This window comes from Flavobacterium sp. N2820, from assembly GCF_025947285.1.
Classification (GTDB): Bacteria; Bacteroidota; Bacteroidia; order Flavobacteriales; family Flavobacteriaceae; genus Flavobacterium.
This window is the reverse complement of sequence record NZ_CP110008.1, coordinates 2,693,459-2,751,129: the sequence shown is the minus strand read 5'-3', so window position 1 is coordinate 2,751,129 and position 57,671 is coordinate 2,693,459. Positions and strand designations below refer to the sequence as shown.

Annotated in this window: 46 protein-coding genes and 1 tRNA gene (2 of these 47 running past the window's edge); 14 read left to right on the top strand and 33 right to left on the bottom strand. The window is 32.6% G+C overall.

The genetic code is table 11. The features are described 5' to 3' along the window. The 26 genes from OLM52_RS12890 to OLM52_RS12765 form a co-directional block, all read right to left on the bottom strand. Positions 1–162 carry the start of a cytochrome C oxidase subunit IV family protein gene (locus OLM52_RS12890; protein WP_264548905.1) on the bottom strand. 189 nt of this gene lie to the left of the window's left edge, so only the first 162 of its 351 coding nucleotides appear in the window; it begins with the start codon at positions 160–162; its stop codon lies off the left edge, out of view. Positions 163–183: 21 nt separating this feature from the next. Further along, entirely contained in the window at positions 184–1,167 is a 984-nt protein-coding gene (locus OLM52_RS12885) for a cytochrome c oxidase subunit 3 (protein ID WP_264548904.1), read from the bottom strand. Between the two features lie 45 nt (positions 1,168–1,212). Continuing rightward, the gene (locus OLM52_RS12880; RefSeq protein ID WP_264548903.1) at positions 1,213–1,800 is read right to left on the bottom strand and encodes a heme-copper oxidase subunit III; all 588 of its coding nucleotides are present in this window, start codon (positions 1,798–1,800) and stop codon (positions 1,213–1,215) included. A gap of 1 nt (position 1,801) precedes the next feature. Further along, a complete protein-coding gene (gene cyoE / locus OLM52_RS12875) occupies positions 1,802–2,704 on the bottom strand; it encodes a heme o synthase (RefSeq protein WP_264548902.1) in 903 nt (300 codons plus the stop codon). Between the two features lie 584 nt (positions 2,705–3,288). Continuing rightward, positions 3,289–4,053 carry a hypothetical protein gene (locus OLM52_RS12870; protein WP_264548901.1) on the bottom strand — a complete coding sequence of 255 codons (765 nt, stop codon included), beginning with the start codon at positions 4,051–4,053 and terminating at the stop codon, positions 3,289–3,291. A gap of 37 nt (positions 4,054–4,090) precedes the next feature. After that, positions 4,091–6,196, bottom strand: a complete 2,106-nt coding sequence (locus OLM52_RS12865; RefSeq protein WP_264548900.1) for a capsule assembly Wzi family protein — start codon at positions 6,194–6,196, stop codon at positions 4,091–4,093. Between the two features lie 102 nt (positions 6,197–6,298). Beyond that, positions 6,299–7,042, bottom strand: a complete 744-nt coding sequence (deoC, locus tag OLM52_RS12860) for a deoxyribose-phosphate aldolase (RefSeq protein WP_264548899.1) — start codon at positions 7,040–7,042, stop codon at positions 6,299–6,301. 77 nt (positions 7,043–7,119) lie between these two features. Next, positions 7,120–7,869, bottom strand: coding sequence for an energy transducer TonB (locus tag OLM52_RS12855; protein WP_264548898.1), 750 nt, complete (start codon positions 7,867–7,869; stop codon positions 7,120–7,122). A gap of 92 nt (positions 7,870–7,961) precedes the next feature. Continuing rightward, on the bottom strand, positions 7,962–8,699 hold the full coding sequence (locus OLM52_RS12850) for an energy transducer TonB (RefSeq protein ID WP_264548897.1): 738 nt from the start codon (positions 8,697–8,699) through the stop codon (positions 7,962–7,964). 44 nt (positions 8,700–8,743) lie between these two features. Then, positions 8,744–9,136 (bottom strand): VanZ family protein, encoded by a 393-nt coding sequence (locus tag OLM52_RS12845; protein WP_264548896.1) that lies wholly within the window; start codon positions 9,134–9,136, stop codon positions 8,744–8,746. Beyond that, the gene (gene gcvH, locus OLM52_RS12840) at positions 9,105–9,485 is read right to left on the bottom strand and encodes a glycine cleavage system protein GcvH (protein ID WP_264548895.1); all 381 of its coding nucleotides are present in this window, start codon (positions 9,483–9,485) and stop codon (positions 9,105–9,107) included. Before gcvH ends, OLM52_RS12845 begins: the two co-directional genes overlap by 32 nt. Positions 9,486–9,607: 122 nt before the next feature. After that, positions 9,608–16,750 carry a cell surface protein SprA gene (gene sprA, locus OLM52_RS12835; RefSeq protein ID WP_264550551.1) on the bottom strand — a complete coding sequence of 2,381 codons (7,143 nt, stop codon included), beginning with the start codon at positions 16,748–16,750 and terminating at the stop codon, positions 9,608–9,610. A 63-nt stretch (positions 16,751–16,813) separates the two neighbouring features. Then, the gene (ruvA, locus tag OLM52_RS12830; RefSeq protein ID WP_264548894.1) at positions 16,814–17,395 is read right to left on the bottom strand and encodes a Holliday junction branch migration protein RuvA; all 582 of its coding nucleotides are present in this window, start codon (positions 17,393–17,395) and stop codon (positions 16,814–16,816) included. Between the two features lie 9 nt (positions 17,396–17,404). Continuing rightward, on the bottom strand, positions 17,405–19,687 hold the full coding sequence (locus OLM52_RS12825) for an NADP-dependent malic enzyme (protein WP_264548893.1): 2,283 nt from the start codon (positions 19,685–19,687) through the stop codon (positions 17,405–17,407). A 174-nt stretch (positions 19,688–19,861) separates the two neighbouring features. Continuing rightward, a complete protein-coding gene (locus OLM52_RS12820; RefSeq protein WP_264548892.1) occupies positions 19,862–20,425 on the bottom strand; it encodes a hypothetical protein in 564 nt (187 codons plus the stop codon). Positions 20,426–20,446: 21 nt separating this feature from the next. Next, on the bottom strand, positions 20,447–21,328 hold the full coding sequence (locus tag OLM52_RS12815) for a DUF808 domain-containing protein (RefSeq protein WP_264548891.1): 882 nt from the start codon (positions 21,326–21,328) through the stop codon (positions 20,447–20,449). A 101-nt stretch (positions 21,329–21,429) separates the two neighbouring features. Then, complete coding sequence (gene queG, locus OLM52_RS12810; RefSeq protein ID WP_264548890.1) at positions 21,430–22,356, bottom strand: tRNA epoxyqueuosine(34) reductase QueG; 927 nt, start codon at positions 22,354–22,356, stop codon at positions 21,430–21,432. Between the two features lies 1 nt (position 22,357). Further along, on the bottom strand, positions 22,358–23,380 hold the full coding sequence (gene ruvB / locus OLM52_RS12805; RefSeq protein WP_264548889.1) for a Holliday junction branch migration DNA helicase RuvB: 1,023 nt from the start codon (positions 23,378–23,380) through the stop codon (positions 22,358–22,360). 74 nt (positions 23,381–23,454) lie between these two features. Then, complete coding sequence (locus OLM52_RS12800) at positions 23,455–25,221, bottom strand: cbb3-type cytochrome c oxidase subunit I (RefSeq protein WP_264548888.1); 1,767 nt, start codon at positions 25,219–25,221, stop codon at positions 23,455–23,457. A 31-nt stretch (positions 25,222–25,252) separates the two neighbouring features. After that, the gene (locus OLM52_RS12795) at positions 25,253–26,410 is read right to left on the bottom strand and encodes a cytochrome c oxidase subunit II (protein WP_264548887.1); all 1,158 of its coding nucleotides are present in this window, start codon (positions 26,408–26,410) and stop codon (positions 25,253–25,255) included. Positions 26,411–26,430: 20 nt separating this feature from the next. Then, entirely contained in the window at positions 26,431–27,927 is a 1,497-nt protein-coding gene (locus OLM52_RS12790; RefSeq protein WP_264548886.1) for a quinol:cytochrome C oxidoreductase, read from the bottom strand. 27 nt (positions 27,928–27,954) lie between these two features. Next, positions 27,955–28,500 carry a c-type cytochrome gene (locus OLM52_RS12785; RefSeq protein WP_264548885.1) on the bottom strand — a complete coding sequence of 182 codons (546 nt, stop codon included), beginning with the start codon at positions 28,498–28,500 and terminating at the stop codon, positions 27,955–27,957. A gap of 9 nt (positions 28,501–28,509) precedes the next feature. After that, the gene (locus tag OLM52_RS12780; protein ID WP_264548884.1) at positions 28,510–29,034 is read right to left on the bottom strand and encodes a DUF3341 domain-containing protein; all 525 of its coding nucleotides are present in this window, start codon (positions 29,032–29,034) and stop codon (positions 28,510–28,512) included. 4 nt (positions 29,035–29,038) lie between these two features. After that, positions 29,039–30,448, bottom strand: coding sequence for an NrfD/PsrC family molybdoenzyme membrane anchor subunit (gene nrfD, locus OLM52_RS12775; protein WP_264548883.1), 1,410 nt, complete (start codon positions 30,446–30,448; stop codon positions 29,039–29,041). A 31-nt stretch (positions 30,449–30,479) separates the two neighbouring features. Next, positions 30,480–33,533: a TAT-variant-translocated molybdopterin oxidoreductase gene (locus OLM52_RS12770; protein ID WP_264548882.1), complete on the bottom strand. Its 3,054-nt coding sequence runs from the start codon at positions 33,531–33,533 to the stop codon at positions 30,480–30,482. Positions 33,534–33,565: 32 nt separating this feature from the next. Then, positions 33,566–34,834 (bottom strand): c-type cytochrome, encoded by a 1,269-nt coding sequence (locus OLM52_RS12765; protein ID WP_264548881.1) that lies wholly within the window; start codon positions 34,832–34,834, stop codon positions 33,566–33,568. 215 nt (positions 34,835–35,049) lie between these two features. On the opposite strand from OLM52_RS12765, the gene OLM52_RS12760 reads away from it, so the two are divergent. Next, a complete protein-coding gene (locus OLM52_RS12760) occupies positions 35,050–35,439 on the top strand; it encodes an SPOR domain-containing protein (protein ID WP_264548880.1) in 390 nt (129 codons plus the stop codon). A 58-nt stretch (positions 35,440–35,497) separates the two neighbouring features. On the opposite strand, the gene infB is transcribed toward OLM52_RS12760, so the two are convergent. Genes infB through rimP form a run of 3 tightly spaced genes read right to left on the bottom strand, consistent with a single transcriptional unit; the run spans position 35,498 to position 40,069 of the window. Beyond that, on the bottom strand, positions 35,498–38,296 hold the full coding sequence (gene infB, locus OLM52_RS12755) for a translation initiation factor IF-2 (protein ID WP_264548879.1): 2,799 nt from the start codon (positions 38,294–38,296) through the stop codon (positions 35,498–35,500). Between the two features lie 49 nt (positions 38,297–38,345). Continuing rightward, positions 38,346–39,587, bottom strand: a complete 1,242-nt coding sequence (gene nusA / locus OLM52_RS12750) for a transcription termination factor NusA (RefSeq protein WP_264548878.1) — start codon at positions 39,585–39,587, stop codon at positions 38,346–38,348. Between the two features lie 14 nt (positions 39,588–39,601). After that, positions 39,602–40,069 (bottom strand): ribosome assembly cofactor RimP, encoded by a 468-nt coding sequence (gene rimP, locus OLM52_RS12745; protein WP_264548877.1) that lies wholly within the window; start codon positions 40,067–40,069, stop codon positions 39,602–39,604. 168 nt (positions 40,070–40,237) lie between these two features. Between rimP and OLM52_RS12740 the strand changes: the two genes are divergently transcribed. Continuing rightward, positions 40,238–41,062 (top strand): universal stress protein, encoded by an 825-nt coding sequence (locus tag OLM52_RS12740; protein ID WP_264548876.1) that lies wholly within the window; start codon positions 40,238–40,240, stop codon positions 41,060–41,062. A gap of 122 nt (positions 41,063–41,184) precedes the next feature. Here the strand turns inward: OLM52_RS12740 and OLM52_RS12735 are convergent. Continuing rightward, positions 41,185–41,255, bottom strand: a tRNA-Gln gene (locus OLM52_RS12735). Positions 41,256–41,409: 154 nt separating this feature from the next. On the opposite strand from OLM52_RS12735, the gene OLM52_RS12730 reads away from it, so the two are divergent. Then, positions 41,410–44,610 carry a DUF2723 domain-containing protein gene (locus OLM52_RS12730; protein ID WP_264548875.1) on the top strand — a complete coding sequence of 1,067 codons (3,201 nt, stop codon included), beginning with the start codon at positions 41,410–41,412 and terminating at the stop codon, positions 44,608–44,610. A 77-nt stretch (positions 44,611–44,687) separates the two neighbouring features. Further along, positions 44,688–45,326, top strand: coding sequence for a polysaccharide deacetylase family protein (locus tag OLM52_RS12725; RefSeq protein ID WP_264548874.1), 639 nt, complete (start codon positions 44,688–44,690; stop codon positions 45,324–45,326). Here the strand turns inward: OLM52_RS12725 and OLM52_RS12720 are convergent. Both OLM52_RS12720 and OLM52_RS12715 read right to left on the bottom strand, forming a co-directional pair. After that, positions 45,323–45,619: a thioredoxin family protein gene (locus OLM52_RS12720; protein ID WP_264548873.1), complete on the bottom strand. Its 297-nt coding sequence runs from the start codon at positions 45,617–45,619 to the stop codon at positions 45,323–45,325. The genes OLM52_RS12725 and OLM52_RS12720 overlap by 4 nt on opposite strands. A gap of 75 nt (positions 45,620–45,694) precedes the next feature. Continuing rightward, entirely contained in the window at positions 45,695–46,924 is a 1,230-nt protein-coding gene (locus OLM52_RS12715) for a metallophosphoesterase (RefSeq protein WP_264548872.1), read from the bottom strand. Positions 46,925–47,047: 123 nt separating this feature from the next. Here OLM52_RS12715 and polA point away from each other — a divergent pair, with 123 nt between their 5' ends. The 5 genes from polA to OLM52_RS12690 all read left to right on the top strand — a co-directional run bounded on the left by polA (position 47,048) and on the right by OLM52_RS12690 (position 52,783). After that, complete coding sequence (gene polA / locus OLM52_RS12710) at positions 47,048–49,900, top strand: DNA polymerase I (RefSeq protein WP_264548871.1); 2,853 nt, start codon at positions 47,048–47,050, stop codon at positions 49,898–49,900. An 86-nt stretch (positions 49,901–49,986) separates the two neighbouring features. Continuing rightward, positions 49,987–50,403 (top strand): DUF1493 family protein, encoded by a 417-nt coding sequence (locus OLM52_RS12705; protein ID WP_264548870.1) that lies wholly within the window; start codon positions 49,987–49,989, stop codon positions 50,401–50,403. A gap of 69 nt (positions 50,404–50,472) precedes the next feature. Then, positions 50,473–50,727 (top strand): autorepressor SdpR family transcription factor, encoded by a 255-nt coding sequence (locus OLM52_RS12700; protein ID WP_111566189.1) that lies wholly within the window; start codon positions 50,473–50,475, stop codon positions 50,725–50,727. Between the two features lie 3 nt (positions 50,728–50,730). Further along, positions 50,731–51,372: an SdpI family protein gene (locus OLM52_RS12695; protein ID WP_264548869.1), complete on the top strand. Its 642-nt coding sequence runs from the start codon at positions 50,731–50,733 to the stop codon at positions 51,370–51,372. 43 nt (positions 51,373–51,415) lie between these two features. Then, the gene (locus OLM52_RS12690; protein ID WP_264548868.1) at positions 51,416–52,783 is read left to right on the top strand and encodes a serine hydrolase domain-containing protein; all 1,368 of its coding nucleotides are present in this window, start codon (positions 51,416–51,418) and stop codon (positions 52,781–52,783) included. 1 nt (position 52,784) lies between these two features. Here OLM52_RS12690 and OLM52_RS12685 read toward each other — a convergent pair whose 3' ends face one another. Next, positions 52,785–53,807, bottom strand: a complete 1,023-nt coding sequence (locus tag OLM52_RS12685) for a LacI family DNA-binding transcriptional regulator (RefSeq protein WP_264548867.1) — start codon at positions 53,805–53,807, stop codon at positions 52,785–52,787. A 269-nt stretch (positions 53,808–54,076) separates the two neighbouring features. On the opposite strand from OLM52_RS12685, the gene rplM reads away from it, so the two are divergent. The 5 genes from rplM to OLM52_RS12660 all read left to right on the top strand — a co-directional run. Beyond that, positions 54,077–54,532, top strand: a complete 456-nt coding sequence (gene rplM, locus OLM52_RS12680; RefSeq protein ID WP_264548866.1) for a 50S ribosomal protein L13 — start codon at positions 54,077–54,079, stop codon at positions 54,530–54,532. Then, a complete protein-coding gene (rpsI, locus tag OLM52_RS12675; RefSeq protein ID WP_041124304.1) occupies positions 54,532–54,918 on the top strand; it encodes a 30S ribosomal protein S9 in 387 nt (128 codons plus the stop codon). The genes rplM and rpsI overlap by 1 nt, the downstream gene beginning before the upstream one ends. A gap of 193 nt (positions 54,919–55,111) precedes the next feature. Continuing rightward, positions 55,112–55,873, top strand: coding sequence for a 30S ribosomal protein S2 (gene rpsB, locus OLM52_RS12670; RefSeq protein WP_041124303.1), 762 nt, complete (start codon positions 55,112–55,114; stop codon positions 55,871–55,873). A gap of 138 nt (positions 55,874–56,011) precedes the next feature. Then, positions 56,012–56,833: a translation elongation factor Ts gene (gene tsf, locus OLM52_RS12665; RefSeq protein WP_264548865.1), complete on the top strand. Its 822-nt coding sequence runs from the start codon at positions 56,012–56,014 to the stop codon at positions 56,831–56,833. Between the two features lie 106 nt (positions 56,834–56,939). Next, positions 56,940–57,671: the 5' end (the start) of a TraB/GumN family protein gene (locus OLM52_RS12660; RefSeq protein WP_264548864.1), read on the top strand. The gene runs 2,979 nt beyond the window's last position; only the first 732 of its 3,711 coding nucleotides appear in the window; it begins with the start codon at positions 56,940–56,942; the stop codon falls past the right edge of the window.

Genomic DNA, 57,671 nt, shown 5'->3' with positions numbered 1-57,671 from the left:
AATGATGAATAACCAGTTTAATAAATTCATCCCTAAAAAGTCATTAAAAAATAAAGCTTTAGGTTTATAGATACCGAATATAACTTCTACAATGGTTACTACTGAAAGTAAACCAAAAACCATCCATATTCTTTTTGTATTTGATTCGTGTGCGTGTGCCATGATATACTTTTAATTAAAATATTATACTAAGTAGAAGAACGTGAATACGAACACCCATACTAAATCGACAAAGTGCCAGTACAATCCAACTTTTTCAACCATTTCGTAACTTTTTCTTTTCTCATAAGTTCCTAACAACACATTAAAGAAAATAATGATATTGATTAAAACTCCTGTAAATACGTGGAATCCGTGGAATCCAGTAATAAAAAAGAAGAAATTGGCAAATAATTTGTTTCCGTATTCGTTTCTAACTAAGTTAGCTCCTTCAACAACATATTTTGTATCTGCTATTCTTTTTAAAGATTCTTCTCTAGATAAAACAACTTTCTTTTTTGTTGCAGGATCGATAGTTTCAACTCTTACTAAAATATCTTCATTCGCTTTGAAACCTTGTATAACTTCATTAGCTGAATGACTTGGAATTGTAGCTTCTCCTACGAACCAAATACCATTATTTTTTTCGTGTTGAACTCTATCTTCTTGCAACACAGCTGCAAATTCACCAAGCGCAACTCTTTCATAGTTTCCATCTGCTCCTTTTTTTACAAATTGTAAAATTGAACCTCCAGAAGTTTCTACTGCACCAAACTCACCTTTGATAAAGTTTTTCCACTCCCAAGCTTGTGAACCTAAGAAGATAAAACCACCCACAATAGTAAGTGCCATGTAAACAGCAACTTTATTTTTTTTCATGTGGTGACCTGCATCTACAGCTAATACCATAGTTACAGAAGAGAAAATTAAGATAAATGTCATTAAAGCCACATAATACATAGGTGCATCTACACCATGTGCAAAAGGAAAGTGGTTAAAAACTTCGTCTGCAATAGGCCAAGTTTCGATGAATTTGAATCTTGAAAAACCATACGCAGCTAAGAATCCTGAAAAGGTTAATGCATCAGATAAGATGAAATACCACATCATCATTTTACCATAGGTTGCTCCTAATGGTCCTGGACCTCCGTCTAAAGCGTGTTCGTTTGAAATAACTGTCGCTCCCATAAATTTTTTAATTGTTAAAAAGTTCCCAAATTTATTATTTTTTTTCTATTTGAAAAAATAGAAAAACAAAAACAAATAAACCCAAATAAAATCCATAAAGTGCCAATACATTGCACTTAGCTCTATACCAAGGGTTTGAGCCGAATTGTATTTTTGTTTATAATGATTATAAATTACAACTAAAAGAGAAATAATTCCTCCTAAAAGATGTGCAATGTGTACTAAAACCGCAATATACAAAAATGAAGTTGTTACATTACTTTCACTTCCTGTAAAAAAATAGCCGTTTTCGATGACTTGACCAAATCCTTTAAACTGTAAAACTATAAATGTTATTCCTAATGCTAGCGTTGAAAGTAATAAAATAGTAGTTTGATTTCTATTCCCTCTTTTCATAGATTGTAATGCGGCATAAAAAGTAAAACTACTCACGAGCATTGCAATTGTACTGATCAAAAAAGCTGTAGGTAATTCAAAATCTTGTAACCAATCTGGACGAGATTTACTTACTACATAGGCACTTGTTAATCCGGCAAAAATCATACAAATACTTATCATTCCAAACCAAAGCAAAAGCTTGTAGGTTTTTCCTTTACGTTCCTGTTCCTCTTCAAATGTCATTCTATTTTCCATCTTATCGTAAAAATTTATCTAAAACATATACAATTTGCAACAAAGATATATAAGAAACACTTACAATCATCAATTTTCTTGCAGCTTTTGCATCCATTTCTTTGTGAAGTTTAAAAGCGTAAAATAACATCCATAATCCTAATAAAACTACTACGACTGTAGCTATTTTGCTTAAAAATAATTTTCCTGTAAATCCAAAAGCTGGAATTACAGAAGCTATAATCATCCAAATGGTATATAAAACGGTTTGTAAAGCAGTTTTTTTGTCTTTCTTACCTGTTGGCAACATAAAGAATCCTGCTTTTTTATAATCATCATATAAAAACCAACCAATTGCCCAAAAATGTGGAAATTGCCAAAAAAATTGAATGATGAATAATGTTCCCGCTTCAATTCCAAAATGACCTGTTGCTGCTACCCAACCCAACATAAACGGAATCGCTCCGGGGAAAGCGCCCACAAAAACCGATAAAGGTGTAACTGTTTTTAAAGGTGTATATAAGCTAACATACATAAAAATCGAAATCGCACCAAACATAGCCGTTTTCGGATTTACGTTGTACAGTATAATTAATCCTAAAATGGTAAGAATAGTTCCTAAAATGAAGGCAAATTGTTTAGACATGCTACCTGAAGGTAACGGACGGTTTTTAGTTCGGTCCATTAAAGTGTCTAAATCTTTTTCAATAATTTGATTGAAAACATTAGAAGCACCCACCATGCAATAACCACCAACAATCAACAAGAACAAAACAGACCATTTAAAAGGCTGTTCGTCGTTGAATCCTAATAAATAACCCGCAAGCGTTGAGACCACAACACTAATTGACAATCGTGCCTTAGTAATCGCCACAAAGTCTTTGTAAAGTGATTTTTTGTTTTGGGGTTGCGTAATGGTTTCCAATGCTTTTTATTTTGCGCTAAATTGCGTGCAAAGATACGATATGAAATTTAGAATTTGGAATTTAGAATTTAGAAAATTCGTTAAAAATTGGGAATTATTGAGTTTGTAATAATAGAAAAGGATAATTACCACAAAAAATCATTCAAAATCTTTATTATTTATTCCTTTTTTATATCTTTTTATTATCTCGTTAGCAAGAGAATCATTTTTAAATTCTCCATTGTAATTGGTGAATATATAAACATTATCTTTTTTAATGATAATACTTGTATGAAGTGATGGGATTATTTTATTTTCTCCATTTTTCGTTTTTACATAAAAATGAATATCTAAAGCTCCTTCAAAAGGCTTAAAATATACATCACTTCCATTTTTTTAAGATTACTTATTTGGCTTACATAATAATCAACTTCCTCTCTGTTTTTAATGGAGACTTCATGAACTGAATCCGAATAAAAATCACTTGAAAATACAATCTTCTCGATAGAATACTCTTTAAAATTTGCATCTCTACATGCAAAAAGGAAAATAGAAAAAATTGTTATGAAGGTTGTTTTTTTCAAACTAAAACTCAACATTGATGATTAATTTTCTACTCGAGGAAAATGAGGCAACAACTGCTTATTCATTTTTTGATTATAAATATTAAAGATATCGATTTTATTGTATTTAAAATATTCTTTTTTTATTAAAACTGTTTCCTTCGTACAAACTTCTTCTAAATCATCAAACTTTAAATCCTGAATGTTTATTTTTTTTCTTTCCTTTTGAGCAAATGAATTAATTTGAAAATAATTTTCAAAAAATAAAATTTCATAATAAGCTAAGTTTATGTCGCCATCTTCCTCCGAATCAAAAAAATAATATTTAGGATTTAATTTGTTATCTAAAAGCATTATTGGAGGATAAATTTCAAAATATAAGTCATATTCAATTCCTTCTTTAGAATATTTTGAACTTCCAGAAGCTAAACATTTAATGTAATAAAACTCATCTGCTTTTTTATTATAAATCAATAAATCTGAAGGAGCGATTGAACCATAGTAACCATTAGGGTTTTGGGAGATGTTTTTAAAATTTTCATCAATGTAATAATTTCCAACAGGTAAAAAAGCAATAAAATTAGAGTCTTCTTTGAGGCTAAACAAATAAGTAGAATCCTTTTCTTTTTTTGAATAATAATAATTTTTACATTCTAATTTTGAATCTAATATATTACCAGATAATTTGAAGTTATCTGGTATTACAAACTTTTTTAAGTTCAATTCAGAAACAAATTCTCTTATAGTCTTTTCTTGACTGAATAATAAAGAATTCGTTAAAAAAAATATTACTATTAGTCTTTTCATATTTTATTTCTATTCTTAAAACTAATTCAGAAATCCACTAATAATCAAAATACCAGTTAAATAAATCACTTCTTAATCCAATTGAAAACCAAATAGTATTTGATTTAACAGTTGCAGCAGTTTCAGCTGTTGGATCAAAATTTCTAAATAAAACATTTCCAAAAACTTTTAAATTTGAAGCTGGATTTACTAAATATCCTACTTGTACATCGGCAATCATAACCGTAGTTTTATTTCCTTGTGCTATTGAAACACCTGTATCATACGGACGATTTTCATCATAATCTAAATAGATGTTTCCACCATAATTAAAAGTGTCGGTTCCGTTATTAAAATCAAAACCACGTTGTCCGTAAATTAATTTTGCATCAGCAAAATATCTTCCTTTATAATAACGTGCTATGGCTACTAATTCTCTGAAATTTGCACCCCAATTGTGTCCCATACTTTGATTATTGTGCCCGTAATTTGTCAAAGGATTACTGTGCGAATACACATAAGGTCGCACTTGATTGTATTCTAATTGCAACAACAAATTTTTAACTTTAAACGCATCATAATACTTTACTCCTACTTGATAACCAAATTTATTTCTCCAACTTTGATTACTTTCTTGCACATCGCCAATTGCAAACTCATCGATTAAAAATTGTCCGTAAAAGTTAATCTGATTATTCCATTTGTATTTTGAGGAAAGTCCTAATACCGCATTTCCAGTTTTTGAAGAAGAACCAAATTCTACTGCTCTGTAAAATATCAATGGGTTTACAAAATTGAAATCAAAACCTCTTTCGTTCGTATTGGTCCAAACTACACTTTCAAAAAACCCAAGATTAAATCGTTTGGTTACATTCCAACTCAAATAATGATTTGCCATGTATTTTGTTGCATAGGTTCCGTCAACCGTAGCTAAATCTCGAACATCTTTTAACCACATATAGGTGTTGGTGTACTTAATTTTCCAAAAAGTAGTATTGATTTTAAAAAACGGATACGGACTTGTGCCATCACCTTGTATGAGAGAACGATATCCGTCACCTAAAAAATTTCTTCCATAACCCAATTGTAGATTAATGAATTGATTTGGTGTGTACTTAATATTAGCTTCTGCCATTGGAAAATCGTAAGCATCTTCCTTAAAGCGTTTTGCAATTCCAATTCCTGGAAGTATTGCAGGATTTCCACCTGATGGTTTTATACTTTCTGCATACGCATTATAATAATCTGCAAAGCGCCCTTGACTTTCAAAAATGGAAGTAGAAAACGTTAATTGTTCGCCTAAACCCCCATCAACTTTTACTCCTCTAGTATTCACAAAAGTATTTGATGCTTCGCTTTCAGTATCTTTTCCAATTCTTACATCTAAAATAGGATTTAGTGAGAACCAATATCCTTCGCCTTGAATGGCTACTAAGTTTTCGTTCCAAAATTTTCTTCCCCACCACGATTCTTTTTGTTTTAAAGCCGATTGGTTTACGGTTTCAAAATCATAATATTTTGCTACTTCATCATAAGAAAAAGGCTTTGAAGCAGTATGATTATTACTTCCAACTTGATTGAGCAAGGCATCAAAAACACCATAATTTTGATGCGAAAACATAATATTTCCCTTGCTTTTGAATTGCGGATTTTCGAAAGGTTTGTATACAATAGCATCATATTCTGACAATTCTTTTGAATTATCAATCAAAAAAGTATTTGTTTTATCTTGAATAACTCCGGTTTTAGAAGAGGACACGTTTGGTTGTTCTAACGGAATTGCAATTTTTAAAGTAAATTTTGAATACGTTTTTCGCCCAGAATAGGTTGCAGGTTTAACTTTTGGTAATAATTCAAAAACACGTTTTGTTTCTGTTTTTAAAGATTCGTAAGGTGCATCAATATATAGAATTTTAAATGTTCCTGTTGTATCTACTTCAAAAAGTGCGATAACATTTCCTTTAAAATTAGCCAATTTTACATCATCTGCAACTTTATAATTTGTATAAATAAAGTTCTGAATTGTGTTATAAAAACAAGCTTCTTGTTGGTCTAAAACAGATGCTTCACATTCCGAAAAAAGTGGAAATTGTTCTCTTGAACTTGTTTGTGCAAAAGTTGTCCATCCAAAAACCAACAACAATAAAATATAATTTTTTTTCATTTGTAGATAATTATTTTTTTCAAAAGGGCTATGGAATCACTTTATCTTCATAGATGTTTGTTCCCGCAAACTTTTTGTTAATGACGATTTCATAAATATTATTTAATAATCATTTTTAGAAATTTCTCCATTTACTATTGTTTTTGCCGCAGATGTTCCAATTCTTTTTACCCCTAACTGAATCATTTCAACAGCTTCTTCATAGGTTCTAACACCACCAGCCGCCTTTACAGGTAATGGAAATGAGTTTTCAAGCATTAGTTTTATAGTAGCAACTGTTGCACCGTTTGGAACTCCTTCGGGCGTTTTATAAAATCCAGTAGATGATTTTACAAATACTTTTTCATAGTCTTTTTCGTTACAGTTTGCAATTACTACATTCTTTATCAAAGCTGATAATTGCACTATTTGATGATCATTTAAAGCTGCAACTTCGATAATCCATTTGACAATTTTATTGTGTTTAAGACCTAATTTAGTCCCTTCTAAAACTTCTTCTTTAACTTTGTCAAACGCTTCATTTTTGAAAGCTTTATAGTCAACTACAAAATCCAAATCATCAGCACCATCATTAATCGCTTGAATAGCTTCTGCTAATTTATCTTCCAGAGTGCCGTCTCCTTCAGGAAAATCAATAACTGTTCCGATGGTAACTTTTGATTTTGCCTTTTGTATCATTTCTTTAGCCAAAGCTACTTTATCTGGTCGAATCATAATCAATTTAAAATTATGATCAATGGCTTCTTGAATACAATTTTTAACTACTTCATTGTTTTTTTCTTCTGATAAATTAGCTTGTTGAGCTGTTTTCAGATAAGTAGCATCTAAATATTGTCTGATTTCCATTTTTAGCAGTATTTGTAATAAGTGGTAAAAATAAAAAAATCCCACTGATGTGGGATGATTTTATGGGTTTATTTTAGTTATTTAATTTTAAACGACACCGGAATACTATATTTAATTCTCACAGGATTTCCTCCTTGTTTTGCTGGTGTAAGTTTTGAAACTTTCTGAACCGCTTTTTCGGCTGCTTTTTGCATTTCAGGCGTTGCTCTCTTGTTATCTATGGCTTTTACATCAATAATTTTACCATTTTCGTCTATAATAAATGATATCAATGCTACACCTTGCTTGCCTTTTTCTAAATCTTTATCAGGGTAAACTGCATTTTTTGCAACGGCTTTTGCCATTTGTTCTTCAAAGCACTTCATTTGCTCGTCTCTTGGCAAACCTTTACATGCAGGAAACATTGGAAGTTCCTCTACGTTAAAAACAGTTGGCGCAGGATTGTTGATTGTACTATTATTCTTTATCGGGTCTACATCCGTTTTTGAAGGAATATTAGTATCTACATTACTTGGATTAGTTTCAACTGGCTTAGTGTCATCTTTTGGAACTTCTTGAAAAGTTTTCTTAAATTGACTAGTGAACTTTGGTTTTGTAATTAATGGTTTTGTTTCGGCTATAGGTTTAGATTGAGGAATTATTCTAAAATCGGTAGGCAACGAAATATCAACTGTTGGAATTGTTTTCGGCACATCTGCTTTTTTAGGTTTTAACTCAAAATTAAATTCTAAAGCAAACAATACTGCTAACATAGTTGCAATAAGTCCTAACTGAAAAAATATAAAGCTATTTTTTGCCTTTTTCGGAAAATCTACATTTGGTCTCATAATATATACAGATTAATAGTTAACAACTTGTTAAATAATCAATACAATATATGTGCCAAAAAAAATCCCAACTTAAAGTTGGGATTTTTTAATTATTGCAATTTAAAAGTAATTGGCACTACGTGTCTAACTTTTACTGCTTTATTTCTTTGTTTACCTGGTTTTAATTGAGGTAATTTTTCAATAATTCTTTTAGCTTCTTTTTCAAGTAATTCTGTCCCTTTAGGACCTTTTACTCTTAACACAGTTACTTTACCGTCAGTACCAATTAAGTATTCAACATTAACTTTTCCTTGTGTACCATCTTCCATAGCTCTTTCAGGATAACTGAAATTCTTTTTGATGTGTTTTTGCATTTGCTCTTGGAAGCAATCAAATTGTTTTGATTTTGGCTCATTTTCACAACCAGGAAATAATGGAACTTGCTCAATTACGGCAAACGGAACTTCATCAGGAATATCATCTCCTGTACTTCCTTCATCACCATAAGAATCCGCTGTTTTAGTTTCTTGTTGTTGAGTATTTTCGTTTGTTTCAGTTTTTTCTATCTTAGTTTCTTTGATTTCAACTTTATTATCCACAACTTGTATTTCAACTGGCGCTGGTGGTGGTGGTGGTGGTAATTTTTGAGCTGGTGGCATAGTCATAATAGCTACATCATCTTCTACAAAATTATCTTCTATAACAAGCTCTACTTTTTCTTCTCTTGGATCTTCCGATTTTAATTCGATTCCAACATATGTTAATAACAAAACTGCAGCTAATCCAATTTGAAAATAAAGCGTGCTATTTCTTTTTGGATCTACGTTTGGATTTTTCTTTACTTCCATGATTTTAATTTTGAGGTGCTAATATAGTTAATAATAGAAATGTTTTAAAATTTTTTTTCAAAAGTTTTATTTTTTAACCAAAATATAACAATCAAAGCTATTAATGCTCCGGCCGAATTAGCCATTACATCATAAATATCAGCTTCTCTGTTTTTTGTTAAAACTCCTTGTAAAACTTCAATAATTATGCCAAAAATAATTACCGCAATAACTATTATAAACTTTAACGACCAGATTTTATACTTTTTTTGTAACGCAAAATTCCAGAGAAGTGTTAAAACAAAATAGAAAATAAAATGTATTGTTTTATCTTTTCCAGGAACTTCAACAGAAGGCATGTTTCCTAAGCTTACTAGACTTGCAATTAATATTACTAATGTCCAAGTTAAAGCTAACAGTACTAAATTAGGCCCCGATAAGAGCTTTATACTCTTCACTTGATAAAAGTGTTTCTATTTGAGAGTCATCTGAAATTTTTACCTTAACCATCCATCCGTCTCCATAAGGGTCTGAATTTACTTTTTCAGGATCTGATTCTAACGAATCATTAAACTCGATAATTTCACCTGAAAGCGGTAAAAATAAATCTGAAACCGTTTTTACTGCTTCAACCGTTCCAAAAACTTCATCTTTATCTAATGTTTGATCTAGTGTTTCAACTTCAACATATACGATATCACCTAATTCTTTTTGGGCAAAATCTGTAATTCCTACTGTTGCAACATCTCCATCAACTAAAACCCACTCGTGGTCTTTTGTGTATTTTAAATTAGCTGGTATATTCATTATTTAGTTTGATTTTATAATTGACAAATGTAATCGTAATTATTGAAATGTAAAATATGTTTTTTGTTATTTTTTTAAATGAAATAAAAAAACCTGCATTCTAAAATACAGGTCTTAAGCTTTTAATTTCCAAAGTTATAGCGTAATGTGAATCCAGATCTTATATTGGTTATTGGAAATGAAGTTGAAATAACCGCTTGAGAAAATTGATGATCATAGAAAAATATAGCTGTTAAATTTTTACTGAAAGAATAATCAGCTGTTAATTTAATAGACCACATATCTTGTCCACCACCCAATTGATTGTTATCATAATCTAAGTAACGAACAATAGTATTGTTTTTACGAAGTGAAAAATCAGCTTTTATATTGATATCGCTTTTTATTACTCCAGAAACGTTGTCTGCTAATGCTGAATTAATCGTTACATCTTTAATTCTATACCCTAAACCAATTATGTACTCATTTCCTGAAACTTCAGTTAATAAATTGTTATCAAAACTCATGTTTAAAGTTCTATCTTTTTTAATTTCAGCCAATATTTTGAATGAATTTTTCAAAGTCATATCTACTTTCACTAACGGATTGAATTGTTCTGCTAAATTCACATTTGAAATTAATTTATTTGCATAGAAATTACCATTCACATCCGTTGGAGTTGTGTTTAAATTTGATCGAAACGCATTGATGTTATAACTTGCTCTGTAACCGTGCTGGATAGAGAACGTTTTAAATTTGTCTTTAAACCATTTATAGCGCATTAAACCTGTATACTTAACATTCCAATTAGGAAGTGGAATATCTCTAAACACTCCTGTTGAAACTTTATTAGCATCTTTTCCTGAATAAGCTGCTATAAAGGAAGGCAGTAATACTTGTTGACTATTTTTACCATAACCAATTGGATATCCTTCAGCATCTCTTGGAAAAGGTGCTCCTCCATAATAACTATTTGCTAATCTATCTGCAACTTTTAATCGATTATCTCTAAAATCTTGAAAAGCTTCAGAGAAATTTACATCACTTTGAGAAAAAGCTGTTTTAATTAATATTGTTGAAATATTAAAATTACCAAAATCATATGGAGAACGAGAGTTATATTGTCCTGAAGTTACATCATACTGTTCAGAAAAATTATACGCATATCTTCTATCGCCTGACAAAGTAATTTTTAAATCTGAAAAAGGTTCTAACTCTGCGGTAAAAGTCATTTCCTTATTTTTTACTTGTGTAAAATTTTGATTAAATTCTGGAAAAGAAGTTAACCAACCATTTCTAGCCGCTTCATATCTTACATCTGCTTGACTTCCAAAAACAAATCCTAACGTAGGTTTTGAAGAACCAAAAAATCCTAATCCTGGAAGATACCCTGGAAGAACTGTTCCTTCATTTTGTACAAAAGTAGTTTGAATTGTTTTCACACTAGTTATTAAACCAATCAATCCACTTACAAAAATATTTCTTTCGGTACTTATATTTTTATTCTCTGCTACCACTTTTTGTCCTGGCTTTGGTGCTTCTTTTTTATCTTTATTTGTTTTGTTTTTTGATTTATTGGATTTATTTTTTGTCAGACCAACATATTTGTAAAACATATCCATTGTAAAAGTTGTGTTCAATTTATGCGAACTAGCATTTTGAATGGTGTTTCCTAAAGCATAAATTGTTCCGTCTTCAGCTTGAATGGTTGAAAAAGCATCAGAAGCACGTTGCCAGTTATAATCACCTGTATAAATATAAGTTGATTTAATAAAAGCTAATGCTGGAATTTTATTTATTGGCAAATCATAATTTACAACTAGTTGTTGATTGTGTTGATTCGATTGACCAATATCCCAATAATCATCCCAAATATCAAGTCCGTCGATAGGCAAATTATTTTCATCTAAATAATTACGAACAATATTATTAGATGATGCAGTATAATTTACACGCAATGACTTTGTAATGTTATAATTAAAGCCATATTGATAATTGAAGAAATAATTGCGTCGATATAAATCGCCAAGTCCAATTCCTTGCACATCAACTAATCTAAAACGTTGCTTGTTAAACTGACGTAAAATCGTAGAACTAAAATTGATATTTGTTGGTAAGAAATTGAAATTGAAATCGCTCAACATTTTATAATACCCATTTTTCTTAAGCGTTTTAGAATTCTTAAAAGGTTCTACTGTTAATGGTTTAAATGAATATGCATAATCAACAGATGTTCTGTTTTGTTTGTCTTGTAAACTTTCAATTTCATAATCATGGTGCTCCATTTCATTAAGCGAGTAAGAAAGTGTTAGATTTTCTACATCGTAAAAATGAGATTTTTTTTCAGGATTTTTTTCTTTTCTAACCCCAATAAAATTAATACTTGTTCGCTTTGTATAATCTATCGCTCTATTTTCAATATTAGCTCTTTCTGAAGCATCATCAGTGATATCTAATAATTTATCCAACTCAATATCTTGATAAAATGGATCAAATTTTGGCGTAATTGTTTCTTCTCCCACCGCATAATTGAATGGTAAGGTAATTCCCCATTTTTTTGGCAATAGCTTTCCAAGGTTTAGATTAGTCACTATATCGTATTGAAAAACATCTTCTCTGCTTCTTTCGTTTGGACCTTGTTCTAGGGAGCCAAATCCAATGGTACTAACTCTTGTAGTAGCTGAAATATTTGCAAAATCTGCTAGATTAGTATCCATATTAGCAATTGCGGCATAGCCTCCTTTGTTGTCCATGTCAGACATTCGAAGTTCGTTAAACCAAACTTCCCCGCGTTTTATATCACCCGATTTGTTTTTAACCCCAATCATTAAAGTTCTAACTAATCCAAAATTTGGATTTCCTTTAATTCCAAGAGTTAATCGATTATTTGACGAACCAATTTCTGGATTTTCTTCTTCTATAAAACCAATACCATTTGCATCAACGACAATGTTTGGATTGTTTTGAAGTTTTAAAATTTTTAATGTAGTTAAAAAATCTAATGGTACCGTTATTTCATTTTCTTCTGGCCAGATTGCTTCTGCAGTTGAAGCTGTAAATGGAGAAACTTTTAATGGCATTTCTACTTGATAAAAGTTTTCGGTAAAATCGTTTCCAAATCTAATAAAAGCTACTAATTCATCATCTTGTAAACCATCTGCTGCAGGCGGATTTCCCGTTCCAGGTAATGGCAAAGCTTCTGCATGTAAAAACATTCTAAGCTTTTTAAATTGACGCATATCCACATTTACATTTTTGAAAACTGCTCTAGAATCTCCAGCTTCTAATCCGTTAACAAAGCCTCCTAATTTATCATAAACTCTTAAAGAAAGAGATTGTTCGTTTTGATTGATAACGGTATTATTATTATATAATTGCTCGCGAACAACACCTGGTGGAGTAACATAATTTATTGGACTTCTGTTTCCGTTTTCTTGAATATTTAAAGCTACAACATCAAATCCTGTTTCATCATCATCTACGTTAGTATCATTAACATCTAAAGAACTTGTAAATCTTCTCCATTCTCCTCTAACTAAATCAAGGGCTCCAAATCTAAGTGTTACTTCTTCTTTAAATCCAGCCATATACATTCGCATGAAACGAATAGAACGAAAATCAGAAATTGGCCCTACTTTATTGGCATCGGTAAATTCTAGGATTGGAATTTTATATAAAATCCATCGTACTCTACCTGTTTCACCATTTGGTAAGTCTACATTATTATCTTCTCTAAAATCGGCAATGTAATTTTGACCAACAGGAACTCCTCCGTCAGGATAATATTCAATTGGCACTTCAAATTTAAAATAGGCATTAATCGTGTTCATAGTGTTGTCACGATTAACATCTTCTACATCTGGATATGTGGTGTTTCCTCTGTTTGTATCTGTAACATTTACAGGTGAATTTCCTTGATTACCGTTGTAATCTCTGTAGCGTTCAACAACACTTCCGCCTGTATTTAAATAGAAATTATAATTATCGGCTGCCGGGTCGGGTTGTCCTGCAAAATCAGGATATTTTACTGCTTCATCTGCATCCAATAAACCATCAAAACCTGCATCTTGAACATTTCTATTTGCTTCAGAAGTATCAAAGGCATAAATCAACGATTGTGAAGCTGGAACTTGACCCCATTGAGTTGCAATTGTTGGGCTTGCAGAACCTACCTCTGGAAGTCCGTTTTCATACAATTTTTTACCATCTCTTAAAACATCTTCAGCTATTTCACCTAAATTAAATACTATTTTACCTGTATTTGTTTGATCTGCAACATCGCCAGGATTACCGTAATAAGGATCCATCACCCAAAATTGTATGTATTCAACGTTCGATTGTTCAAAATTTGTTGAATTAATCGCTCGCATGATTCCTGCCCAATTATCTGGAGCATCTGTGTCGCTAAATTGATTGGTAGTTGCTAAAGCTGGATTAAAATTATAAGGCCCTCTATCTTTTGGAAAATACGTTAAATCTAAAGTACTTATAACGTTAGTTTGTCCTTGAGCTATATCGGTAACTGGGTATAATTCTCTACTAAAAACGCGTCGGGTTTTATTAAATGATAAATCATCGTCTGAGATTCCTCCTGGCGGTTGTGTATAAAAAATTGGGTCAATAGAATACCAAGACATTTTGGCTCTTTTGTAACCAATACTTAACACATCTACCGGCGGTTCATTTGAAGTCGGATCACCATCAAAATTTTCTTCCAAAGGCACACTAGCTAAACTCCATGATAAAGGAGAGCGCATATCTATGGTTGATTGAGAACCCTCGAAATCATCAATATAAGTTGTTGCTTCACCATTAAATTGATCCGTTTTAGACGCACCAGGTTTTAGGTAAGCAAACTCACCTCTAAACGATATATTTGAAGGAACATCCGTATCAATGTTTGGTAATTTATTTACTAATCGAGTTAAAAATGGAACCTCAGTTGAAAAATTAGTATTCAATCCAAAAATAGAATTATTAACAGACTCTTGACCATAATTCGATTTTGTTGTAAATGGTCGTTCAGACATGTTTAAAAATGTGGCTCCTACCAGAAATTTTTCATTGAATTTATGTTCCACATTAATACCCCAAAATCTTCTTGTTTGTTGTCCAAATACTGAATTATTTTCAACAGAAACCTCAATTGGTGTATTTGAAGCTTGCAACGAAGGGTCAATAATATTTACTTTCCCTAATTGGTAATTAACCGTATAATCTACCCCTTCAACCAAGATTCTTCCGCCAGCAGTAACCACAACTGAACCTTGAGGCACATTGAAAGCTCCTATAGAAATACCGTCGCCCCCCATTGATTTAAAACGACCTTTTAATTGGAATTTATTTTTTGCACTTTCTTGTAAAGCTGCTGCTTGCGTAGTTTTATATAAATTTCTAAAAACGTACTTTGTTTGATTCGTGTTATAAATTGTTCCATCATAATCCTCCGAGGCATTTAGTCTTAATTTTTCAAATAAATGTTCTCCAAATGGCTCTACGGTTGTAAAAATAATTCTTCCCTTTTGCGTGTCTACTGTTTGCCCTTCGATAAAATCAAAAAAACCATCTCCTCCTTCTTGAGGATCGTTGGTGTAGTTTAATTTATCTACATTAAACACTTTTAATAACGGTGTTTCTTGAACATCAGCAGGCAGCGGATCTACTCCAGCTTCAGTAATATAATTCAAAGGAGATGGATCCGTATATAAAATATTAAATTTAAAATCTTCTTGTTGCAATTGATAACCTCCAGGAATTTGATAAATATTTTTCATCATTAAATCCCAAGCTGGCTCACTTACAACAACCAAGTTAGATTTCAACATTTTTAGCAATAATGCTTGAGAAGAAGGTACTCCTCCTGAATCAACATTTGTTGCATCAACTCCATCGGTACCAAATTCTCCTACTTGATATACTTGATCTCCAATAGTATATTGATAAGCAACTGCTAATACTTCATCATTAGTTAATTTTTGGTTTAACGAAAGATAACCCAATTGAGTGTGAAAAGTATATTCTGAGGCAGATAATTTCCTAGCATTTTCAAGTTTTGCAAAGTCTATCCCTTCCGCCATTCCTGCGTTATTGAAACCATTCAGCGCTGTTGAAACGTCTCTTATACTGCTGTTTAAAAAATTACTTCCAATATTATTTGGATCAAATTTATTATTAGCATTATTAGATGGAGAATCTGGAGAAACATTAAAAAAACCAGGATCTGCTACACCGACAACTTCATCGTCTGGTGAACCAAAAAGCTGCGACTCTCCTAAATCTTGAAGCGCCACAATATTTCTTAAATTATTTTCGGTTGTACTAACTCTATTTTGTTTATTCGTTACCCAAACCTCAATTCGAGTAATTTGTACGCGTGAATTAATATATGGATAAGTTTCTAAAGCTTTATCATAACGATCTCTAAAATATTGTGATAAAAAATAGTGTCTATCAGCATCATAATCCAAGGCAAACATTTCAAAATCTTGAAGTGTTCCTCCTCCTTGAGAAGTTACAGATTTTGTTTGTGATTTTTGTTCCGAGAAAACACCTGTAAATGTTGTTTTACCAAATTGTAGTTGAGCTTTGACACCAAACAAACTTTGCGCACCTCGAACTAAAGAATTTGAAAGTGGAAAACTAACATTTCCTACTTCAATTTTTTGGATGATATCATCTTCTGTTGGAGCGTATTCTAATTTAATTAAATTTTGAAAAGCAAAAGTAGATTGTGTATCATAATTAATATTAACATTCAAGCGTGTTCCAACTTTACCTTGTAAACCAACACTAATTCTTTGATCAAAATCAAAACTTGTTGTTGTTCTATTTCTAGGTGAAAAAGCGGGGTTGTCTTGCTTTGTAAATCTTACTCCTAAGTCTAAGTCTACTGTTCCTGTTGGTTTTACATCTATTGTATTACTTCCAAAAATGCTTTCGAAAAATTTTGAATTTACATAATATTTTGGCAATAAGTCTTTTTTAGCAGCATCAGAACCTGCTTTTTGACCATCAATAGCTGCTGACTTCTGTTGATAATACTTTCGCATTTCTTCACGAAGTATTAATTCTTGATATTGCTTTGGCGTAAGAATCAAAGGATATTTAATATTAAAATCACCAACTGTATTGGTATAAATATATCTATCTGTTGCTGAATTGTAAGTATATAATTCAGCTATACTTATGGGATTTGGTAATTTTATGGTACCTAAATCAACACCGGTTTGCAAAGTATCTTGCTCCTCATCATCTACTTGAGCCTGTAGTGAAAAAGAAAACAACATTACGATGAATGCAAGACTATATTTTATATTACCTATTGCTTTTGTTGCTGTTTTTTCCAAGTTTTATAAATTTTTTAAAGCTTGTTTTATTAAGTTTTCTACAGAGGCATTTGGGGTTTCTCTAATTATCTTATCAATAACTTTTTCAGCTGCTTTTCTGGCAAAACCTAAAACTTCTAAAGCAGATAACGCTTCATCTTTATTTGTATTGCTTTCAATTACTGAAACTTCATCTAAATTGTACACTTTTAACACTTTTTCTTTCAAGTCAAGAATAATTCGTTGCGCTGTTTTTGCTCCAATTCCTTTCATAGATTGCATGGTTCCCACATCGTTTGAAGCAATTGCTTGAATTATTTGACTTGGAGCTAATGAAGAGAGCATAGTTCTAGCTGTACTAGCACCAACTCCTGAAACGGAAAGTAATAATTTGAATAATTCACGCTCTTGTTTTTCTACAAACCCATACAAGGTATGTGCATCTTCTTTTATTTGTAAAAAAGTGAATAATTTTAAACTTTCAGAATCGGGTAATAATGAAAAAGTATGTAAAGATATATTAATATGATAGCCCACACCATTGCAATCAATGATTACTTCGGTTGGTGTTTTTTCAACTAATCTTCCTTGGATGTGCGCTATCATCTTATCTTATTATTTTATTAACTTCTTTCCTTTTTCTTGAGCATCTACTACAGCTACCGCTGCCATATTTACCATTTCCTCAACACTTGCACCTAATTGAAACACGTGTACAGGTTTGTCTAATCCTAGAATTATTGGCCCGATAGATTCTGACTTATTCAATTCTTTTAATAATTTATAGGTAATATTTGCAGCGTCTAAATTAGGAAAAATAAGTGTATTTACTTTTTTATTTACCAATTTAGAAAAAGGAAATTTACTTTTTAGCATTTCTGGATTCAATGCAAAATCGGTTTGAATTTCTCCGTCAACAATTAAATCAGGAAAATTTTCATGCAAATAGGCTACAGCTTGTCTTACTTTATTTGGACCTTCATTGTGAGACGAACCAAAATTTGAAAAAGAAACCATTGCAATAACTGGTTCCATCCCAAACATTCTAACTGTTTTAGCTGTCATTAAAGCAATTCTTGCTAAATCATCAGCTGTTGGATTTGGATTAATTGCGGTATCCGACAAGAAAATTGGACCTCTTGATGTCATCATCATATTGGTTGTGGCAATTTTAGAAACGCCTGGCGCTTTTTCAATCAATTGCATAACTGGCTTAATCGTTGAAGGATAGCTTCTTGAATGCCCTGTAACCATTGCATCTGCTTCACCAGTATTTACCATCATTAAACCAAAATAATTACGCTCACGCATCCATTTTTCAGCTTCATATAACGTAACACCTTTACGTTTTCTAGTTTGCCAAAAATGGTTAGCATATTCTAAGCGTTTTGCTTCAGATTCTTTTGTTTTTGGATCAAAAATAGGCACATCAATATCAAAACCAATTTCTTCTTTTAATTCTAATATAATTTCTTTATTTCCTAATAAAATTGGGAAACCAATACCTTCTTCATGAACTATTTGAGCCGCTTTTAAGACATCAATTTGATCAGCTTCAGCAAAAATAATGCGTTTTGGACTCGTTCTAGCTCTGTTAGTTAACAAACGAATCATCTTGTTATCAGAACCCATTCGTTCTAATAAATCATCTTTATATTTTTCCCAATCGGTAATGGGTGCTAATGCTACTCCTGATTCCATTGCTGCTTTTGCAACTGCTGGTGGCACTTCGGCAATTAATCTTGGATCAAATGGTTTTGGAATAATATAATCACGACCAAACGTTAATTTGGTTTCGCCATAAGCTATATTTACTTGCTCCGGAACAGATGCTTTTGCTAAATTAGCCAAGGCAACTACGGCAGCTTTTTTCATGTCCTCATTAATTTTAGTCGCTCTAACGTCTAAAGCGCCTCTAAAAATGAATGGAAAACCAAGCACATTATTTACCTGATTAGGATGGTCTGAACGACCCGTTGCCATAATAATATCTTTTCGTGTAGCGATTGCTAAATCATAATTAATTTCCGGAGTTGGATTTGCCATAGCAAACACAATTGGATTATCTGCCATTCCTAATAACATATCAGGTGTAACAATATCTCCTGTTGACAATCCTACAAAAACATCAGCCCCTTTCATAGCATGTGCTAAATCGTCAAAATGTTTATCTGTAGCATACACACGTTGCATGTCGGAAATTTTTGGATCGTCTTTTCGTAAAGCACCTTTACTGTTGAACATTACCACGTTTTCTGGTTTTACACCAAAAGACACATACAAATTAGCACAAGCAATGGCTGCAGAACCTGCCCCAGAAATTACCATCGTAACTTCTTCCATTTTCTTGCCTGCTAATTCTACTGCATTCAATAAAGCTGCTGATGAAATAATCGCGGTTCCGTGCTGGTCATCGTGCATTACTGGAATATTCAATTCTTCCACCAAACGTTTTTCAATTTCAAAAGATTCTGGCGCTTTGATGTCTTCCAAGTTAATTCCTCCAAAAGTGGGAGAAATATTTTTTACCGTTGCAATGAATTCTTCGATGTCTTTTGTTCCCACTTCGATATCAAAAACATCAATATCGGCGAAGATTTTGAACAACAACCCTTTTCCTTCCATTACGGGTTTAGAAGCTTCTGGACCAATATCTCCCAAACCTAAAACTGCGGTTCCGTTTGATATTACAGCAACTAAATTTCCTTTTGCGGTATATTTATAAACGTTGTTAACGTCTTTTTCAATTTCTAAACAAGGTTCTGCTACTCCTGGAGAATAAGCCAAAGCTAAATCTCGTTGTGTGGCATACTTTTTTGTAGGAACAACCTGAATTTTTCCAGGTGTTGGTTTTGCGTGATATAATAAGGCTTCTCTACGTTTACTATCTTTATGCATGGTTTTTTATTTTACTAACTTACAAATATAGTAGTATGCGCATAAAATGAGAAATTATTTTGGCATTCTTTTGAAAAAATAAATCAATTAATGATTTAGGTAATATTGACTTTAGGTCATTTAAAAATTTTGGAAAGTAACACACTTCCCATTAATCTTTAGAAATCAAATAAACTATTGGTAAACATAAGGTTTTGTCTTCTTTTCTAATATAAATTTTTTGTTTTTTATTTTATAAATCCAAAACGAAGCCATAGTATCTCCAATAAATTCTTCTTTAATATAATACTCTTTAAAATCTTCAGTCTTTAAATTATCAAAAAAATATTCCTTCTTTCCAACCTTATCTCTAACATCATAAATATGTACAGGATTATTTTTATATTGGAAGCTACCCATATAAATAGGGTTTTGTATTAACTCTAATCTTTTTAATCCTAATCTCCTTTCTATTCTTTCAAAACTATTCTCTGCAAAAAAATCAGTAGCATAAAAAGGAATTCTTCCTATAATAGCAATGGTATCATATTCTTTCTCAAAAAATGATATTTCGTAAGATTGTTTAGATAAGTAAAAGCTGTCGTTGTCTATTTTCTGTCTTAATTTATTAATTTTAACATATTCATTTAGAATACTATCAAGCGATTTAGAAACAAATAATTGATTATTTCCGCTGTTTTCATTTTTACAACCAGTCAATATAATAATGAATATTAAATAAAGCACCTGTTTTTTCATAATTTATATCTTAAAAATAAACTACCCTTGAATTAAACCCTTCACCTTCTTAAAAACCATCACCAACAAAACAGCTACCAATCCGAATGCTATTCCAACGCCAAATTCTGCTACAATTGAAGGAATATTTTGTGGCACTACATGATGAACATATTCAATATTATGAAGAAAAATACCTCCTGAAACTAAAATAAGTGCAATAGTTCCTACGACAGCCAAAAATTTGATAACCAATGGCAAGGCTTTGATTAAAACGCTACCTAGATTAGATAAAAACCCTTTATTATTGCCTTTTTTCATTAAATAAAATCCTGCATCGTCCATTCTTACAATTAAAGCTACAATTCCATAAACTCCAATAGTGGCAATAATTGCGACAAAAGTTACACTCAAAATTTGGGTAATTAGCGGATGTTCTTTTTCCATTGCCGTTCCTAAAGCGATGATGACAATTTCAAGCGAAAGAATAAAATCCGTTTTAATTGCCGAACTTACTTTTGCTTTTTCAGAATGTTCAGCGTTTTCTTCCAATTTACTTTCTTTGATAACTTCTTCGCCTTTTTTAGCACGATGAAAAAAGTATTCGATAATTTTCTCCACACCTTCATAGGCTAAGTAAACTCCTCCGATGATTAAAGCCGCTTTAATGGCTGGCGGATACAGCCAATTTAAAACAAAAACTACCGGTAGAATAATCAATTTATTGATAAACGATCCTTTTGTAATCGCCCACAGTACCGGAATTTCTCTTGAAGCTAAAAATCCAGTCGCTTTTTCGGCATTAACTGCCAAATCATCTCCTAAAATTCCTGCAGTTTTTTTGGTTGCTAATTTACTTGTCATTGCTACATCATCCATTAATGCAGCGATATCGTCTAAGATTGCGAAAAATCCAGATGCCATATAATTTTATTTTAGATTTAATTTTTCTTTTTAATACCTCTCAAAGCTACGTCAAAGTTTTTTGATGGGAAACATTTTTGTCTGAAAAGCGCTATACAATTTTATTTCTTCAAAAAATTAATAGTACGAAGTAAGCCTTCATATTTGGTTCGCTTCACGGCTGAATTTTTAAATACTTTTTGAAATGTATCCACCGTAATTTCTTCCCAATCGGATTTTGAGAAATTTAAAATATCCGAATTCGTTTGAAAAAGAGGTTCATTATGTGGTTTTGAAAATCGATTCCACGGACAAACATCTTGGCATACATCGCAACCAAACATCCAATCGTCAAATTTACCTTTCATTTCTTGTGGTAAATTATCTTTCAATTCGATAGTGAAATACGAAATACATTTGCTTCCATCCACAACATACGGAGCCACAATAGCATCCGTGGGACAAGCATCCAAACAAGCAGTGCAAGAACCACAATGGTCTGTTGTTGGCGTATCATAATCTAATTCCAAATCCACGATTAATTCGGCAATAAAATAGAATGATCCGACTTTTTGGGTGATGAGATTGCTGTTTTTTCCAACCCAACCCAAGCCACTTTTTGCCGCCCAAGCTTTGTCTAAAACCGGTGCCGAATCTACAAAAGCTCTTCCAGAAAGTTCGCCAATTTCGGTTTGAATGAAATGTAACAATTCCTTTAATTTCTCTTTTATGATATGATGGTAATCTTGCCCGTAAGCATATTTGGAAATCTTATACGAATCTTCATTTTGAAGTTCGGAAGGATAATAATTCAATAATAACGAAATCACACTTTTAGCATCATCTACTAATAAAGTTGGATTCAAACGTTTGTCAAAATGATTTTCCATGTAACTCATTTGACCATTCATTTGATTATTTAACCAATTTTCTAAACGAGGCGCTTCTTCTTCCAGATAACCAGCTTTGGAAATACCGCAAGAGAGAAAGCCGAGTCTTTTGGATTCGGCTTTTATCAACTGTGTATATTTTTCTTTCTTGTCAATCAAACTAAAAAAGTCCTCCTTGAATATTATTTTTAATTTTTCCCAAATGTTTGTATGCTTTTTCGGTTACTTCTCTTCCTCTTGGGGTTCGCATAATGAAGCCTTCTTGAATTAAGAAAGGTTCGTACACTTCTTCAATGGTTTCACCACTTTCAGAAACTGCGGTTGCCAAGGTTGATAATCCAACTGGTCCACCTTTGAATTTTTCGATTATGGTTAATAAGATTTTATTATCCATTTCATCTAAACCGTGTGCATCTACATTAAGTGCTTTTAGTGCAAATTTTGCAATTTCGATATCGATTTTTCCGTTTCCTTTGATTTGAGCAAAATCGCGCACACGACGTAACAAAGCATTGGCTATACGAGGTGTTCCTCTACTTCTCCCTGCGATTTCAATTGCCGCTTCCATAGTTATAGGCATTTTTAAAATAGAAGAACTACGTTGCACAATTGTTGTTAATAATTCGGTATTATAATATTGTAATCTGCTTTGAATTCCGAAACGAGCACGCATTGGTGCAGTTAATAATCCAGAACGAGTGGTGGCCCCAACTAAAGTAAACGGATTCAAGTTGATTTGAACTGTTCTTGCATTTGGACCCGATTCAATCATGATATCAATCTTGAAATCTTCCATTGCAGAATATAAATATTCTTCAACAATTGGACTTAAACGGTGAATTTCATCAATAAATAAAACATCCCTTTCTTCCAAATTTGTCAATAATCCCGCTAAATCGCCGGGTTTATCCAAAACAGGTCCAGAAGTAATTTTAATTCCAACTCCTAACTCGTTTGCCAAGATGTTTGCCAACGTTGTTTTCCCCAAACCAGGAGGGCCGTGAAACAAAGTATGGTCTAAGGCTTCTTTACGCAAATTTGCTGCTTGAACAAAAACAATTAGATTTTCTAACACTTGATCTTGTCCGGCAAAATCATCGAAACTTAGTGGACGTAATGCCTTTTCGATATCAATATCTTGCGGAGAATAGGATTCTATATTGGGATTCAAATTATCATTCATAAAAGCAAAGATAAGTAAAGTTATAAAACAAAAACCTCTCCGATTGGAGAGGTTTGTATATTGTGGAAAAAATCTTAGTGATGTAAAACTTCTTCTCCTTCTTTCATTGGTGTGATTTGCGTAACGAAGTCTTCATCATGACCTGGTTTACTATAATCATAAGGCCATCTGTGTACTTCAGGAATTTCTCCAGGCCAGTTCCCGTGAATATGTTCTACTGGTGTAGTCCATTCTAAAGTATTAGATCTCCATGGGTTTTGAGTTGCTTTCTTACCGTAGAAAATACTATAGAAGAAGTTCCAGAAGAAAACAATTTGGAATGCAGCTCCAACAATAGCAAAAATCGTAATTAAAACATTCACATCAGCTAACTCGTCAAATAATGGGAAAGCCGAATTTGTATAATAACGTCTAGGTAAACCAGCCATTCCAATAAAGTGCATTGGGAAGAAAACTCCGTAAGCACAAATAGCAGTTACCCAGAAGTGAACATAACCTAAGTTTTTGTTCATCATTCTACCAAACATTTTAGGGAACCAGTGGTAAACACCAGCAAAGAATCCGTAAAGTGCAGAGATACCCATTACCAAGTGGAAGTGAGCTACTACGAAATATGTATCGTGAACGTTAATATCTAAAGTTGAATCTCCAAGAATAATACCTGTTAAACCTCCAGTAATGAAAGTAGAAACTAATCCGATTGAGAATAACATTGCAGGGTTTAACTGAAGATTACCTTTCCAAAGAGTTGTAATGTAATTGAATGCTTTTACCGCTGATGGAATTGCAATCAATAACGTTGTAAAAGTAAATACCGAACCTAAGAAAGGATTCATACCTGATACGAACATGTGGTGACCCCAAACAATAGTTGACAAGAAAGCAATTGCTAAGATAGAAGCAATCATTGCACGGTAACCAAAAATTGGTTTTCTAGAGTTTGTAGCAATAATTTCAGAAGTAATACCTAAAGCAGGTAATAATACGATGTAAACTTCAGGGTGACCTAAGAACCAAAATAAGTGTTCGAATAATACTGGAGAACCCCCTTGGTAATGTAAAACTTCACCTTGAATGAAAATATCTGATAAGAAGAATGATGTTCCAAAACTTCTATCGAAAATTAATAACAATGCTGCTGAGAATAATACTGGAAAAGACACGATACCAATGATAGCTGTTACGAAGAAAGCCCATACAGTTAATGGTAATCTAGTCATTGTCATTCCTTTAGTTCTCATGTTAATTACTGTAACTACGTAATTCAAAGAACCCATTAATGATGATGCAATGAAAATAGCCATAGAAGATAACCATAAAGTCATACCTAAACCAGAACCAGGTATCGCTTGAGGTAAAGCACTTAAAGGAGGATAAATTGTCCAACCAGCAGAGGCAGGTCCAGATTCAACAAATAATGAACTAATCATGATAACACAAGAGATGAAGAACATCCAGAAAGACAACATGTTCATAAATCCGGAAGCCATATCACGAGCTCCAATTTGTAAAGGAATTAATAAGTTACTAAATGTACCACTCAAACCAGCAGTAAGTACAAAGAATACCATGATAGTTCCATGGATTGTTACCAAAGCAAGGTAAATATCATTACGCATTACTCCATCAGGTGCGAAATTATCTCCTAAGAATACTTTGAAAATTTCGAAAGATTCTTCTGGCCATGCAATTTGCATACGGAAGAATAAAGATAAAACAACTCCAACAATACCCATCAATAAACCTGAAATAAGGTATTGTTTCGCTATCATTTTGTGATCCAAACTAAAAATATATTTAGTAATGAAAGTTTCTTTATGATGACCGTGATCGTGTGACATACTAATTCTATTATATTTAATATAAAATAACTTATTTAATAACTTGAGCTAAAACTTTAGTTGTATCAACTGCAACAGCAGGAGATGAAACTGGAGCTGCTACAGGAGCAGGAGCATTAGCTTCTTTCCATTGTTGAGCTAATGTAGGTTTTTCATTTAACCATTTTTTAAAATCTGATGGTGTATCAACAACAATTTTCATTTGCATGTTGTAATGAGATGCTCCACAAATTTTATTACACAATAACAAATAATCGAAAGTGTATGTATCTAGAGCGGTTCCGCCTTCAGCTACAATTTTTTTACTGTTTTTAGATCTAATTTTATTGATTTTATCAACCTTAGCTATAATTGCAACATCATTTCTCATATCAGCAGTTGTAACTGTTGGAGTAAATGAAAATTGAGTAATCATTCCAGGAACACAGTTCATTTGCGCTCTAAAGTGAGGCATGTAAGCTGAGTGTAAAACATCTTGAGAACGCATTTTAAAAATCACTTTTTTACCTACTGGTAAGTGTAATTCTGTGACAACTTTATCATCTTGAGCAGCTGGGTCAGCTAAATCAACTCCTAAAGTATTAATGCCTTCAATTAATCTTACGTTAGCTTTTCCTAATGTTTTATCGTCACCAGCATAACGTGCTTCCCATCCAAATTGTTTAGCATATAATTCAATAACTATTGCATCTTGCTTATCTTCTTCGTCAACAAACATAATGTTGTTCCAAGTATATAAACCATACAAAATCAAACCAGCTAAAACGATAACAGGAATAATGGTCCAAATAGCCTCTAATTTATTATTATCTGCAAAGTATAAAGCTTTTTGTCCTTCTTTACCTCTGTATTTAAAAGCAAAATAATGTAATAAAAACTGTGTGATTGTTTGAACAAAGAAAATTAACGCCATAGAAATAGCCATTAAACTATCTACGTCTTTTCCGTGTTCAGAAGCTGGAGTTCCTAAAACTAAATCTCCCCAAGCATATAATGAATATATTGTGAAAACATAAATGAAACCCACAAATGCAAACATTAAGTAACCATTAACACTATTATCTTTATCGTTAGCAATTTCTGAATCATCAGCAACACCACCAACTTGTGTTAAATCAAAGATTTTAGTTAACTGCCATACGGCAATTCCGATTAAAACTAAAACTGTAAATACCAAGAAACTTGTCATTTTATATTTCTTTTTAACTATTAATAATGAAAATGTTTACTTTCTTCAATGAAAGGATTTCCTTTTGGTTCAATTGGTGCTTTTGTAAGCGCACTAAATACAACAAATATAAATAATCCTAGGAAGAATGCTAAAGAACCGATTTCTGGAATACCGATAAACCATTGATCACCTACTGTTGCAGGCATAATCATATTGAAAAAGTCAATATAGTGACCAAATAGGATTACTACACCAGCCATAACTACAATCCAAGTTAAACGTTTGAAATCAGTATTGATTAAGATTAACAATGGGAAAATAAAGTTTAAGGCTAACATTCCAAAGAAAGGCAATTTATAGTGTTCAATTCTTGTAACGAAATAAGTAACTTCTTCAGGAATATTTGAATACCAAATTAACATGAATTGAGAGAACCATAAATAGGTCCAGAAAATACTAATACCAAACATAAATTTAGCTAAATCATGAATATGACTTGTATTTACATGCTCTAAATATCCTTTAGATTTTAAGTATAAAGTAATCATTGCAATAACAGTAATTCCACTTACAAAGAAACTAGCGAATACATACCATCCAAACAAAGTACTATACCAGTGTGGATCAACAGACATAATCCAGTCCCAAGACATAATAGACTCAGAAACGATGAAAAACACTAAAAAGAAAGCTGCTAATTTGAAGTTTTTCTTGTATGGTGCGTTGTCAGTAGCTGTATCTTGTGCAATTGAGTTTTGTCTGAATTTGAAACGAACCCAATTCCATACCACTAAAATAATTGCAGCAGTAGCTAAAAATCTTCCAACACTTAACCATCCTTTTTTAAGAAAAATAAGTTTATCAAATTTAACCGATTCTGGATTTATGACATCTGCATCCATCCAAACAAAAAGATGATTGTGACCCCAATGCATTCCAGCAGCAACTAATAAAATAAAGAAAATAATAGAACCTGGTAATAAATACGAGGTAATACCTTCCATTACTCTAAACAAAATTGGAGACCAACCTGCTTGAGCAGCATATTGAATGGCATAAAAAGCTAAAACCCCAACTGATATTAACATGAAGAAAATACATGCAACATACAAAGCAGCCCAAGGCTTGTTTTGCAATTGATGAAAAACGTGTTCAGCATGTTCTTTATCGTGATCTGCTTCGTGAGCAACTGTTTCTTTTTTGTGCGTATCATGGTTGTCTGCAACTGGAGCAACTGCAACAGCAGTAGAATCAACAGCTTCATGTGTAGCATGAACTGAATCTGTAACGATAGCTTTTGTAGAATCTACAACAGCAACTTCGCTATGAGCAGGCTCTGTAACAGCATGTGCTTCTGCATCATGAGCAACTTTTTCTACATGAGCAGCTTCATGACCATGGTGACTATCTGCTAATATTTTTTCAACATCTTCAATAGTTTTAGGAGCTTGCCAAAAACCAACTCCAATACCAATAGCACCTAAAATCATTAGGACGAATGAAAATGTTTTTAATTTACTTGAAAACGTGTACATATCTATTATTTTCAAAAGGTTTTATTATTATAATCCAGCTTTTAATTTTAAAACGTAATCCGCAACTTGCCATCTTTCTTCTTGAGACAATTGGTTTGCGTGAGAACCCATAGAATTTAATCCATAAGTTACTACGTGAAAAATACTTCCGTCTGTAATTTCTCTATCTTTATAACTTGGTACGCCAAGAAATTTTTCTTTAACTACTAAATTTCCTTTTCCGTCACCTTTATCTCCGTGGCAAATTGCACAATAAACAGTGTACAATTCTTTTGCTTTATCAGGATTTAAGCTTAATGAATCTAAAGGAGATTTTAATGAGGCTTTTGCTAAAGCATAACCTTCTGGTGTATTAGGAATTTCGTAAGGAACAAAACCTCTTTTAATAGAACCTTTTGCAGGAACTTGCGCTTCTACTCCTCCTTTAAAAACACTGTGTTCTGAATACGTTTCATAAGAAACTGCTTCATACATGTTTGGAAAAAACTGATAGTTAGGTTTTGCTTTATCGAAACATGAAGTTGCCATGAAAGACAAACCTACAACTGCTACTATTTTATATAAACTTTTCATAACTATCTATTAATGCTTATCTACTACTTTTACTTCAACTGCTCCAGTGTTAGTAAAGAAAGAAATTAATTCTTCTTCATTACCATGAATACCAACTTCCATCAAGAAATGATCATCAGTAGTTCTAACATCAGGATTTTCTGCTTGTTTGAATGGCCATAATTTACTTCTCATATAAAAAGTAATTACCATTAAATGGGCTGCAAAAAATACTGTTAATTCGAACATAATTGGCACGAATGCTGGCATGTTGTCAATATAATTAAAACTTGGTTTACCACCAATATCTTGTGGCCAATCTTGAATCATGATAAAATTCATCATCCATGTAGCAACAGAAAGTCCAACTAAACCATACAAAAAGGCACAAATTGCAATTCTTGTAGGAGCCAATCCCATAGCTTTGTCCAAACCATGAACAGGGAAAGGTGTATAAATTTCTTCAATATGATGATGAGCTGCTCTTGTTTGTTTAACAGCATCCATTAAAACATCATCATCATTATATATAGCGTGTATTACTTTATTACTCATGATATTAATGATTATCTGAATGATTATGTCCGTGTTGTTCTCTTTCTCTCTTGTAATTATCTCCAGAACCTTTTAAGATTGTTTTAACCTCTGCCTGAGCAATTACAGGGAAACTTCTAGAATATAATAAAAATAATACGAAGAAGAATCCGATAGTTCCAATATAAATACCAGCATCAACAAAAGTTGGTTGGAACATTGTCCATGAAGATGGTAAATAATCTCTATGTAATGAAGTTACGATAATTACAAAACGCTCAAACCACATACCTACGTTAACCACGATAGAGATAATGAAAGACGCCATAATATTGGTTCTAATTTTCTTAGACCACATAACTTGAGGAGAAATTACGTTACACGTCATCATTAACCAGTATGACCACCAGTAAGGACCAGTTGCTCTGTTTAAGAATGCGTATTGTTCATACTCAACTCCAGAATACCAAGCTACGAATAACTCTGTAATATAGGCACAACCTACGATAGAACCAGTAATCATGATTACAATGTTCATTAATTCAATATGTTGTACTGTGATATAATCTTCTAAATTAGATACTTTTCTCATGATAATAAGTAAAGTATTTACCATTGCAAATCCTGAGAAAATCGCTCCAGCAACGAAGTATGGAGGTAAGATTGTTGTATGCCATCCTGGGATTACAGAAGTAGCAAAGTCAAAGGATACAATAGTGTGTACAGAAAGTACAAGAGGAGTTGCTAAACCAGCCAATACAAGAGAAACCTCTTCAAAACGTTGCCAGTCTTTAGCTCTACCAGACCATCCAAAAGAAAGAATAGAATACACTCTTTTTGTAAAAGGTGTTACAGCTCTATCTCGTAACATAGCAAAGTCAGGTAACAAACCAGTCCACCAGAAAACTAATGATACTGATAAATAAGTAGAAATTGCGAATACGTCCCATAATAATGGTGAGTTAAAATTCACCCATAATGATCCGAATTGATTTGGAATTGGTAATACCCAGTATCCTAACCATGGTCGACCCATGTGAATAATTGGGAATAAACCTGCTTGCATTACAGAGAAAATCGTCATTGCTTCTGCAGAACGGTTAATGGCCATTCTCCATTTTTGACGGAATAATAATAATACTGCAGAGATAAGTGTTCCGGCGTGACCGATACCTACCCACCAAACGAAATTGGTGATATCCCAAGCCCAGCCAACTGTTTTATTTAATCCCCATGTTCCAATACCAGTGGTTACCGTATAAATCATACAACCTAATCCCCATAGGAAAGCGGCTAATGCGATTGAAAATACTGTCCACCATAGTTTGTTTGCTCTACCTTCTACAGGTCTTGCAACATCTACCGTTACATCGTGGTAAGATTTACTTCCTACTACTAAAGGTTTTCTAATGGGTGCTTCGTAATGAGACGACATAATCCTTTATATTGTTTCTATTAATTAATACTTATTTATCGTTTCTAACTTTTACGTGATACATCACGTTTGGTTTTGTTCCGATGTGCTCTAATAAATGATACATTCTTTCATCTTCTACTAATTTAGCAACATCAGATTCAGAATCGTTAATATCTCCAAATTTCATAGCTCCACTAGTACATGCAGCAGAACAAGCTGTTTGGAATTCATCTTTACCAACTACTCTACCTTCACGTTTCGCTTTTAACTTAACAGCCTGAGTCATTTGGATACACATTGAACATTTTTCCATAACCCCACGAGAACGTACATTCACATCAGGATTAATTACCATACGACCTAAATCATCATTCATGTGGTAATCGAACTCACTGTTTTTGTTATATAAAAACCAGTTAAAACGTCTTACTTTATATGGACAGTTGTTTGCGCAGTAACGTGTACCAACACATCTATTGTAAGCCATATGGTTTTGACCTTCTCTTCCATGTGATGTTGCAGCAACTGGACAAACCGTCTCACAAGGAGCGTGGTTACAGTGTTGACACATTACAGGTTGGAAAGCAACTTGTGGATTTTCTGATGGATCTTCCATACCTGCAAAAGTATCGATTGAATCCATTAAACCAGAAGCTCCTTCTTTTACAACGATATCACCTGCAAATGTTTCTTGAGAAGAATAATATCTATCGATACGCAACCAGTGCATATCTCTACTTCTTCTAACTTCAGATTTTCCAACAACAGGTACATTATTTTCAGCGTGACAAGCGATAACGCAAGCCCCACAACCTGTACAAGCATTTAAATCGATAGATAAATTGAAGTGGTGACCTATTGATCTATCAAAAGAATCCCATAAATCAACTTCTGTTGCTTCTGTTGGTTTGTGATCTAAAGATACCATTGGAACTGGGTTCCAAACTTTAGATTCAGCAGTATTAAAAATGGTTAAAGTTGTATCTTTAATGATATCACCTCTACCCATCAATGTTTTTTGTAATTGAACACAAGCAAATTCATGTTCACCTTCTGCAAGTGTAATAGTTGCTGATTGATTTGCATTTAAGTTTGCATATAAAGCATAAGCATTAACACCAACTTGCATTTCTTCTTTCAATCCTAATTTTTTACCATAACCAAAAGCCAACCCTAAAGTTCCTTTTGCTTGACCTGGTTGAACAATTACAGGCACATTTTCTAAAGTAGCATTTCCAACTTTAATTGTAGCATAACTTCCGTTTAAACCTCCGTTTGCAACATTCCAGTTTTTTAATTCTAATTTATCAGCATCAGCTTTTGAAATAGTAACATAGTTATCCCAAGATACTCTTGTAATTGGATCTGGAAATTCTTGTAACCATGGGTTATTTGCTTGTTGACCATCTCCCATTCCCACTTTAGAATATAAAACTAAATCAAAATTTGAAGACTTAGCTTGTGCTAAAGTTGTTGCAGCAGTGTTTGCATTACTCACATTAGCAGTTAATGCAGATGTCTCAGTAACTACAAAACCATCATGTACTGCTTGATTCCATGATTTTCCTGCTAAAGATGTAGCAGCAAAACCTTTTAAGAAATCATAATAAGAAGTTGTATTACCTGTCCAAGCTAATAAAGCCTCTTGAAATTGTTTTGTATCAAATAATGGGCGTATTGTTGGTTGCATTACACTATAATTTCTTCTAGTCATAGCAACATCTCCCCAAGATTCTAAATAATGTGGAGCTGCAGCTGCAACAGTAGTTTCAGTTGAAGTTTCATCTTCTTTCATTGAGAAAGCAACCGAAAGTTTAACTGATTTTAAAGCCGCAACAAACTCTTTTGAATTTGCTAAAGTATAAGCTGGGTTAACACCGTTCATGATTAACGTATGTACTTTTCCTGCTTTCATATCCGCTACTAATTGAGTAACCGCTTTAGCATCTCCTTTTCTTGTAAGAATAGCATCATTTGGATTAAATGCTTCTGATTGCAGTGCTTGATTGATTGCTATTGCTACTAATTGAGCATCAACATCATCTAGACCCGTAACAAAAACACCTTTATTCCCAGCTGCTCTTAATTGTTTAGCTGCCTTTAAAACAGCTTCTTCATATTTATCAATCTTAGACGTACCTACGGCAGCACCTGTAACGATATTATAAATTTTAACTAAAGCTTGTTTTTGAGCTGCTATATTCAATGGAATTCTAACATCTGCATTAGCACCAGCTAAAGACATATTAGCTTCAATTTGAATATGCTTAGACATCATTCCATTTTTAGGAATACGTCCTTGAGCATAACCAGCATCAAAACCTCCTCCTTGCCAATCTCCTAAGAAATCAGCACCAACAGAAACAATTGTATTTGCTTTAGAAAAGTCGTAATTAGCTAATGCTCTTACACCGTAAACCGCTTGAAAAGCATCTAAAGTGTTTGATTCAGAGATAGCATCATAAACTACATGTTTGGTAGTAGGATATTTTGCAGCTAATGAAGCTATTAAAGCATCAGTTGATGGACTTGCCATTGTGTTAGTTAATACAACTACATTACCACCTTTAGCTTTAGCATCTTCTAAACTTGCTATTACTTTTGTGTTTACATCTGCCCAAGTTGCATTTTTACCAGCAATTTTTGGCGATTTCAAACGTAAACTATCGTATAATGAAAGAACTGAAGCATGAACTCTTGCGTTAGCTCCTGTTCTTGCACCTTCTAAATTATTATTTTCAACTTTAATAGGACGACCCTCACGAGTTTTGATTAAAATATTAGCAAAATCAAAACCATCAGCCATTGTTGTTGCATAAAAATCAGCAACACCAGGAATAATTTCTTCTGGTTGAACTACGTAAGGAATTGACTTTACAACAGGACCTTCACACGCTGCTAATGAAGCTGCAGCAGTGCTAAATCCAACATATTTCAAAAAGTCACGACGAGTAGTTGACGAAGCAGACAAAGATTCTTTATCTCCTAAAAATTCATCAACAGGAATTGGTTCCACAAACTCGTTGTTTCTTAGCGTCTCAACAATAGAACTATTTTCGTTTAGTTCTTCAACACTTTTCCAGTATTTTTTGTTTGATGCCATTGTATAGTATATTAGCTTCTTAAATTATTTTATTAATAGTGACATTTTCCACATTCTAATCCACCCATTTGTGCAGCAGTTAATTGCGACACACCGTATTTTTTAGAAAGTTCTTCGTGGACTTTTTTGTAGTAAGCATTATCTTCTACTTTCACATTTGTTTCTCTGTGACAGTTGATACACCATCCCATTGTTAATGGAGCATGTTGTTTCATGATTTCCATTTCTTCAACTGGACCGTGACAAGTTTGACACTCAACTCCTGCAACAGTTACGTGTTGAGAGTGATTGAAATAAACATGATCTGGTAAATTATGAATTCTAACCCATTTCACTGGTTTCGTTTTACCTGTATATTTTTGTAACGATTTATCCCAACCAACAGCATCATACAATTTAGCAATTTGCTCATCATAAAAAGCTTTAGAATACTCCTCAGTTGCTGTTGTTTCAGCAACTTCACTGATGTTTTTATGACAATTCATACAAACATTTAGCGAAGGAATATTAGAATGTTTACTTACTCTCGCAGCAGAATGGCAATATTTACAATCGATCCCATTTTCGCCAGCGTGAATTCTGTGCGAATAATGAATAGGCTGAACCGGTTCATACCCTTGATCAACTCCAATTTGCATTAACCATCCGTAAGCAAAATAAGCGCTCACTAACAATAACATAATTACAGATACTAATACTAGAAATTGATTTTTAGCATAAGCACTGAAAAATGACATTAAAGAACGATCTTTTTGCACTACTTCCAATCCTTTCGCTCCAGCAATTTTAGTAAGCATACTATTCACCAAGAATAGCATCACAACTAACATTAGCATCACTAATGAAAGTACTCCTAAGATAACATTGTTAGAAACACCAGAATCACTAGCTTCTCCTACTACAGGAGCTCCAGCTACAGCAGCAGGGGCAACAGGCGCAGGTTCAGAAGTGTAAGCAATAATATTGTCAATATCTTCATTTGACAATTGTGGAAATGCGGTCATTGGAACTTTATTGTTCTCTTCAAACACTTTTACTGCTTGCGCATCTCCTGACTTGATTAAATCTCCACTGTTTTTTACCCATTTATACAACCATTCTTTGTCATACTTAGCTTCAACTCCACGAAGTGCAGGACCCGTAGCTTTTCCGTCTAACTTGTGACAAGCAGCACAATTGGTATTAAAAAGTTCTTTACCTTTCGCAGCATCTTGAGAAAATGCTGATAAAGAAGTTACTAGCACAAATGCTAAACTGAAGAAAATCTTTGAAAACGATTTATGGTTACCCACCTTTTTCATATTTAAAATGATTATCGACTAATTTTTGGTACGATTTTAGTAATACTTACCAAAAACAACACGTTATTTTTTCAAAACTCCGACAAAAATACAATATTAGAACTATTATTAAAACCTTAATTTTATCTTAAAACACAATTTATACTTATTCTAAATAATTTTATTTCTACCGAATATGCACATAAATTGTATTTTTGTATTAAAATAAATTCAAAATGAGAAATTTAGCCAAACATAAGTCATTGTTTTTCTTATTAGTATGTACTCTATATGGTGTTAATAGCTTTTCGCAAGAAGGCAAAACAACACTTTCTCAAGATTTGAAAATAGAGCAATTACTGAAAGAAAAAAGAAAAATCAATCAAAGTATTTCAACGAATGAATCGTATAAAATTCAAATATTCTATGGAAATAGTGATGATTCTAAAAAAAAATTACAAGAATTTAAAAAGGAATTTAAAGAGATTGACGGTACAATTGTGTACACTAATCCCAATTTTAAAGTTTGGGTAGGAAGTTTCGAAACACGAATAGAAGTTGAAAAAGCCATGTTAGAAATTAAGAAAAAATATCCCACAGCTTTACTTATCAAGCCCTCAAAATAACAGATTAAACATAAAAAAAGCCTTGCATTTGCAAGGCTTTTTAATTTGAAAATATTAATTATTTCAATTTTTTCTTTACTTCCACTTCTTGGAAAGCTTCGATTAAATCGTACTCTTTAATATCGTTGTAGTTTTTAATCTGCATACCACAATCATATCCTTTAGACACTTCTTTAACATCGTCTTTGAAACGTTTTAAAGTAGCTAACTCTCCGGTATAGATTACAACACCTTCTCTGATTAAACGAATTTTAGAATTTCTGAAAATTTTACCATCAGTAACCATACATCCTGCAATAGAACCTACTTTAGTTACTTTGAAAATTTCTCTAATTTCTGCTGTTCCGGTAATTTCTTCTTTCATTTCTGGAGACAACATTCCTTCCATTGCATCTCTTAAGTCATCAATTGCATCGTAAATAATTGAATAGTTACGGATATCGATTTCTTCTTTGTCTGCTAACTGTTTTGCATTTCCTTGCGGTCGAACGTTAAATCCAATAATAATTGCATCAGAAGCTGAAGCTAACAATACGTCAGATTCAGTAATTGCTCCAACACCTTTATGTATAATGTTAATTTGTATTTCTTCGGTAGATAATTTAGAGAATGAATCTGCCAATGCTTCAACAGAACCATCCACATCTCCTTTAAGGATAATGTTTAATTCTTTAAATTGTCCTAATGCGATACGACGACCAATTTCTGCAAGAGTAATGTGTTTTTGGGTACGAACAGATTGCTCACGTTGTAATTGCGTACGTTTTGCAGCAATTTGTTTTGCTTCTCTTTCGTCTTCATACACATTAAATTTATCACCTGCTGTTGGCGCACCATCTAAACCTAATACTGAAACTGGAGTTGATGGACCCGCTTCTTTGATTTGATTTCCTCTTTCATCAAACATGGCTCTAATTTTACCATGATTTTTTCCAGCTAAAACATAATCTCCAATTTTAAGAGTTCCTGCTTGTACTAAAATAGTTGACACATAACCTCTACCTTTATCTAATTGTGCTTCCACAACTGTTCCAAGTGCAGGTTTATTTGGGTTAGCAGTAAGTTCTAAAACTTCTGCTTCCAATAGTACTTTTTCTAATAGTTCTGGAATTCCTTGACCAAATTTAGCTGAAATGTCATGCGATTGATATTTTCCACCCCAATCTTCAACTAAAAGGTTCATTCCTGCTAATTGCTCTTTAATTTTTTCTGGATTTGCATTTGGCTTATCCACTTTATTAATAGCAAAAATCATTGGAACACCTGCTGCTTGTGCGTGACTGATTGCTTCTTTTGTTTGAGGCATGATATCATCATCGGCAGCTACTACAATAATAGCAATATCGGTTACTTGAGCTCCACGTGCACGCATTGCGGTAAACGCCTCGTGACCTGGTGTATCTAAGAAAGTGATTTTTTCACCATCTTCTAAAATTACTCCATAAGCTCCGATGTGCTGTGTAATTCCTCCTGATTCACCCGCAATAACATTTGCTTTACGAATATAATCTAATAAGGATGTTTTACCGTGATCAACGTGACCCATTACCGTAACAATTGGTGCTCTGTGAACTAAATCTTCAGGATTATCTTGAATAACTTCTGCAGCTTCTTCGATATCTGTTGTAATAAATTCTACTTCAAATCCAAATTCATCTGCTACAATTGATAATGTTTCAGCATCTAAACGTTGGTTCATAGTTACCATGATTCCAAGCGACATACAAGTTCCGATTACTTTTGTAATTGGCACATCCATTAAAGATGCAATTTCACCAACAGTAACGAATTCGGTTACTTTTAATGTTTTACTTCCTTCTTCTTGTGCTTGCAATTCATCATCAACACGTTGACGGTGAGAATCTCTCTTATCTCTACGATATTTCGAAGATTTTGATTTATTTCCTTTACCTTGAAGTCTTTCTAAGGTTTCTTTAATTTGGTTTTTAACATCTTCTTCAGAAGGCTCTACCTTTTGAATAATTGGTTTTTTACCTTTATTAAATCCACCACCAGCTGCGCCACCTTTTACAAACTCTTTTTTAGGACCACCACCTTGGTTGTTAGCTCCAGGAGCTCCAGGAGTTCCAGGTTTGATGATTCTTTTACGTTTGTTTTTATTGTTAGCTGCATTTGCTCCACCAGCATTTGGTGCTTGAGGAGTTCCTGGCTTTTTGATATCTTTTTTAGGATCTTCTTTTTTCTTTTTTGGTTTATCAAATTGAGACAAATCAATTTTTTGACCTGTAAAAGTAGCTCCAGAAAGTTTTTGATATTGTGTTTCAATTTTAACTTCACCCTCTTCTGTTGTTTCCACAACAGGTTCGACTGGTTTTACAATTTCCACTTTCTTAGGTGCTTGAACTTCCTCTTTTGGTGTTTTTACTTCTTCAGAAACTTTTACCTCAGGAGTAGATTTTACCTCAGGGGCAACTTCAGGGGCAACTTCTTTTTGTTCAGAAACAGGAGCTTCAGATGTAACATTTTGTTTTTTAGGGTCTAATTCTATTTTTCCAACTGCTTTTGGTGCAGTTACAATAGCTTTAGCTTTAATAACTTCTTGTCTTTGACGTTCTTCTTCCTGCAAACGTTTAGCTTCTTGTTCTTTTTCAAGTTCACGTTTAAGAGCCTCCTTCTCTTTTCTTTTTTCTTCACTTACTTCAAGAGAGGCAACCTTATTCCCTTTGTCAGCAGAAAATTGACCGCATAAGACTTTGTATTCCTCTTGTGATATTTTAGCATTTGGACTTGACTCAATTTCATGACCCTTTTCTTTAAGAAAATCCACAGCTCTATCAAGAGAAATATTTAACTCCCTTAAAATTTTGTTTATTCTTATTACTCTTTCTTCAGACATATAATCTTTTTAAAATTCTTCTTTGTTGTGTGTTGTTTAAATTATTAGGTTATCCTTCTAATTCTGTTTTTAGTATGTTCATAACATCCATTATCGTTTCTTCTTCAAGATCTGTTCTTCTTACTAAATCAGCAACTTCTTGTTTAAGAACACTTCTAGCCGTATCTAAACCGATTTTTTCAAACTCCTCGATAATCCATGCTTCGATTTCGTCTGAAAATTCTCTTAATTCAACATCATCTTCTTCTTCTGTAGCTCCTTCACGAATAACATCAATTTCGTAGCCTGTTAATAAACTTGCTAATTTAATATTATTTCCACCTCTTCCAATTGCTTTAGAAACTTCTTCAATTTTTAAGAACACTTCGGCTGTTTTTGCTTCTTCGTTAATTTTAACTGAAGAAACTTTTGCAGGACTTAATGCTCTTGTAATATATAATTGAGGATTTGTTGTGAAATTAATAACATCAATATTTTCGTTACCTAATTCGCGAACAATTCCATGAATACGTGAACCTTTCATTCCTACACAAGCTCCAACTGGATCAATTCTATCATCATAAGAATCTACTGCCACTTTTGCTTTTTCGCCAGGAATACGAACTACTTTTTTAATTGTAATTAAACCATCAAAAACCTCTGGAATTTCTTGTTCAAATAATTTTTCAAGAAAATCTGGAGCAGTTCTTGACATGATAATTTGAGGTTTATTTCCTTTCAATTCAACATTTTCAATAACACCTCTTACATTGTCACCTTTTTTGAAATAATCGTTTGGAATTTGTTTTTCTTTTGGTAAAACAATTTCATTTCCTTCATCGTCCATCAAAATTACAGCTTTTGGACGAACATGGTGCACTTCTGCTGTATAAATATCACCTATTAAATCTTTAAATTGTTTGTAAAGATTTGTATTATCGTGTTCATGGATTTTAGAAATCAAGTTTTGACGTAATGCCAAAATAGCTCTTCTTCCTAATTGAAATAATTTTACTTCTTCAGACACATCCTCTCCAACTTCAAAATCTGGTTCAATTTTTCGTGCTTCAGACAAAGAAATTTCAGAATTCTCATCTTCTACTTCACCATCTTCTACTACAACACGATTTCTCCAAATTTCCATATCCCCTTTATCAGGATTTATGATAATATCAAAGTTATCATCTGAACCATATTTCTTTTTTAATGCATTTCTAAACACATCTTCTAAAATTGCCATTAGGGTAACTCTATCAATGAGTTTGTCGTCTTTAAATTCTGAAAACGATTCAATTAATGCAATATTCTCCATGTCAACTCTTTATTTTAAAATGATACTATAACAATTGCTTCTTTAATACTTTCGTAAGGTAAATCTAGTTTTTTTTCAACTGTTTCTTTACCCTTACCTATTTTTTTTGGTTCTCTAGCTTGCCATTCTAAAGTAATTTTTTCATCATCTACTGCGGTTAATTTTGCTTCGATTTCTTCTGATGAAATTGTTTTTACTTTTAAACTTCTACCTAAATTCTTTTTATATTGTCTTACAAATTTCAATGGACTTGACAATCCAGCTGAAGCTACTTCTAGAGAAAAATCTTGTTCTTCTCTGTCTAAATCAGCCTCAACAGATCTGCTTACATCGATACAATCTTGCAAGCTTACGCCATTATCACCATCTAAAACAATGCTTATTTTATTAGCATCATTGATAGACAAATCAATTAAAAAAAGATGTGAGCGCTCTATTAAAGCACCATCTAACAACTCCTGAACCTTATTCTTAAACGTCATAATTTTTATAAAAAGAGGCACGCTTTGCGTGCCTCATAATCCTGTCCTTTAATAACTCTGCAAATATACAAATTATTTTCAATTAAAAAAAACATTGTTAGTTTGGATATTTTTTGTAATTTTATAGTGTAATTTATTTACGCTTTAAAAATAACCTAAAACAAACTTATGAAACGAATTTTAGTACCAACTGACTTTTCTAAACATGCGGAATACGCCTTAAAGGTAGCTGCTCAAATTGCTAAAAAAAATGATGGCGAAATTATTTTAGTGCACATGTTAGAATTGCCAACGTCTGGAAATGATGCTATATCTACAGCTCACGAAATACCTGAATTGATGCTTTTTAAAAATGCTGCAATTAATAAATTAGATTCTTTAATGGAATCTGAATTTCTTGAAGGGCTTAAAGTTTCAAAAATTATTCAATTTGAAATGGCATTTGATGGAATTGTAAAATATACAAAATCACATGACATTGATTTGATTGTAATGGGTTCACATGGAGCAAGTGGTTTCCAAGAAATGTTTATTGGGTCAAATACAGAAAAAGTGGTTAGAAATTCTGAAGCTCCTGTATTGGTAATCAAAAGAGAAGAAGAAAAATTCAGTGCCAGCAAATTTGTTTTTGCTTCTGACTTTTCTGATGAGGCTAAAAAACCTTTTGAAAAAGCATTTGCTTTTGCACAAGGATTTGGAGCTCATTTACATTTAGTAAATATTAACACTCCTAACAACTTTAAATCTACTAAAGTTGCGCAACAAATCATGAAAGATTTTCTTGCGGGAACTGACACCTCTAACATAACCTCTCATATTTATAATGATGTAAATGTTGAAAAAGGAATTTTACATTTTGCAAAAAGCATTGATGCAGATTTAATTGGAATGAGTACTCACGGAAGAAAAGGCTTATCTCATTTCTTTAATGGTAGCATCAGCGAAGACTTAGTAAATCACGCAAAAAGACCTGTGATTACATTTAAAATATAAACATTATTTTTAAATATTTTAAAAAAAAGACCTCAACAATTGAGGTCTTTTTTTTGTATAAACCTATAAATCAACCATATAACGCTATAAAAAAACTCCGCTTATTTCTAAGCGGAGTTTTGTTGGCCCACAAGGACTCGAACCTTGAATGACGGTACCAAAAACCGGAGTGTTACCATTACACCATGGGCCAATACCTAACAACCTTTTCGATTGCGAGTGCAAATGTAATGCATATTTTTTATTCTGCAAATTTTTCTAAAAAAAATATTAAAAAAATAATTTAACATTTTATGTAAACAAAAAAATAGTTTCTTTGTAGTTGAAATTCAGAAACCAATTTTTATATGACTTCATTCAATTTTAAAAAATGGAACACCATTTTAGGCTGGACCGCTTTTGCAATTGCATTAATTACTTATTCATTAACTGTTGAACCTACCTTGAGTTTTTGGGACTGTGGCGAATACATTGCAACATCTGCCAATTTAGAAGTTGGACATCCACCAGGAGCTCCTTTATTTCAAATGCTTGGAGCGTTTTTTGCTATGTTTGCTTTTAGTCCAGACAAAATTGCATTGATGGTTAATTATCTTTCTGTTTTTTCAAGCGCTTTTACAGTACTTTTTATGTTTTGGTCATTAACCATGATACTAAATAAAGTAGTTGGAACTGCAAAAGAAGTTTCAAACAATCAAAAGATAATGATTTTAGGAAGTGCTTTTATTGCTTCTTTAACCTTTACTTTTACAGATAGTTTTTGGTATAATGCAGTGGAAGCCGAAGTATATGCAATGGCAACCTTTTTAATTGCATTACTATTTTGGTTAGGGTTACGTTGGGAACAAGAGCTTGAAACACCTCGAGGAAACAAATGGTTGTTAATTATTTCATTAGTCATTGGATTATCTTTTGGAGTTCACTTTATGGCACTTTTGGCTTTCCCAGCCATTGGATTTCTTTATTTCTTTAAAAAATACAAAACCGTTACGGTAAAAAGTTTCTTAATTGCCAATGTTGTCATTGTTGCTATTTTACTTTTTATATTCAAATTATTACTACCATATACATTAGCTTTTTTTGGGAAAACCGAAATTTTTATGGTTAATAGCCTAGGATTACCATTTAATTCGGGAACTATATTTGCTTTTTTATTAATTATTGCTGCCTTTTATTTCGGCTTAAATTACACCAAGAAGAAAGGTCATGTTTTTTACAATACTTTAATTCTAGCTACACTTTTCATCTTAATTGGATTCTCAACTTGGTTTATGCTACCAATTCGCGCAAATGCCAATACGCCAATTAATGAAAATAAGCCGTCTGATGCTGCAGAAGTTTTAGCATATTATAACAGAGAACAATATGGAGAACAGAAATTATTTTACGGTCCGCAATTTTCTGACACGTATGCCGGTTTAGATCCTGTAACCCCTTATTTAGACGGCAAACCAAATTATGAGCGTGATTACCAAACTGGAAAATATGTAATTACTAACAACTTTAAAAACGCTGCTCAAAACAGTCACGATGACCACAAAGCTTTACTCCCTAGAATGTGGAGCAACGAACACAATGTGAATTACATGACTTTCGGCGAACCGTTAGAATTTAGAATTAATCCAGAATATTCACATGAAGATGAATTGGTTCAAATAGTAACTGATTTTAGAAGAGCATATGCAACAGGTGAAGTTGATTTAAAAGGATATGACAAATTCTTACAAACTTATGGTGAATATTTAATTGTAGATAAACCAAGCTTTGCTACAAATATGAAATTCATGGTTCAATATCAATTTGGCTATATGTACATGCGCTACTTACTATGGAACTTTGTTGGAAGACAAAACGACGAACAAGGTAGGTATGAGGATTTAAAAGGCAATTGGATTAGTGGAATTAATATCATTGACGAATTTTTTATTGGTTCACAAAAAAATCTCCCATCGGATATAGCCAACAATAAAGCGCGTAACATTTACTATGGAATTCCATTTATTTTGGCATTAATTGGTTTTATTTTCCATGCAAAACGCGACAAAAAGAGTTTTTATGTATTATTAGTATTATTTTTATTTACTGGATTAGCCCTTAAAATATATTTAAACGAGAGACCATTCGAGCCAAGAGAACGTGATTATGCATTAGTTGGTTCGTTCTATGTATTTGCAATGTGGATAGCTTTCGGAATTTATGCAATATTTGATTGGATTAAACAATATTTAGCTCCTAAAATTGCAGTTCCAATTGTGTTAGTTGTTTGTTTATTAGCTTCACCGGTAATAATGGCTAAAGAAAACTGGGACGATCACGACCGTTCAGGTAAATATACCGCACTTGCTATGGCAAAAGCATATTTAGACTCATGCGAGCCCAATGCAATTTTATTCACCATTGGCGACAATGACACCTTTCCACTATGGTATATGCAAGAAATTGAAGGTTATAGAACCGATATTAGAATTGTGAATACTAGCTTATTCATGACCGATTGGTACATTGACCAAATGAAAATGAAAACACACGAATCCGCTCCAATTCCAAGCTCGTTTAATAGAGAACAATATAAGGGTAGTAGAAGAGATTATAGTTTATATGTTGAACGAACTGAAAACCCATTACTACTTGACGAAATGCTAAAATTCATTGCTTTAGATGATGAACGAGCTAAAATAACTATGGATAGTGGTAATAAAGTAAATTATTTTCCATCCAAAAAAGTAATACTTCCTATCGATAAAAATACAATCATAAAAAATAAAGTGGTTAGCCCAAAATTTTATGATTCAATTGTGCCACAAATTGAATTTACGATTAAGGATAGAGCACTCTATAAAAATCGCTTAATGATGCTAGACATTGTAAATGAAAACAACTGGAAAAGACCTATTTATTTCACTGGAGGAAGCAACGGTGAAGATGATTACATCTGGATGAAAGATTACCTACAATTAGACGGAATGTGCTTTAAACTAGTTCCTATTAGAACGCCAGTAGAAAATCCAAATCCAATGGAAATGGGATGTATTGATTCGGATAAAATGTATGATATTGTAATGAAATGGGATTGGGGAAATAGTGAAAGCCCAAACATATATCACGATCCAGAAACTCGCAAAAACAGCATTTCATATCGAACTAATTTAGCTCGACTAATGCAAACATTACTTAACGAAGGTAAAAAAGAAAAAGCTGAAAAAGTTATTGATTTAGCAATGGCTAAAATGCCTTTGGAATATTTTGAATATTATTCATTATTAGAACCTTTTGCAGAAGGATATTATAAAGTAGGACAAAGAGAAAAAGGCCAAAAAATACTTTCTAAATTGATAAGAAAACAACAAGAAATGCTAACATTTTATAGCTCTTGGAAAGCAAGTGATCAAGAATTTAGTGCTATGGATATAATGTTGGATATTGAACAATATAGAAGTTATTTAAAAGTTGCAAAAAATGCAAATGATTTAGAATTCTACAATAAAGAAAAAGTAAAATTCAATAATTACAACAAAATGTTAGCTCATTTTGGAAGAAAAATGGAATAACTAATTTCAAAAAACATAAAATGTTCCAAATGAAAGAAATTTCGTTTGGAACATTTTTTTTATGCTAATTTTACAAAATGAACTTCAATTGGGTAAAAACAAATAGTTTGATAAAAAAAGTATTTAATAATCTGGTTTGGGATATTCCAAATTCAGATAAAAAAATCTTTTTGACCTTTGATGATGGCCCAATCCCTGAAATAACCGAATGGGTTTTAGATATTTTAAAATCAGAAGAAATCAAAGCTACATTTTTTTGCATTGGAGACAACATCAAAAAACATCCTGAAGTTTATAAAAGAATACTTGCTGAAGGCCATCAAACAGGAAATCACACTTTCAATCATTTAAACGGTTGGAAAACCAAGACTAACCATTACATCGATAATTTCAAGCTGTGCGAAACTGAATGCTTAAAACTGAACTCTGAACATTCGTTTTTATTCCGTCCTCCTTACGGGAAAATTAAGCCAAGCCAAACGAAAGCAATTCGAAATTTAGGATACAAAATAATAATGTGGGATGTATTGAGCTATGACTTTGACCCAAACATAATTCCCGAAAAATGTCTAAAAAATGTAATCTCAAATACAGAACAAGGAAGCATTATCGTATTTCACGATAGCAAAAAAGCAGAAAAAAATCTGAAATATGCACTGCCAAAAGCAATACAAATTTTAAAAAATAAGGGGTTTGTTTTTGATGTAATTTCTTAGGCTTGTTCTTGCACTAAAGAAATCAATGTATTGGCATCAAGTTCGCCGCTTTGTCTCCATACCATTTGACCTTCTTTATAAATCATTAAAGTAGGTAAACCTTTGATACGAAGCGCGTCAGCTAATTCCTGATTTTTATCCACATCAATTTTAATTACACGTGCTTTATCACCTAAAGCAGCTGCTACATGACGAATTACCTCATTCATAGCCATTGAAGGTTCATTCCACTCTGTAAAAAAATCGATTAGCACAGGTACTTGAGCATCGATAAGTTCTCCAAATTTTGACATAAATTGAATTTATTAGTATCAAAAAAATTAATTTTTCACACGAAAATAATATACAAATGTAGCATTTTTACTGAATTACGCTACTTTTTCTCCTTTTTTTAGTTCAATAACCGTAATTTCGGGCATAATACCTACTCTTCCAGGATAAGCATGAAAGCCAAATCCACGATTTACATAAATATATCTTCCTGCATTTTCATACAATCCAGCCCATTGCTTGTAAACATATTGCACTGGACTCCATTTTATCCAACCCGGAATTTCAATTCCAAATTGAAATCCATGCGTATGTCCCGAAAGCGTTAAATGATACTGATTTTCATCGTGCTGAATTTTCTCATCCCAATGACTTGGATCGTGACTCATTACAATTTTAAAATCTTCTTTCGTTAAACCTTTTGAAGCCAAATTTAAATCGCCTCGTTCACCAAATTTTCTGCCCCAGTTTTCAACACCAACAATTGCTATTTCTTGATTGTCTTTTTTAATTTTAATATGTTCATTTAACAACAATTTAAAATCTATTTTATCATGAATCGCTTTTATTCCCTCAAAATTTGACTTCTTTTCGGCTTGTGATTTCCAATCTATATATTCACCATAATCATGATTTCCTAAAACAGAAAACTTTCCAAGTTTTGGATGATGAATTCCTTTAAAAGTATTAATCCATGGATCCATTTCGGTTGCATGTGTATTTACAATATCACCCGTAAATAATACCATATCAGAATTTTGCTCATTAATCAAATCAATCGCATATTGAATTTTCTCGGCATCATCAAAACTTCCACTATGAATATCTGAAATATGCGTTATAGTCGTTCCATCAAAAGCATCTGGCAAATCAGGAAAAAATAAGGTTTGTTTAATTACTTTGAAATTATATTTTCCAACGGTAATTCCGTATAAAAATGAGGCAAATGGAATCGCTGCAACTCCAAGTGCAATTTGGCTTACAAAACGTCTTCTTTCTGGTAAAAAACTTTCGGAACCGCTTTTTGTTATCACACCAAATAATCCAGAAAAAAAACGAACAATATCTTCTCCAAACAATATAACAGTTAATAATAATTTTGGAACATAAAGCAATAACAATAAACCAAAAGTCAACATTGTCTTTGGTGTTTGCCCTACACTTCTATCAAAATGATACAATTGATAAACGATATAAAATAAAGCAATTGCTGATGTTACATAATAAAATACAAAAAACCACTTCGATTTAATCAAAGTCTTAAACGCCTGAAAAGCATAGATTTCCAGAATGATAACAAATACTAAAAAAACAATCCAACGAATCATTAGCTCTTTTTTTTGCAAAGTAAGGAACAAGTTAGACAAATTGATGCTGCATTAAATGAATTTTAACAAAGTTTTTTTAAGCAAAGAATTGTACTTTTACATTTTAAATGAAATTTCAGAACAATGTCACAAAAACGTCTTTTCCTTCTTGATGCCTACGCGCTTATTTTTCGTGGGTATTATGCTTTTATAAAAAATCCTCGTATCAATTCTAAAGGAATGGATACTTCCGCTATTATGGGATTCATGAATTCTTTAATGGATGTCATTAAACGCGAAAAACCAGATCATTTAGCGGTAGCTTTTGATAAAGGCGGAAGCGATTATCGTTTTGAAATGTACCAAGAATACAAAGCGCACCGTGACGAAACGCCAGAAGCGATTAAAATTGCGGTTCCGTACATTCAAGAATTATTACGCGCCATGCATATTCCAATTATTGAAAAAGCAGGTTTTGAAGCCGATGATTTAATTGGAACATTAGCCAAACAAGCCGAAAAAGAAGGCTTTCAAGTGTTTATGGTAACACCTGATAAGGATTTTGCACAATTGGTTTCGGAAAATATTTTTATGTATAAACCCGCCCGAATGGGGAACGATATTGAGATTTGGGGAATTCCTGAAGTCTTAGCAAAATTTGAAATCGAACGTCCTGATCAAGTAATTGATTTTTTAGGAATGATGGGTGATTCTGCCGATAATATTCCTGGATTACCGGGTGTGGGTGAAAAAACAGCTAAAAAATTCTTAGCAGAATACGGTACTTTAGAAAATTTATTAGCCAATACGCATCAGCTAAAAGGTGCGATGAAAGAAAAAATTGAAGCCAATAAAGAATTAGGCCTTTTATCCAAAAAACTAGCCACTATCCTACTCGATTGTCCCGTGACATTTGATGCCGAGGATTACGAATTATCAAAACCCGATGTGGAAAAAACTGATGCTTTGTTTCAAGAATTAGAATTCCGTCAAATGAAAGCGCAGTTTGATAAATTATTTGGTTCTGGGAAAGAATACGACGAAATTGATGCCAACGGAAATATTTCTGAAATTCCACAACCCATTAAAAAAGCGCCAGCTAAAAAATCAAACGAAGACCAATTTGATTTGTTCGGTTTTAGTGACGAATCGGACGAACCAACAGCGAATCATTCGTATTATGCAACGTTAGAAAATACAACGCATTTTTACCAAATTATTCAAGGTGATTTGCCTGTAAAATTATTATTACAGAATTTATTAAATCAAACTTCGGTTTGTTTTGATACTGAAACTACTGGAATTGATGCTTTAAATGCAGAATTAGTAGGAATGTCATTTTCTTTCGAAAAAGGAAAAGGATTTTATGTTCCGTTTCCAGAAAATCAGGAAGAAGCTCAAATTCTAATTGAAAAATTTAGACCGTTTTTCGAGAATGAAACCATCGAAAAAATCGGTCAGAACATGAAATACGACTTGAAAATTCTTTCGAATTACAACATGCAAGTCAAAGGAAAATTATTCGACACCATGATTGCGCATTATCTGATTAATCCTGATATGCGTCATAATATGGATGTGTTGTCGGAAACGTATTTAAAATATGCGCCAAAATCAATTGAATCTTTAATTGGTAAAAAAGGAAAAAATCAATTGTCAATGCGCGATGTTCCTTTGGAAGATATAAAAGAATATGCGACTGAAGATGCCGATATTACCTTCCAATTAAAAGAACATTTCCAACCGATTTTAGAAAAGGTAGGCACGAAAAAATTGTTTGACGAAATCGAAATTCCGTTGGTTCCTGTTTTAGCTGATATGGAAAAAGAAGGCATTCGCTTAGATGTTGAGTTTCTAAAAAGTATGTCGGTAGACATGCAAAAAGAAATCGATGCGTTTGAACAACAAATTTATGAAACCGCTGGTGAGAAATTCAATTTGGCATCTCCGAAACAATTGGGCGATATTTTATTCGACAAACTAAAAATTGGTGGTGCAAAACAAAAGAAAACCAAAACGGGTCAATACGCTACAGGTGAAGAAGTGTTGAGTTATTTAGCTAACGAACATCAAATTGTGCGCGATATTTTAGAATGGCGTCAAATGGTGAAATTACAAAGTACATATATTGATGCTTTACCAAATCAAGTTGACAAAAAAACGGGGAGAGTTCATACCGATTATATGCAAACGGTTGCTGCTACAGGTCGTTTGAGTTCGAATAATCCAAATTTACAAAATATTCCAATTCGTACCGAAAGAGGAAGACAAATTAGAAAAGCATTCATTGCACGCGATGAAAATTACACGCTACTTTCTGCCGATTATTCTCAAATTGAATTGCGTATTATTGCGGCTTTGTGTGGTGAAGAAAACATGATTAAAGCGTTTCAAAATCACGAAGATATTCACAAAAGTACAGCTGCAAAGGTATTCAATGTGTCTTTAGACGAAGTAACAAAAGAGCAAAGAAGTCACGCCAAAACCGTAAACTTCGGAATTATTTATGGGGTTTCGGCTTTTGGATTGAGCAACCAAACCAACTTATCTCGAAAAGAAAGCGCGGAATTGATTGAAGCGTATTATCAAACGTATCCAAAATTAAAATCGTTTATGACTTCGCAAGTAGATTTTGCCAGAGAAAACGGTTATGTCGAAACCATTTCAGGAAGAAGACGTTATTTAAAAGACATCAATTCAGCCAATGCGATTGTTCGTGGTGGTGCGGAACGAAATGCAGTGAATGCGCCAATACAAGGTTCGGCTGCAGATATCATTAAAATTGCTATGATCAACATTCATAAAAAACTAACGGCTGAACATTGGAAATCAAAAATGCTATTACAAGTACATGACGAATTGGTATTTGACGTGCACAACTCCGAATTAGAAAAAATTCAACCAATGATCAAACACGAAATGGAAAACGCTTTCAAAATAGCAGTTCCGTTAGATGTGGAAATTGGATTGGGTAAGAACTGGCTGGAAGCGCATTAGGAAAGTGGTCAGTGGTTAGTTACAGTTGGCAGTTGGATTAGGTTTTGTCATTTCGACGAAGGAGAAATCACAAAATGTGATGTTTTATGGATAAAATATTAGAAAAAGAAATAATTGATTTCATTGAAACAGAATATTGGAAATCCAATCTTCAGTCGAATTCTGATATTTTTACTTTATTGAAAATTGATGGTGATGATTGCGAAGAATTACTTTCTAAATACGCTGAAAAATATAATGTCGATATGAACAATTTTCTATGGTATTTTCATTATCAAGAAGAAGGAAGTTTAACATTCAATCTTGGAAGTTTGTTTTTTAAAAATCCACACAATAGAGTTAAAGAAATTCCAATTACACCAAAAATGTTAACTGAATTTGCTATTTCAAAAAAATGGAATGTCAAATATCCTGAACATAAACTCCCAAAATATCGCTTTGATATGCTAATCAATTGGATATTTTTATTACTTGTTATTATTAGTATAGCAATCTATTTATAATTTATTTATTCTCAATCCTTTTGCCATTTCAAATAATATTTAGATATTTGTCTAAATATATAAATTAATATGAACGCAATTTTCAAAGCCTTAAACGACGAAACCAGAAGAGATATTCTGGAATTGCTGCGTAAACAGGAAATGACAGCTGGCGATATTGCGGACCAATTTCATATTTCAAAACCTAGTATTTCGCATCATTTGGATATTTTAAAACGTGCCGATTTAGTTACTAGCGAAAAAAAAGGACAATTTGTAGTCTATTCATTAAACACTACCATTGTTGATGATATTTTAAAATGGATTATTACACTAAAAAAATAAAGTATGGAGAAGTTTAAAAAAGAAATTCCGTTTTTAGCAATTGCTTTAATTCCTTTTGTTTATCTAATTTACATTTGGAATCGTTTACCAGAAAAAGTACCTATGCATTGGAATGGCGCTGGAGAAATTGATCGTTATGGCGATAAAAAAGAGCTAGTTGCCGTCTTATGTATGTTGGTTGGAATAACCTATTTTGTTTTTCTAATTATTCCTTATGTTGATCCAAAGCAAAAATTACAAAATATGGGCAACAAACTAAATAACCTGCGAATGATTCTAACCTTATTCATGTCGGGATTAGCGGTTTTTATTTTGTACAGTGTGCAACAAAAAAGCAGTAATCCAGGATTTGTGTTTGCAATTATTGGCTTGCTTTTTGCATTCTTAGGTAATTATTTCAAAACTATAAAACCAAATTATTTTATTGGCATCAAAACACCTTGGACATTAGAAAATGAAGAAGTATGGAAAAAAACACATATAATGGGCGGAAAATTATGGTTCGTTGGTGGGCTTTTAATGGCGTTGACATTTTTGTTACCAAACGAAATGCAATTATATAATTTTTTAGGAATTACTGCCGTTATTAGTATTGTTCCCATTGTATATTCGTATTTGGAATTCAAAAAAATCAAAAATCAGTAACAAAATAAAATCTAAACTACTAATTAGGAAAACAGAAAATATTATGAAAAAATTAGTCCTTTTTGTATTTGCTTTTTCGAGTTTCACTTTTGCTCAAGATAAATTCACTAAAATTGATAGTTTGCTAAACTATTTGTACGAAAACAATAAATTCATGGGTTCGTTAACCATTCGTGAAGGTGAAAATGTAGTTTTCAATAAAGCATATGGTCTTACTGATGTAGAAAAAGAGATCAAAGCCGATCGATTAACACGTTATAAAATAGGTTCGATATCCAAAACGTTCACCGCCGTAATGATCATGCAATTGATTGAAGAAAAAAAAATAGGGCTACAAACTAAATTAGCTCGTTTTTATCCGAAGATGGCTAATGCGGAAAAAATATCAATTTATGATTTATTACACCACAGAACGGGTATTGTAGATTTTGTTAATCAAGATACTACTTTTCATAAAGTAATAGACAAAAAACACTCAAAAGAAGCTATTTTAAATGTAATCACAGCTTACGAACCTGTTTTTGAACCCGGAAGTAAATACGAATATAGCAATTCAAATTATTTCATTCTAGGTTGCATAATTGAAAAGTTGACTAAAAAATCATACGCGGAAAATTTACAAATTCGCATCGTAAAAAAGGCTGAATTAGGAACATTTGAAAACAAAACCGAAATGACTGACAAAGGAGCGGTACTGAACAACGTTTTTATTCCAACAACATATTATAAAGAAGAAGCTACAAACACTGCAAATAAAGAAAGTTATTCCTATTATTTTAATGGAACAAATTGGGTAAAATCGTTAGAAAATCACAATTCTATTCCTTTTTCTTCTGGCGGAATTACTTCTACAACAGCAGATTTAACTAAATTTATTTATGCGCTTTTCAATGGAAAATTAATAAAACAAACTTCTTTAGACCAAATGAAAGAAATCAAAGAAGGGTATGGAAAAGCGTTAATTCAATTTCCTTTTGGAGAACGAAGATTTTATGGTCATGGTGGAAGAATCGAGAATTTTAATTCAATGTTAGGTTATTATCCTGCTGAAAAATTGAGTTTTTCATTAATAACAAATGGCGATAATTATATTCAAAATGACATTACTATAGGCATATTAAGCATTTATTACAAAATGCCTTTCCCGTTTCCACAATTTATGAAAATGGATGCGACTGAATTGGCAAAATTCACTGGAACTTACATTTCAAAAGACTTACCAATTAAAATTACAATTTCTGAAAAAAATGGCGAATTATTTGCTCAAGCCACAGGACAAAGTGCGTTTCCGCTAACCTTTAGAGAAGAAAAGACGTTTGTTTTTGCAGCAGCCGGAATTGAAATGGTATTTGAAGACAACTCCTTTGTATTAAATCAGGGCGGAATGAAGTTTAATTTCACGAAAGAATAAACTACAACTTCCTTGTAGACTCTCTCTGTCTCAACTCGGTTTTTATAACAACTGTTTGATGTTGATAAAATTCGTCTTTAGTGGTTAGTTTGTTGATTAGTAATTCGGCAGCTTTGGCTCCTATTTCTGGTGCATGTTGACTTACCGTTGATAAACTTGGTGTTAATCTTCGCGACCAAACACCATCAGCAAAACCAATAATATTTAATTCCTCTGGTATTCTGATCCCTTTTTTGATGGCTAACTTCATTGCCATTGTAGAAGCATGTTCGTCCAATGCAAATACTGCATCAACTTTTTCTTTTTGAAATAAGTTTGCTAGTTTTGAGTCAAACAATTCAATATCGTTTTCAATAATTAACAGATTATGATTGACCGTTGTGTGATTTTCTTCTAATGCTTTTTTGTAACCGTTAAATCTTAATTGACCAACGCTTAAATTACCAATTGTAGAAAGTAACGCAATTTTTTTACTTCCCAATTTGATTAAGTGTTGTGTTGCCTCATACGAAGATTCAAAATCATCTACAATTACTTTATCACAAACAATATTCTCTGCAACTCTATCAAACATTACAATTGGGGTGCCGCTATTGATAATGTCTTTAAAATGTTGGTGTTCTTTTAACGATTGGGTTTCTTCAGCAACAGCCACAATAAAACCATCAATTGTTCCATTATTTAACATATCCATTACTTGCATTTCTTTATTGTAAGATTCATTTGAAATACCTGTAATTACATTGAACCCTTTTTCTAAAGCTGTTTTTTCAATTCCACTAAAAACTTTTGCAAAAAAAGGATTCAAAATATTTGGAATAATTACACCTATAGTATTGGTTCGTTGATTTTTTAAATTTTTTGCAATACTGTTTGGCTTATAATTCTGCAATTTTGCATATTCCTGAATTTTAATTTTAGTTGCTTCACTAATTTCTGGACTATCACTCAACGCTTTTGAAACTGTAGAAATTGACACTTCAAATTCCTTTGCTATTTGTTTTAAGGTTGCTTTTGCTTTCATATGCATTACTTATTGCTTTTTTGTTTAGTATCGTTACCTAATATTAAGTGTTTGTATGAACTTAAAATTATATATTGCGATTTGACACCTTTAATTTAAAAAGTAAAAATACATTATTTTTACAATTGAAATACCAAAAAAACGTAATAAAAATTGGTTCCTTAACACCACTTAATAATATTTTTCATCACCCTATTTGCAATTCTAATAAATATTTGTACTTTTGCACTCCCTTTATTGGGGATGGAATGTTTAATTAAAATAATATTATGGACGCATTAAGCTACAAAACGGTTTCTGCTAACAAAGCTACAGTTGAAAAACAGTGGATTGTTGTAGATGCTGAAGGTCATAACTTAGGTCGTTTATCAACAAAAGTAGCAATGCTTTTGAGAGGTAAATACAAGCCAAGTTATTCACCGCACGTTGACTGTGGAGATAACGTAATTGTTATCAACGCAGAAAAAATCAACCTTACTGGTAACAAGTTAGATGACAAAACGTACATCAGACACACAGGTTACCCAGGAGGACAAAGAACTCTAACTGCTAAAGTAATGCAACAAAAAAACCCTGCATTATTAGTAGAAAAAGCTGTAAAAGGGATGTTACCTAAAAACAAATTAGGAGCACAACTTTTCAGAAATTTAAATGTAAATGTTGGTTCTGAGCACAAACATGCAGCTCAACAACCAAAAACAGTTAACCTAAACGATCTTAAGTAATGGGAGTTATTCACAAAATCGGTAGAAGAAAATGCGCTGTTGCACGTGTTTATGTTTCAGAAGGAACAGGAAAAATCACTGTAAACAAAAGAGAATTTAGTAACTACTTCCCTACTGCTACTTTACAGTACAAAGTTATGCAACCAATGTCTATGACAGAAAATGCAACTAACTTTGACGTTAAAGTAAACGTTTATGGAGGTGGAGCTACAGGACAAGCAGAAGCTGTAAGAATGGCTATTGCTAGAGCAATGTGTGAAGTTGAGGCTGAAAACAGAGCTATCCTTAAACCAGAAGGATTACTAACAAGAGATCCAAGAATGGTAGAACGTAAAAAATTCGGTCAGAAAAAAGCACGTAAGAGATTCCAATTCTCAAAACGTTAATATTCGATATTTATCAGAATATATTTTCAGATTTATTTTTACAATTAAAATTGAATTAAAAACAAAGTTGTCGATATTCCTTGTAAAAAGGGAATTAGTTTAGCATCGAAATGCAGTCCAAAGTCTTAAAGTCAATTGACTTAAAGCGAAAAAGGTGACGCATTGCTAATCACGGAACGTAAACTATTACACAATGGCAAACAAAATTGACGTTAAAGAGTTATTAGAAGCAGGTGTACATTTCGGACACATGACTCGTAAATGGGATCCAAACATGGCTCCTTACATTTATATGGAGCGTAATGGTATTCATATCATTAACTTATATAAAACTGCAGCTAAAATTGAAGAGGCTAATGAAGCTTTGAAAAAAATTGCTGCATCTGGTAGAAAAGTATTATTCGTTGCTACCAAAAAACAAGCGAAAGATATCGTTGCTGAAAAAGCAGCAGCTTGTAACATGCCTTACATCACTGAAAGATGGCCTGGTGGTATGTTAACAAACTTCGTAACTATCCGTAAAGCTGTTAAAAAAATGGCTTCTATTGATAGAATGAAGAAAGACGGTACTTTCATGACTTTATCTAAAAAAGAAAGATTGCAAGTAGATCGTTTACGTGCAAAATTAGAGAAAAACTTAGGTTCTATTGCTGATATGTCTAGACTTCCAGCAGCTCTTTTTGTAGTAGACGTTAAAGCTGAGCATATCGCGATCAAAGAAGCTCAAAAATTAAACATTCCAGTTTTCGCAATGGTTGATACGAATTCGGATCCACGTCCAATTGATTTCGTTATCCCTGCAAATGACGATGCTTCTAAATCAATCGATAAAATTTTATCTTTAGTATCTGCTGCATTAGTAGAAGGTCTTTCTGATAGAAAAGTTGAAAAAGATGAATTACCAGCTAAAGAAGTAGAAGCTACTGAAGCTCCTGCTACTGAAACTGAAGCATAAATAAATTAAATTCCAAGAATTAAATTCCAAATTCCAAACTTGTTCTAACTTTTAGTTAGCAATTTAGTAAAATTGGAATTTGGGATTTAGTAATTGGAATTTTTTACTTTTATAAACAACAAATAAAAAACATACAAAATGGCAAATATTACTGCTGCAGACGTAAATAAATTAAGAACTATCACTGGTGCTGGAATGATGGATTGTAAAAAAGCATTAGTGGAAGCAGAAGGAGATTTCGATTTAGCTATCGAAAACTTAAGAAAAAAAGGTCAAAAAGTGGCTGCAAACCGTTCAGATAGAGAATCTACTGAAGGTGCTGCAATTGCTGTTGTTAGCGCAGATAAAACTGCTGGTGTTGCAATTACTTTAAATTGTGAAACTGACTTCGTAGGTAAAAACGAATCTTTCGTTAAATTAGCTACTGATTTAGCTAACCAAGCTTTAAACTATGCTACTAAAGAAGAATTATTAGCTTCTGATTTCAATGGAATTACTGTTGCTGAAAAATTAATTGAGCAAACTGGAGTTATTGGAGAAAAAATTGAAGTAGGTTCTTTTGAAAGATTAGAAGGTGCTTTTGTTGGATCATATATCCACGCTGGTAAAATTGCTACTTTAGTTGCTTTATCTGCAAATGTTGAAGGAGCTGACGAAGCTGCTAAAAACGTTGCAATGCAAGCTGCTGCCATGAACCCAATTGCTTTAAACGAAGCTGGTGTTGATGCTGCAATCATTGAAAAAGAAATTGAAATCGCTAAAGAGCAATTAAGAGCTGAAGGTAAACCAGAGGCAATGTTAGATAACATTTCTAAAGGAAAAATCCAACGTTTTTACAAAGACAACACTTTAGTAAATCAAGATTACATTAAAGATGGTTCTATGAGCGTTGCTGCTTACATCAAATCTGTAGATGCTAACTTAGTAGTTACAGGATTTAGCAGAGTAGCTTTAGGATAATTCATTCTAAAATACATATAAAAAAACCTTATTTCTTTAACAGATTTAAGGTTTTTTTTATTTCTAAAAAAATGTATATTTGGGGTAAACGTAAAACAATTATCTCTTGAAAAAATATTGCTTCCTTTCTGTTCTGTTCTTTACATCTCTACTTTTTGCCCAAGAAAAAAAATACCAAAGTTTACTGTGGGAAATTAGCGGCAATGGTTTACAAAAAAAATCATATGTTTATGGCTCGATGCATGTAAGTGATAAAATTTCGTATCACTTATCCGATGCCTTTTTTACTCACCTTCAGAAAGCGGACATCGTTGCTAATGAAAGCGAACCAAGAACTTGGACTTCACTTTTTGACATGTTTAGCTTTTATAACCAATACACCAATAACGGCTCTTTCTATACAAACTTCTATATCAATCCAATTGAAAAAGATGATTTATATTCCCTTTTTAGAAACAGCAACTACAATTTAGTGAGTCTGCTAACTCGTACAAATGAAACAAACAAAGAATACCAAGAAGAAACGTATTTAGACATGTTTATTTACCGAACAGGTAGAAAATATAATAAAAAAACTGTAGGCTTAGAGGATGTTAAAAGCTCAACAATCAACATTATGCGAGCTCAAGCAAACATGGATCAAAAAGAAGTGGATAAAAACCGCCAAGCAATTTTAAAAATATTAAAAAATAAATCATACAATGAAGCCTTAACCGATTTTTATCGTGAAAAAGACTTAGATATGATTGACTCACTTTCAATATTGAGTTCTCCACAAAGTTATTTGAAAGCTATGCTTTTTGATCGAAATGTAGAAATGGTTAAAAACATGGACTCA

Bases quoted from the DNA above. Each gene is read 5' to 3' on its own strand.
- OLM52_RS12885 (WP_264548904.1), bottom strand. From the start codon at position 1,167: ATGGGAGCGACAGTTATTTCAAACGAACACGCTTTAGACGGAGGTCCA.
- OLM52_RS12765 (WP_264548881.1), bottom strand. From the start codon at position 34,834: ATGAAAAAGGTGGGTAACCATAAATCGTTTTCAAAGATTTTCTTCAGT.
- OLM52_RS12820 (WP_264548892.1), bottom strand. From the start codon at position 20,425: ATGAAAAAACAGGTGCTTTATTTAATATTCATTATTATATTGACTGGT.
- OLM52_RS12720 (WP_264548873.1), bottom strand. From the start codon at position 45,619: ATGTCAAAATTTGGAGAACTTATCGATGCTCAAGTACCTGTGCTAATC.
- infB (WP_264548879.1), bottom strand. From the start codon at position 38,296: ATGTCTGAAGAAAGAGTAATAAGAATAAACAAAATTTTAAGGGAGTTA.
- OLM52_RS12865 (WP_264548900.1), bottom strand. From the start codon at position 6,196: ATGAAAAAAAATTATATTTTATTGTTGTTGGTTTTTGGATGGACAACT.
- OLM52_RS12815 (WP_264548891.1), bottom strand. From the start codon at position 21,328: ATGGCATCTGGATTTTTCGCAATCTTAGACGATATCGCTGCATTAATG.
- OLM52_RS12790 (WP_264548886.1), bottom strand. From the start codon at position 27,927: ATGTACACGTTTTCAAGTAAATTAAAAACATTTTCATTCGTCCTAATG.
- OLM52_RS12700 (WP_111566189.1), top strand. From the start codon at position 50,473: ATGAACGCAATTTTCAAAGCCTTAAACGACGAAACCAGAAGAGATATT.
- OLM52_RS12740 (WP_264548876.1), top strand. From the start codon at position 40,238: ATGAAACGAATTTTAGTACCAACTGACTTTTCTAAACATGCGGAATAC.
- OLM52_RS12825 (WP_264548893.1), bottom strand. From the start codon at position 19,687: ATGCATAAAGATAGTAAACGTAGAGAAGCCTTATTATATCACGCAAAA.
- rpsB (WP_041124303.1), top strand. From the start codon at position 55,112: ATGGCAAACAAAATTGACGTTAAAGAGTTATTAGAAGCAGGTGTACAT.
- nrfD (WP_264548883.1), bottom strand. From the start codon at position 30,448: ATGTCGTCTCATTACGAAGCACCCATTAGAAAACCTTTAGTAGTAGGA.
- OLM52_RS12690 (WP_264548868.1), top strand. From the start codon at position 51,416: ATGAAAAAATTAGTCCTTTTTGTATTTGCTTTTTCGAGTTTCACTTTT.
- ruvA (WP_264548894.1), bottom strand. From the start codon at position 17,395: ATGATAGCGCACATCCAAGGAAGATTAGTTGAAAAAACACCAACCGAA.
- OLM52_RS12725 (WP_264548874.1), top strand. From the start codon at position 44,688: ATGAACTTCAATTGGGTAAAAACAAATAGTTTGATAAAAAAAGTATTT.
- rplM (WP_264548866.1), top strand. From the start codon at position 54,077: ATGGACGCATTAAGCTACAAAACGGTTTCTGCTAACAAAGCTACAGTT.
- OLM52_RS12715 (WP_264548872.1), bottom strand. From the start codon at position 46,924: ATGATTCGTTGGATTGTTTTTTTAGTATTTGTTATCATTCTGGAAATC.
- OLM52_RS12770 (WP_264548882.1), bottom strand. From the start codon at position 33,533: ATGGCATCAAACAAAAAATACTGGAAAAGTGTTGAAGAACTAAACGAA.
- rimP (WP_264548877.1), bottom strand. From the start codon at position 40,069: ATGACGTTTAAGAATAAGGTTCAGGAGTTGTTAGATGGTGCTTTAATA.
- OLM52_RS12705 (WP_264548870.1), top strand. From the start codon at position 49,987: ATGGATAAAATATTAGAAAAAGAAATAATTGATTTCATTGAAACAGAA.
- deoC (WP_264548899.1), bottom strand. From the start codon at position 7,042: ATGGAAATCAGACAATATTTAGATGCTACTTATCTGAAAACAGCTCAA.
- OLM52_RS12685 (WP_264548867.1), bottom strand. From the start codon at position 53,807: ATGAAAGCAAAAGCAACCTTAAAACAAATAGCAAAGGAATTTGAAGTG.
- OLM52_RS12730 (WP_264548875.1), top strand. From the start codon at position 41,410: ATGACTTCATTCAATTTTAAAAAATGGAACACCATTTTAGGCTGGACC.
- polA (WP_264548871.1), top strand. From the start codon at position 47,048: ATGTCACAAAAACGTCTTTTCCTTCTTGATGCCTACGCGCTTATTTTT.
- tsf (WP_264548865.1), top strand. From the start codon at position 56,012: ATGGCAAATATTACTGCTGCAGACGTAAATAAATTAAGAACTATCACT.
- OLM52_RS12795 (WP_264548887.1), bottom strand. From the start codon at position 26,410: ATGACAAGTTTCTTGGTATTTACAGTTTTAGTTTTAATCGGAATTGCC.
- nusA (WP_264548878.1), bottom strand. From the start codon at position 39,587: ATGGAGAATATTGCATTAATTGAATCGTTTTCAGAATTTAAAGACGAC.
- OLM52_RS12800 (WP_264548888.1), bottom strand. From the start codon at position 25,221: ATGTCACACGATCACGGTCATCATAAAGAAACTTTCATTACTAAATAT.
- sprA (WP_264550551.1), bottom strand. From the start codon at position 16,750: ATGTTGTTTTCTTTTTCACTACAGGCTCAAGTAGATGATGAGGAGCAA.
- OLM52_RS12760 (WP_264548880.1), top strand. From the start codon at position 35,050: ATGAGAAATTTAGCCAAACATAAGTCATTGTTTTTCTTATTAGTATGT.
- OLM52_RS12780 (WP_264548884.1), bottom strand. From the start codon at position 29,034: ATGAGTAATAAAGTAATACACGCTATATATAATGATGATGATGTTTTA.
- rpsI (WP_041124304.1), top strand. From the start codon at position 54,532: ATGGGAGTTATTCACAAAATCGGTAGAAGAAAATGCGCTGTTGCACGT.
- ruvB (WP_264548889.1), bottom strand. From the start codon at position 23,380: ATGAATGATAATTTGAATCCCAATATAGAATCCTATTCTCCGCAAGAT.
- OLM52_RS12695 (WP_264548869.1), top strand. From the start codon at position 50,731: ATGGAGAAGTTTAAAAAAGAAATTCCGTTTTTAGCAATTGCTTTAATT.
- gcvH (WP_264548895.1), bottom strand. From the start codon at position 9,485: ATGAATATACCAGCTAATTTAAAATACACAAAAGACCACGAGTGGGTT.
- OLM52_RS12880 (WP_264548903.1), bottom strand. From the start codon at position 1,800: ATGGAAAATAGAATGACATTTGAAGAGGAACAGGAACGTAAAGGAAAA.
- OLM52_RS12785 (WP_264548885.1), bottom strand. From the start codon at position 28,500: ATGAAAAGTTTATATAAAATAGTAGCAGTTGTAGGTTTGTCTTTCATG.
- OLM52_RS12870 (WP_264548901.1), bottom strand. From the start codon at position 4,053: ATGAAAAGACTAATAGTAATATTTTTTTTAACGAATTCTTTATTATTC.
- OLM52_RS12850 (WP_264548897.1), bottom strand. From the start codon at position 8,699: ATGGAAGTAAAGAAAAATCCAAACGTAGATCCAAAAAGAAATAGCACG.
- OLM52_RS12855 (WP_264548898.1), bottom strand. From the start codon at position 7,869: ATGAGACCAAATGTAGATTTTCCGAAAAAGGCAAAAAATAGCTTTATA.